The 56,240-nt window shown below is 46.1% G+C and carries 61 protein-coding genes and 1 pseudogene (2 of these 62 cut by a window edge); 28 read left to right on the forward strand and 34 right to left on the reverse strand.

Features of this window, described 5'->3' with window-relative positions:
* On the forward strand, positions 1–389 hold the end of the coding sequence (locus BTR1S_RS12045) for a S8 family peptidase (RefSeq protein ID WP_006636716.1). The gene continues 748 nt to the left of window position 1, outside the view; 389 of the gene's 1,137 nt are visible here — the last part of the coding sequence; its start codon lies beyond the left edge, outside the window; its stop codon occupies positions 387–389.
* Between the two features lie 58 nt (positions 390–447).
* On the opposite strand, the gene BTR1S_RS12050 is transcribed toward BTR1S_RS12045, so the two are convergent.
* From BTR1S_RS12050 to BTR1S_RS12065, 4 genes and pseudogenes are all read right to left on the reverse strand, one after another.
* Positions 448–1,704 (reverse strand): M48 family metallopeptidase, encoded by a 1,257-nt coding sequence (locus BTR1S_RS12050; RefSeq protein ID WP_006636715.1) that lies wholly within the window; start codon positions 1,702–1,704, stop codon positions 448–450.
* 72 nt (positions 1,705–1,776) lie between these two features.
* Entirely contained in the window at positions 1,777–2,088 is a 312-nt protein-coding gene (locus BTR1S_RS12055) for an AzlD domain-containing protein (protein WP_029419024.1), read from the reverse strand.
* Positions 2,081–2,796, reverse strand: a pseudogene (locus BTR1S_RS12060) (AzlC family ABC transporter permease). The gene BTR1S_RS12055 and the pseudogene BTR1S_RS12060 overlap by 8 nt, the downstream one beginning before the upstream one ends.
* An 11-nt stretch (positions 2,797–2,807) precedes the next feature.
* Positions 2,808–3,359 carry a helix-turn-helix domain-containing protein gene (locus BTR1S_RS12065; protein WP_006636712.1) on the reverse strand — a complete coding sequence of 184 codons (552 nt, stop codon included), beginning with the start codon at positions 3,357–3,359 and terminating at the stop codon, positions 2,808–2,810.
* 133 nt (positions 3,360–3,492) lie between these two features.
* On the opposite strand from BTR1S_RS12065, the gene BTR1S_RS12070 reads away from it, so the two are divergent.
* Entirely contained in the window at positions 3,493–3,879 is a 387-nt protein-coding gene (locus BTR1S_RS12070) for a YhfM domain-containing protein (protein ID WP_479370386.1), read from the forward strand.
* A 19-nt stretch (positions 3,880–3,898) separates the two neighbouring features.
* On the opposite strand, the gene lcfB is transcribed toward BTR1S_RS12070, so the two are convergent.
* The 4 genes from lcfB to BTR1S_RS12085 all read right to left on the reverse strand — a co-directional run bounded on the left by lcfB (position 3,899) and on the right by BTR1S_RS12085 (position 7,413).
* Positions 3,899–5,440 carry a long-chain-fatty-acid--CoA ligase LcfB gene (gene lcfB, locus BTR1S_RS12075; RefSeq protein WP_029419025.1) on the reverse strand — a complete coding sequence of 514 codons (1,542 nt, stop codon included), beginning with the start codon at positions 5,438–5,440 and terminating at the stop codon, positions 3,899–3,901.
* A gap of 12 nt (positions 5,441–5,452) precedes the next feature.
* Positions 5,453–5,599 (reverse strand): hypothetical protein, encoded by a 147-nt coding sequence (locus tag BTR1S_RS22525; protein ID WP_155910141.1) that lies wholly within the window; start codon positions 5,597–5,599, stop codon positions 5,453–5,455.
* A gap of 75 nt (positions 5,600–5,674) precedes the next feature.
* Entirely contained in the window at positions 5,675–6,664 is a 990-nt protein-coding gene (gene lplA, locus BTR1S_RS12080; protein ID WP_006636709.1) for a lipoate--protein ligase, read from the reverse strand.
* Between the two features lie 14 nt (positions 6,665–6,678).
* Positions 6,679–7,413, reverse strand: a complete 735-nt coding sequence (locus BTR1S_RS12085) for an MBL fold metallo-hydrolase (RefSeq protein WP_029419026.1) — start codon at positions 7,411–7,413, stop codon at positions 6,679–6,681.
* Between the two features lie 157 nt (positions 7,414–7,570).
* Between BTR1S_RS12085 and yhfH the strand changes: the two genes are divergently transcribed.
* From yhfH to BTR1S_RS22820, 3 genes are all read left to right on the forward strand, one after another.
* Complete coding sequence (gene yhfH / locus BTR1S_RS21980; protein ID WP_006636707.1) at positions 7,571–7,705, forward strand: protein YhfH; 135 nt, start codon at positions 7,571–7,573, stop codon at positions 7,703–7,705.
* Positions 7,706–8,018: 313 nt separating this feature from the next.
* On the forward strand, positions 8,019–9,308 hold the full coding sequence (gene gltT, locus BTR1S_RS12090) for a glutamate/proton symporter GltT (protein WP_029419027.1): 1,290 nt from the start codon (positions 8,019–8,021) through the stop codon (positions 9,306–9,308).
* Between the two features lie 167 nt (positions 9,309–9,475).
* Entirely contained in the window at positions 9,476–9,643 is a 168-nt protein-coding gene (locus BTR1S_RS22820; RefSeq protein WP_167373799.1) for a hypothetical protein, read from the forward strand.
* 94 nt (positions 9,644–9,737) lie between these two features.
* Here BTR1S_RS22820 and BTR1S_RS12095 read toward each other — a convergent pair whose 3' ends face one another.
* Positions 9,738–10,778, reverse strand: a complete 1,041-nt coding sequence (locus tag BTR1S_RS12095) for a M42 family metallopeptidase (RefSeq protein WP_029419028.1) — start codon at positions 10,776–10,778, stop codon at positions 9,738–9,740.
* Between the two features lie 117 nt (positions 10,779–10,895).
* On the opposite strand from BTR1S_RS12095, the gene BTR1S_RS12100 reads away from it, so the two are divergent.
* Positions 10,896–11,888, forward strand: coding sequence for a ketoacyl-ACP synthase III (locus BTR1S_RS12100; RefSeq protein ID WP_006636704.1), 993 nt, complete (start codon positions 10,896–10,898; stop codon positions 11,886–11,888).
* Positions 11,889–12,022: 134 nt separating this feature from the next.
* On the opposite strand, the gene BTR1S_RS12105 is transcribed toward BTR1S_RS12100, so the two are convergent.
* From BTR1S_RS12105 to BTR1S_RS12130, 6 genes are all read right to left on the reverse strand, one after another.
* Entirely contained in the window at positions 12,023–14,185 is a 2,163-nt protein-coding gene (locus BTR1S_RS12105; RefSeq protein WP_006636703.1) for a YhgE/Pip domain-containing protein, read from the reverse strand.
* A 61-nt stretch (positions 14,186–14,246) separates the two neighbouring features.
* Entirely contained in the window at positions 14,247–14,819 is a 573-nt protein-coding gene (locus BTR1S_RS12110; RefSeq protein ID WP_006636702.1) for a TetR/AcrR family transcriptional regulator, read from the reverse strand.
* Between the two features lie 201 nt (positions 14,820–15,020).
* Entirely contained in the window at positions 15,021–16,430 is a 1,410-nt protein-coding gene (gene hemY / locus BTR1S_RS12115; RefSeq protein WP_006636701.1) for a protoporphyrinogen oxidase, read from the reverse strand.
* Positions 16,431–16,445: 15 nt separating this feature from the next.
* Positions 16,446–17,384 (reverse strand): ferrochelatase, encoded by a 939-nt coding sequence (gene hemH, locus BTR1S_RS12120; RefSeq protein WP_006636700.1) that lies wholly within the window; start codon positions 17,382–17,384, stop codon positions 16,446–16,448.
* Between the two features lie 73 nt (positions 17,385–17,457).
* A complete protein-coding gene (gene hemE / locus BTR1S_RS12125) occupies positions 17,458–18,519 on the reverse strand; it encodes a uroporphyrinogen decarboxylase (RefSeq protein ID WP_006636699.1) in 1,062 nt (353 codons plus the stop codon).
* A 125-nt stretch (positions 18,520–18,644) separates the two neighbouring features.
* Positions 18,645–20,783, reverse strand: a complete 2,139-nt coding sequence (locus BTR1S_RS12130) for a transglycosylase domain-containing protein (RefSeq protein ID WP_029419029.1) — start codon at positions 20,781–20,783, stop codon at positions 18,645–18,647.
* 133 nt (positions 20,784–20,916) lie between these two features.
* Between BTR1S_RS12130 and BTR1S_RS12135 the strand changes: the two genes are divergently transcribed.
* From BTR1S_RS12135 to BTR1S_RS12145, 3 genes are all read left to right on the forward strand, one after another.
* Positions 20,917–21,420: an antibiotic biosynthesis monooxygenase family protein gene (locus BTR1S_RS12135; RefSeq protein WP_006636697.1), complete on the forward strand. Its 504-nt coding sequence runs from the start codon at positions 20,917–20,919 to the stop codon at positions 21,418–21,420.
* A 109-nt stretch (positions 21,421–21,529) separates the two neighbouring features.
* On the forward strand, positions 21,530–22,921 hold the full coding sequence (locus BTR1S_RS12140) for a hypothetical protein (protein ID WP_029419030.1): 1,392 nt from the start codon (positions 21,530–21,532) through the stop codon (positions 22,919–22,921).
* 142 nt (positions 22,922–23,063) lie between these two features.
* Positions 23,064–24,224 (forward strand): M20 family metallopeptidase, encoded by a 1,161-nt coding sequence (locus BTR1S_RS12145; RefSeq protein WP_373870163.1) that lies wholly within the window; start codon positions 23,064–23,066, stop codon positions 24,222–24,224.
* A gap of 28 nt (positions 24,225–24,252) precedes the next feature.
* Here BTR1S_RS12145 and BTR1S_RS12150 read toward each other — a convergent pair whose 3' ends face one another.
* The 3 genes from BTR1S_RS12150 to BTR1S_RS12160 are packed head-to-tail and all read right to left on the reverse strand — an operon-like array spanning position 24,253 to position 26,970.
* Entirely contained in the window at positions 24,253–24,963 is a 711-nt protein-coding gene (locus BTR1S_RS12150; RefSeq protein WP_029419031.1) for an EcsC family protein, read from the reverse strand.
* Between the two features lie 50 nt (positions 24,964–25,013).
* Complete coding sequence (locus BTR1S_RS12155; RefSeq protein WP_029419032.1) at positions 25,014–26,237, reverse strand: ABC transporter permease; 1,224 nt, start codon at positions 26,235–26,237, stop codon at positions 25,014–25,016.
* A complete protein-coding gene (locus BTR1S_RS12160; RefSeq protein ID WP_006636692.1) occupies positions 26,230–26,970 on the reverse strand; it encodes an ABC transporter ATP-binding protein in 741 nt (246 codons plus the stop codon). Before BTR1S_RS12160 ends, BTR1S_RS12155 begins: the two co-directional genes overlap by 8 nt.
* A gap of 521 nt (positions 26,971–27,491) precedes the next feature.
* Here BTR1S_RS12160 and BTR1S_RS12165 point away from each other — a divergent pair.
* The 3 genes from BTR1S_RS12165 to BTR1S_RS12175 all read left to right on the forward strand — a co-directional run bounded on the left by BTR1S_RS12165 (position 27,492) and on the right by BTR1S_RS12175 (position 29,878).
* A complete protein-coding gene (locus BTR1S_RS12165) occupies positions 27,492–27,914 on the forward strand; it encodes an HIT family protein (protein WP_006636691.1) in 423 nt (140 codons plus the stop codon).
* A 218-nt stretch (positions 27,915–28,132) separates the two neighbouring features.
* Positions 28,133–29,206 carry a 3-phosphoserine/phosphohydroxythreonine transaminase gene (gene serC / locus BTR1S_RS12170; protein WP_029419033.1) on the forward strand — a complete coding sequence of 358 codons (1,074 nt, stop codon included), beginning with the start codon at positions 28,133–28,135 and terminating at the stop codon, positions 29,204–29,206.
* Between the two features lie 144 nt (positions 29,207–29,350).
* Positions 29,351–29,878 (forward strand): tryptophan transporter, encoded by a 528-nt coding sequence (locus BTR1S_RS12175; RefSeq protein ID WP_006636689.1) that lies wholly within the window; start codon positions 29,351–29,353, stop codon positions 29,876–29,878.
* 90 nt (positions 29,879–29,968) lie between these two features.
* On the opposite strand, the gene yhzF is transcribed toward BTR1S_RS12175, so the two are convergent.
* Complete coding sequence (yhzF, locus tag BTR1S_RS12180) at positions 29,969–30,160, reverse strand: membrane protein YhzF (RefSeq protein ID WP_029419034.1); 192 nt, start codon at positions 30,158–30,160, stop codon at positions 29,969–29,971.
* 155 nt (positions 30,161–30,315) lie between these two features.
* Here yhzF and BTR1S_RS12185 point away from each other — a divergent pair, with 155 nt between their 5' ends.
* Together BTR1S_RS12185 and BTR1S_RS12190 are read left to right on the forward strand one after the other, a co-directional pair.
* Positions 30,316–30,672 (forward strand): YtxH domain-containing protein, encoded by a 357-nt coding sequence (locus tag BTR1S_RS12185; protein WP_006636687.1) that lies wholly within the window; start codon positions 30,316–30,318, stop codon positions 30,670–30,672.
* Positions 30,673–30,865: 193 nt separating this feature from the next.
* Entirely contained in the window at positions 30,866–31,480 is a 615-nt protein-coding gene (locus tag BTR1S_RS12190) for an HTH-type transcriptional regulator Hpr (protein WP_006636686.1), read from the forward strand.
* A 3-nt stretch (positions 31,481–31,483) separates the two neighbouring features.
* Here the strand turns inward: BTR1S_RS12190 and BTR1S_RS12195 are convergent, their stop codons facing one another.
* Positions 31,484–31,831 (reverse strand): YhaI family protein, encoded by a 348-nt coding sequence (locus BTR1S_RS12195; RefSeq protein ID WP_006636685.1) that lies wholly within the window; start codon positions 31,829–31,831, stop codon positions 31,484–31,486.
* A gap of 212 nt (positions 31,832–32,043) precedes the next feature.
* Between BTR1S_RS12195 and BTR1S_RS12200 the strand changes: the two genes are divergently transcribed.
* Both BTR1S_RS12200 and BTR1S_RS23285 read left to right on the forward strand, forming a co-directional pair.
* On the forward strand, positions 32,044–32,559 hold the full coding sequence (locus BTR1S_RS12200; protein WP_029419035.1) for a DUF3267 domain-containing protein: 516 nt from the start codon (positions 32,044–32,046) through the stop codon (positions 32,557–32,559).
* A 76-nt stretch (positions 32,560–32,635) separates the two neighbouring features.
* On the forward strand, positions 32,636–32,851 hold the full coding sequence (locus tag BTR1S_RS23285) for a hypothetical protein (protein ID WP_006636683.1): 216 nt from the start codon (positions 32,636–32,638) through the stop codon (positions 32,849–32,851).
* Positions 32,852–32,899: 48 nt separating this feature from the next.
* On the opposite strand, the gene BTR1S_RS21990 is transcribed toward BTR1S_RS23285, so the two are convergent.
* Positions 32,900–32,998, reverse strand: a complete 99-nt coding sequence (locus BTR1S_RS21990) for a YjcZ family sporulation protein (RefSeq protein ID WP_081605348.1) — start codon at positions 32,996–32,998, stop codon at positions 32,900–32,902.
* Positions 32,999–33,124: 126 nt separating this feature from the next.
* Positions 33,125–33,211 (reverse strand): YjcZ family sporulation protein, encoded by an 87-nt coding sequence (locus BTR1S_RS21995; RefSeq protein WP_003180245.1) that lies wholly within the window; start codon positions 33,209–33,211, stop codon positions 33,125–33,127.
* A gap of 163 nt (positions 33,212–33,374) precedes the next feature.
* Between BTR1S_RS21995 and BTR1S_RS12210 the strand changes: the two genes are divergently transcribed.
* Positions 33,375–34,238: a peptidylprolyl isomerase gene (locus BTR1S_RS12210; protein ID WP_006636682.1), complete on the forward strand. Its 864-nt coding sequence runs from the start codon at positions 33,375–33,377 to the stop codon at positions 34,236–34,238.
* Between the two features lie 49 nt (positions 34,239–34,287).
* On the opposite strand, the gene BTR1S_RS12215 is transcribed toward BTR1S_RS12210, so the two are convergent.
* The 6 genes from BTR1S_RS12215 to BTR1S_RS12240 form a co-directional block, all read right to left on the reverse strand.
* Positions 34,288–34,524, reverse strand: coding sequence for a sporulation YhaL family protein (locus BTR1S_RS12215; protein WP_006636681.1), 237 nt, complete (start codon positions 34,522–34,524; stop codon positions 34,288–34,290).
* A gap of 69 nt (positions 34,525–34,593) precedes the next feature.
* Positions 34,594–35,538, reverse strand: a complete 945-nt coding sequence (yhaM, locus tag BTR1S_RS12220; protein WP_006636680.1) for a 3'-5' exoribonuclease YhaM — start codon at positions 35,536–35,538, stop codon at positions 34,594–34,596.
* 49 nt (positions 35,539–35,587) lie between these two features.
* A complete protein-coding gene (locus BTR1S_RS12225) occupies positions 35,588–38,554 on the reverse strand; it encodes an ATP-binding protein (RefSeq protein WP_029419036.1) in 2,967 nt (988 codons plus the stop codon).
* Positions 38,555–38,566: 12 nt separating this feature from the next.
* Complete coding sequence (locus BTR1S_RS12230; protein WP_029419037.1) at positions 38,567–39,793, reverse strand: metallophosphoesterase family protein; 1,227 nt, start codon at positions 39,791–39,793, stop codon at positions 38,567–38,569.
* A gap of 115 nt (positions 39,794–39,908) precedes the next feature.
* Positions 39,909–41,180, reverse strand: a complete 1,272-nt coding sequence (locus BTR1S_RS12235; protein ID WP_006636677.1) for an ABC transporter permease — start codon at positions 41,178–41,180, stop codon at positions 39,909–39,911.
* A complete protein-coding gene (locus BTR1S_RS12240; protein ID WP_006636676.1) occupies positions 41,173–42,069 on the reverse strand; it encodes an ABC transporter ATP-binding protein in 897 nt (298 codons plus the stop codon). The genes BTR1S_RS12235 and BTR1S_RS12240 overlap by 8 nt, the downstream gene beginning before the upstream one ends.
* 119 nt (positions 42,070–42,188) lie before the next feature.
* On the opposite strand from BTR1S_RS12240, the gene BTR1S_RS12245 reads away from it, so the two are divergent.
* Positions 42,189–42,374, forward strand: a complete 186-nt coding sequence (locus BTR1S_RS12245) for a YhzD family protein (RefSeq protein WP_006636675.1) — start codon at positions 42,189–42,191, stop codon at positions 42,372–42,374.
* A 193-nt stretch (positions 42,375–42,567) separates the two neighbouring features.
* Here BTR1S_RS12245 and BTR1S_RS23290 read toward each other — a convergent pair whose 3' ends face one another.
* Both BTR1S_RS23290 and BTR1S_RS12255 read right to left on the reverse strand, forming a co-directional pair.
* A complete protein-coding gene (locus BTR1S_RS23290) occupies positions 42,568–42,717 on the reverse strand; it encodes a hypothetical protein (protein WP_006636674.1) in 150 nt (49 codons plus the stop codon).
* 381 nt (positions 42,718–43,098) lie between these two features.
* Positions 43,099–43,872, reverse strand: a complete 774-nt coding sequence (locus BTR1S_RS12255) for an enoyl-CoA hydratase (protein ID WP_006636673.1) — start codon at positions 43,870–43,872, stop codon at positions 43,099–43,101.
* A 207-nt stretch (positions 43,873–44,079) separates the two neighbouring features.
* Here BTR1S_RS12255 and BTR1S_RS12260 point away from each other — a divergent pair, with 207 nt between their 5' ends.
* From BTR1S_RS12260 to BTR1S_RS23590, 5 genes are all read left to right on the forward strand, one after another.
* A complete protein-coding gene (locus BTR1S_RS12260; RefSeq protein ID WP_029419039.1) occupies positions 44,080–44,394 on the forward strand; it encodes a hypothetical protein in 315 nt (104 codons plus the stop codon).
* 60 nt (positions 44,395–44,454) lie between these two features.
* Positions 44,455–44,952, forward strand: a complete 498-nt coding sequence (locus BTR1S_RS12265; RefSeq protein ID WP_006636671.1) for a cation:proton antiporter regulatory subunit — start codon at positions 44,455–44,457, stop codon at positions 44,950–44,952.
* 6 nt (positions 44,953–44,958) lie between these two features.
* Positions 44,959–46,170 (forward strand): cation:proton antiporter, encoded by a 1,212-nt coding sequence (locus BTR1S_RS12270; RefSeq protein ID WP_029419040.1) that lies wholly within the window; start codon positions 44,959–44,961, stop codon positions 46,168–46,170.
* A gap of 44 nt (positions 46,171–46,214) precedes the next feature.
* Positions 46,215–46,355, forward strand: coding sequence for a hypothetical protein (locus tag BTR1S_RS22530; RefSeq protein WP_155910144.1), 141 nt, complete (start codon positions 46,215–46,217; stop codon positions 46,353–46,355).
* A 70-nt stretch (positions 46,356–46,425) separates the two neighbouring features.
* Positions 46,426–46,704, forward strand: coding sequence for a hypothetical protein (locus BTR1S_RS23590; protein WP_029419041.1), 279 nt, complete (start codon positions 46,426–46,428; stop codon positions 46,702–46,704).
* A gap of 282 nt (positions 46,705–46,986) precedes the next feature.
* On the opposite strand, the gene BTR1S_RS12280 is transcribed toward BTR1S_RS23590, so the two are convergent.
* From BTR1S_RS12280 to BTR1S_RS12295, 4 genes are all read right to left on the reverse strand, one after another.
* On the reverse strand, positions 46,987–48,504 hold the full coding sequence (locus BTR1S_RS12280; protein WP_029419042.1) for a coproporphyrinogen III oxidase: 1,518 nt from the start codon (positions 48,502–48,504) through the stop codon (positions 46,987–46,989).
* A gap of 154 nt (positions 48,505–48,658) precedes the next feature.
* On the reverse strand, positions 48,659–49,522 hold the full coding sequence (locus BTR1S_RS12285) for a Cof-type HAD-IIB family hydrolase (protein WP_006636667.1): 864 nt from the start codon (positions 49,520–49,522) through the stop codon (positions 48,659–48,661).
* A gap of 426 nt (positions 49,523–49,948) precedes the next feature.
* Entirely contained in the window at positions 49,949–50,302 is a 354-nt protein-coding gene (locus BTR1S_RS12290; protein WP_006636666.1) for a YlbF/YmcA family competence regulator, read from the reverse strand.
* Between the two features lie 121 nt (positions 50,303–50,423).
* Positions 50,424–51,554: a DUF445 domain-containing protein gene (locus BTR1S_RS12295; RefSeq protein WP_029419043.1), complete on the reverse strand. Its 1,131-nt coding sequence runs from the start codon at positions 51,552–51,554 to the stop codon at positions 50,424–50,426.
* Positions 51,555–51,915: 361 nt separating this feature from the next.
* Here BTR1S_RS12295 and BTR1S_RS12305 point away from each other — a divergent pair, with 361 nt between their 5' ends.
* The 5 genes from BTR1S_RS12305 to BTR1S_RS12325 form a co-directional block, all read left to right on the forward strand.
* Positions 51,916–53,001: a YheC/YheD family endospore coat-associated protein gene (locus tag BTR1S_RS12305; protein ID WP_029419045.1), complete on the forward strand. Its 1,086-nt coding sequence runs from the start codon at positions 51,916–51,918 to the stop codon at positions 52,999–53,001.
* A complete protein-coding gene (locus tag BTR1S_RS12310; protein WP_006636662.1) occupies positions 52,998–54,350 on the forward strand; it encodes a YheC/YheD family endospore coat-associated protein in 1,353 nt (450 codons plus the stop codon). Before BTR1S_RS12305 ends, BTR1S_RS12310 begins: the two co-directional genes overlap by 4 nt.
* Before the next feature lie 167 nt (positions 54,351–54,517).
* Positions 54,518–54,727 carry a YheE family protein gene (locus BTR1S_RS12315; RefSeq protein WP_006636661.1) on the forward strand — a complete coding sequence of 70 codons (210 nt, stop codon included), beginning with the start codon at positions 54,518–54,520 and terminating at the stop codon, positions 54,725–54,727.
* 21 nt (positions 54,728–54,748) lie between these two features.
* Positions 54,749–55,633 (forward strand): PucR family transcriptional regulator, encoded by an 885-nt coding sequence (locus BTR1S_RS12320; RefSeq protein WP_029419046.1) that lies wholly within the window; start codon positions 54,749–54,751, stop codon positions 55,631–55,633.
* Positions 55,634–55,739: 106 nt separating this feature from the next.
* Positions 55,740–56,240: the 5' portion of an ABC transporter ATP-binding protein gene (locus BTR1S_RS12325; RefSeq protein ID WP_029419047.1), read on the forward strand. It continues 606 nt past the right edge of the window; the window shows 501 of its 1,107 coding nt (coding positions 1–501); it begins with the start codon at positions 55,740–55,742; the stop codon falls past the right edge of the window.

Raw genomic sequence — 56,240 nt, forward strand, 5'->3', positions numbered from 1 at the left:
TTGTCGTAGTGGCAGCAGCGGGGAACAGCGGATCTTCCGGCAGCCAAAACACAATCGGCTATCCGGCAAAATATGACTCCGTCATCGCCGTCGGTGCGGTTGACAGCAACAAAAACAGAGCTTCATTCTCCAGCGTCGGCTCAGAGCTTGAAGTCATGGCTCCTGGCGTCAGCGTATACAGCACATATCCTTCTAACACGTACACATCATTGAACGGAACTTCAATGGCTTCGCCTCATGTAGCGGGAGCAGCAGCCTTGATCTTGTCGAAATACCCTACGCTTTCAGCTTCCCAAGTTCGCAACCGCCTCTCAAGCACTGCGACTAATTTGGGAGATTCCTTCTACTACGGCAAAGGGCTGATCAATGTCGAAGCTGCCGCTCAATAACATATTTTAGCAAATCACGTATAGAAAAAGCTAGTGTTTTACGACATTAGCTTTTTCTTTATTGATCAAGGGCGTTTTCAACACTTTGAATCCGCTCCATGATGGTCGGATGGCCATATTTAAAAATCTTGACGAGAAGCGGCGGATTCGCCTCGCTTAAGCCTGCTTTTGACAGCTCCTGAAAAGTCGCCACAGCGGCTTTTTTGTTTTCCGTCAATTCGATCGCATACTGGTCAGCGGCTTTTTCCTGATGTCTTGACACCGCGTTTGAAAAAGGAGAAGCGGCAAAAGTAAGCACGCCTATGAGCAGCAGCAAAAGCGGCAGAGCGGCCAGGTCTGTCCCGCCTTTAATGTGCAGCTCTCTTCCATGCCGGCTGATGATCCATTTGTACAGCCTGTCAACGGCATACAATCCGGCCAGTGATAAAAGCAAATACCCGGCAAGTCCTATGTATACATGCTTCATCACATAGTGACCCATTTCGTGGGCCATGATAAATAAAATTTCGGGTTCATCCAGCTTGTTCAGCGTCGTATCCCAAAGAACGATCCGCTTGTTTGCCCCGATCCCCGTCACATAAGCGTTCAAAGCGTTTGTTTTTTCCGACATATTCACTTCGTATACATGATTGGCGGGGATATCCGCCTGATCGGCGAGTTTCAAAATATCATGTTCGAGTTTTTTATTTTTCAGCGGATAAAAATCGTTATATAGAGGATCGATGACGACAGGCTGCAGAAAAAATAAAAACAGCGTAACCGGTACGGTCAGACACCATGCATAAAGCCACCAGCGTTTCTCATGCCTTTTCATCAGCCAGTAAAATACGATGACGGCCCCTGCGGTTAATGGGAAGCTGATCCAAAAATCGATCACCTGATCTTTAATCCAGCTTGCCGTTGTCTGTGTCGAAATACCGTAGTCAAGCGAAAACCGATAGCTGATCCAGTCAAGCGGCAAGGATGCGGCCGTAACGATTAAAAACAGTCCGAAAACATAAGCCGCAATTTGAATCACTCTGCGCTTTGATGTGTGCTCAGCCCAATGCTTCATCTTTTGCGACAAGCCCGCAATTAAAAGAATAAAAAACAGAAACCACTCAAATGGAATACGGATGAAAAACAAAAAGTCTTTGATTTTTGAATAATCTTCTGTCAGCATAAGTTCTCTTTCATTCATAAATGTCGCCGGATCTGCGCTTGTCCCCTTCAGCGCTTCAGGAACGGAGGAGTCCCCGGCCATGAAAAGATACCAGTAGAAAAAAAGACCGTACAGCACATAAAGGAGGCATGCTCCCGCGACCCATTTCCTCATCGGTATATCACCCCTTGCGAAATAGCATTTACCTCTATTGTAAGCTTTTTGCCGCAAAGTTAGAACCAAGCCTTACAGCGGGAACAAAAGACCTGCGGCGGCAAGCGCCAAAATCGTTCCAGTCACGACAATGATGACGCTCGCTCCCAAGTACGACAGTAAAAAAGCGATGACAGCCCCTGCGAGTCCGTAGAGCGCGCCGCTTTGAACCAAAAGAATCCCCGGAAAAATCAAAGCGCCCAATACCGCATACGGCACGTTTTTCAATACGCGTTCCAAAAAGCCGGGAAGCTTGAGACTTTCAAAAGCAACTAAAGGAATCATCCGCGGAAGATATGTAACAGCGGCCATTCCGAGGATCATCCAAATGATGGGACTAGACATATTTTCTGTTCTCCTCCGTTCTCACCTGATGCAGCCATTCAATCAGGACCGCGGACAGTAATGTCGCGCAGACGATCGACCAGCCCGCCGACAGCATGCCGCTCAATTGGAATACCGTATTGAACAAAGCCCCTGCCGCCGCCAAAAAAAGAACTTCCTCTGTTTTTTCAACGCCGGGACAAGAATTCCGATAAACATCGCATAAAGGGCAACACTCATGCTCTCCTGCAAAACGGAGGGCATTCCGGCACCGGCAAAGTGTCCGGCCGCGCTCCAAAAAACCCAGCTTACATATCCGATTGAACCGAGACCTATCATATAGCCCGCCGTCAGTTTTTCGCTCCTTAAAGCCGCGACAGCAAACGATTCGTCTGTTACGGCAAAAAAAGCATAAAACGCTTTTTTCCAACGTGAATCCCGCTCAACCAGCTGATTTAATGAAGCGGCAAACAAAAAATGCCTAATATTAACGATAAACGTCGTCATAATAATTTCAATGATGCCGGTTTGGACGGCAAGCATGCTTAATGACATGTATTGGGACGCCCCTCCGAATACAAGGGCGCTCATCAGAAATGTTTCAATTAGCGACAGACCCGTTGTTTTCGCCAGCAGCCCGAACGTCAGGGCAACGGGAATATAACCGACGGCAAGCGTTATGCCCGAACGGAGCCCGTCTAAAAATGTGAGCTGATGCTGCTTTTCCATGTTGACACCTCTTAGGGATAATAAATTAATGTGTAGCATGCTGCGGTTTGGTCTGTTTTGTTTTCATATTTGTGCACCGTATTGGCAGTAAAGTGCATGGCATCTCCCTCGTGTAAATCACAGCTGTAATCACCGGCGGACACCGTCACCTTCCCTTTGCTGACAAGCACATATTCTTCTATGCCGCCATGATGGGGTTCTGATTCATGCAAGCAGCCCGGCAGCAGCTCAATATAAAAAATTTCAAACTTTTTTTTCTGGTCGAACGGAAAATGAGAAAAAGCGGCATAGCGGTCATCTCCCGCCATCACAGGCGTTTTCTCAATCTTTCTGACAACAGTCGGCTCTCCTGACGGCTTTTCGGCGAGGGATGTGAACGATACTTGCAGCCCGTTGGCGATTTTCCAGAGCGTTGTGATCGTCGGACTTGAGGAGCCTTTTTCAATTTGCGCAAGCATTCCTTTGCTCACCCCGGTCAGGGCTGAAAGCTGATCAAGGCTGTAATTGCGGATCTTTCTGAGCCTTTTGATGTTTTCGGCGACTTGCTGTTCGATAGAATTCATCGCGACACCTCCAATAAATTAAACATTTGTATAATTTATTGAACATTATAACATATATCTTCCGGATGAAAAGCCCTCCTTTTGGTTAGACTTCACACGAGAGGTGATCATTCTGAAAAAAATGATGGGCATCGTGCTTTTTTTCGGTATTTTGGCACTCGCTGTTTTTTATGTGTTCAGCCTGATGGCGGACCCATTTGATGCAAGGAATGCCGAAGAAATCACAATGACGCCGGCAGAAAAAAACAGCCGTCCGCTCAGAATCGAAAAAAAGCAATATATCAACGGCATACTCGATACGTTCAATAAAGGAAAAAGAATGAAGGAAAACAATGCTTATGATCTGGATTCTCCCGCTTATCACGGAAGCATTAAAATGAGCGACACAGATCATGTGCCTTTCACCGTCTGGCTGAAAAAGGATGGGGCAATCATTTTAAAGAACGAAGAAAAGACTTATTATCATCTCAATGAAAGAGAAAAAGCCAAATTTATAGAGAATGTGCAAAAAGGGACGTAGCAAACGTCCCTTTTCATGGTTAAGACTGGCTCGCCAAAATGTCTTTAAGTGCCCGGCGAAGAATTTTGCCTGTCGAGTTTTTCGGAATCTCATCAAGAAAAATGATGGATGAAGGCCGTTTGTATTTCGCAAGATGCTGCCTGCAGTGCATTGCTATTTCCTCTTCTGTCAGCGTCTTCGTCTTAGGGACGATATAGCATTGCACCGCTTCTCCCGTATTGGGATCGGGAACGCCGATTACAACCGCCTCGGCGACTTCCGGATGTCTGTAAAGAACCTCTTCGACTTCTCTCGGATAAACATTGTAGCCGCCGACGATAATCATATCTTTTTTTCTGTCGACGATGTAGAAATAACCGTCTTCATCCCGCTTTGCCAGGTCTCCCGTGTAGAGCCAGCCGTCTTTAATCGTGTGGGCGGTTTCTTCAGGCATTTTATAGTACCCTTTCATGACGTTCGGCCCTTTGACGATCAGTTCGCCCACTTGTCCTGCCGGCAGTTCTTCCCCCAGCTCATTAACGACTTTGTTCTTGACATTGAGAATATTGGTTCCGATTGAACCCGGTTTACGGCCGGTGCTGAACGGATTAAAACATGTAACAGGTGAAGCCTCGGATAATCCATAGCCCTCCAGCACAAGAACATTGAATTTCTCTTCAAAATTTTTCAAAAGAGCGACAGGCATGGCGGCGCCTCCTGAAATACAAAGCCTGACAGAGGCAAATCCGTTTTCATCAGCAGCCTCATGCTGATACAGATAATTGTACATTGTCGGAACACCGGCAAAGATGGTCGCCTTATGCTTTTTCACAAGCTTAAACACCGCGGACGGACTGAATTTTGGAATAATTAAAATCGCGGCCCCGTTCATCAGCGGAGCGTTCATACAGACGGTTAAACAGAATACATGAAACATCGGCAAGGCGGCGACAACCAGATCGGCTTCATTCATCGTCAAATAGCCCGCCGTATCATTCGCATTTGAAAAAAGGTTTTTATGTGTCAGCATCGCGCCCTTCGGCTTTCCCGTCGTTCCCGACGTATAAAGAATCGCCGCCGTGTCTTCTTCATTGAGCTCAGGAGAGACGCGAGAGACGGCCTTCATCAAGTTTGTAAACGATTTCAATTTCGCTTTGATTTGAAGATTTTCCGGTTCATGAAGCTGCCCTTCCGTTTCGCAGAACACGACATGCTCGACTTTGGGGAGCAATTCATGCATCTTTTCGTATAAAGGGAGAAGCCGTCCGTCCGCCACGATGACTTTTGCATCGCCGTTGGTCAGCATATAGCCGATTTCTGTCGGCGTATAGGATGGATTAATCGGAATCACGACAGCCCCAGCTTTCAAAGCTCCGAAAAATGAAATGACAAAATGCGGTGTATTGCCGAGAAGCAGTGCGACATGATCCCCTTTTTCAACCCCCAGTTCGTACAATCCCCCTGCAAAACAATCAATTTTTTGCTGAAGCTCACCGTAAGTTTCCTTCTTTTCCCCAAAAATATAAGCGGTTCTATCCGGTTTTGATTTGGCTGTTTCCCCCAACTTCGCAACTACATTCATTCTCCCACCCCTTCAAAAATGAATGAATAACCATTCATTTTTTGATAATAAAAAATCTATCCCCATTATAGTAAATGAAGCGAAAACACTCAAGAGATGATGGAAAATATCTTCCATTCCTCTTATGCCTATAGAGAGATCTGCATAACCGGCATCCATCCATTCTCACATCCTGCATGTCGCAAAAAAAAAGCCGCTCCGAGAACTGGAAAGCTCTTGAAGCGGCCCTCAATGTTAGTAAACGAGATCCAAAAATTCTTCTTTTTGAATGTTCCCGAAGTAATGCTGAATATCAACGCCGTCGAGTGCTTCTTCAATCGCGTTTCTTTCATACTGGACGCCTGACAGTTTGTCTTCGATCTCGCCGACATCGCCGACACCGAAAAAGTCGCCGAAAATTTTGCATTCCTGAATCATGCCTTTATGAACTTCCAGACGAATGTCAATCGAACCTGCCGTAAACCGTTTCGAATGCTGCAGATTGAATTTAGGAGATTTTCCGTAGTTCCAATCCCAGTTTTGGTAGCGTTCCTTTGAAATTTGATTGATGATTTTCCAGTCCTCATCAGTCAGTTTATATTCGGGGATGTCCCCTTCCGTATCGAAAATATACCTCAGAAGCAGTTCCCGGAATTCCTCAGTCGTCATTTTCTGATCAAGAAATTCGCTGATATTGGCCACCCGGCTTCTGATCGATTTAATTCCTTTTGATTCGATTTTATCTTTTTTTACTTTCAGTGCCGATACGACATGTTCGATCTCAGAATCAAATAAAAGCGTACCATGGCTGAACATTCTTCCTCTTGTTGAAAATTGGGCGTTCCCCGAAATTTTCCGGCCGTTTGCCATCAGATCGTTGCGCCCGCTCAGCTCAGCATCGACCCCAAGGCGTTTTAAAGCGGCGACAACGGGTTCGGTAAACTTTTTAAAGTTATGAAAGCTGTTGCCGTCATCCTTTGTGATAAAACTGAAGTTCAAGTTTCCGAGATCATGGTAAACCGCTCCGCCTCCGGAAAGCCTGCGGACGACGATGATTCCGTTTTCATCCACATATTTCGTATTGATTTCTTCAATCGTATTTTGGTTTTTGCCGATGATGATCGAAGGCTGATTGATATAGAACAGCAAATATGTCTGTTCGGGATCAAGGTATTTTAAGCAGTATTCCTCGATCGCCAGGTTGATTCTCGGATCTGTAATGTTTTGATTATCGATAAACAGCATGTTTTTTCCTCCTTCTAGTCTCCCCACACATAACCCGTCTTCGCCAGATCGACTGGGCCGTTAAAAACGGTTTCCGCCTCTTTTTTTAATTGCCGATGATCCCCAAAGTGCGGCAGGTGTGTAAGAAGAAGCCTCCCTGCTCCGGATTCTTCCGCGATTCTGCCAGCTTCAAGGCTGTTCATATGCCCGGCATTCGTACCGTCCTGATCCGCGTAAAAATTGCACTCGCTGATCAGCAAATCGGCGCCTTCAGAAAAAGTGATAAACGATGTCTGAAAGCTTGAATCCGCCGTGTATACGGCGCTGTGCACTCCGTCTGTGATCCGCATCGCAAAACAGTCGACCGGATGGGCCGTTTTTAGAAAAGTAAACGTAAACGGGCCAAGCGCCAACGGCTTCTCAGGATCATACGCAATCCCCGCGGTATGCGTTTTATATGTAAGCTGATGGAATTGATCTTGATCAAACGGATGTCCATATATCGGAAGCGCGTCCTTCCCTTTTCCGAGAAATGAGCCGACAAGTTTGGCAAACTGCAAAGGGCCGACGTCCGCAATATGGTCATGGTGATAATGGGATAATACAACAGCATTCAGCTTCTCAACAGGCAGAAACTGCTGGAGCTTTGATAAAACTGCACTGCCGCAATCAACCAGGACCGAATAATCCCTTGATTGGAACAGGTATCCCGAAGTCGCTTCATTTGCAGCCGGAAATCCGCCGTAACAGCCTATCACAGTGATCTTCATATCTTTCACACCTCATTTATGTGGCTATCGTCCCAATATTCAATATACCCATTTTTCTTTAAAATTGCATGTTTTATGTTTTGTCATAAAACAGACATTGACCTTTCTTCATCTGTTATAATACAATGATAACAATTAAAGGAATGGGGGATATAAGATGATTGGAAAAATCACAGAATTTTTCAGAAACCTGCCTGCCAAGAAATGTGCGGAATGCGGCCGCGAGATGGAAGAACAGCATGAATGCTACGGAAATACATGCTGCAAATGCCTAAAATTGAATGACCTTTGAACACAGCACGCTCCGGATGATGCCCTCGTTCCGGAGCGTTTTTTTGTCACAAAGTTAGTCAAAAAGAGAGACATTTTTGTCAAATAGCATTAATTTAATTATAATTAACTATATGAAATAGGTATAAACACCCCGTACCCAAAACTTCTGAACCTCTTCAGTTATGAACATTATACCGTTTACTGAAATTTCAGAAAATAATTCCTAAATTTTTTTATGGACGAGATCCTTTTTTTTCGGCTATACTAAATTTAATAGTCTCATTATTTAATATACTTATATAATGAAAAAAACTGACGTTGGGAGGGCATCTATGAAGAAGAAAATAAAATTCGGATTAGCTACTCAAATTTTCCTTGGACTGATTTTAGGTGTCGTAGTAGGCGCCATCTGGTTTAACAACCCGAATATAGAAACCTATCTGAAGCCGGTGGGGGATTTATTTTTAAGATTAATTAAAATGATTGTAGTTCCAATCGTCGTGTCCAGCTTAATTGTCGGGGTCGCGGGAGCGGGCAGCGGCAAAAAAGTTGGCCGGATCGGATTTCGGACTATTCTATACTTTGAGATTATTACAACTTTCGCGATTATACTCGGCCTTGTGCTGGCAAACGTTTTCCAGCCTGGTCATGGCGTTAATTATACAACTGGCGAAAAAACTGATATCAGCCAGTATGTTCAAACTGAAAAAGAAGCGAGCACGAAATCGGTTGCAGACACGTTTTTGCATATTGTGCCGACGAACTTTTTCCAGTCTTTAGCTGAAGGCGATTTGCTTGCGATTATCTGCTTTACCGTGTTTTTCGCCCTTGGAATTTCAGCGATTGGGGAAAAAGGAAAACCTGTGCTTGCGTTTTTTGAGGCCACATCCCAGGCCATGTTCCACGTCGTAAACCTTGTGATGAAATTCGCGCCGCTCGGTGTTTTTGCTCTGATTGGTGTAACAGTTTCCAAATTTGGATTTTCATCACTGTTATCGTTGGGAAAACTAGTTATATTGGTGTATGCCGCCCTTGCGGTTTTCCTTATCATTGTGTTCGGCATTGTCGGAAAAATGGTTGGCGTCAATATATTTAAATTTTTAGCCTATTTAAAAGATGAATTGCTGCTTGCTTATACTACATCAAGCTCAGAAACGGTTCTTCCCCGTGTAATGGAGAAAATGGAAAAGATCGGGTGTCCAAAAGGCATTGTGTCATTTGTCATTCCGATCGGCTATACCTTTAACCTGGACGGGTCTGTGCTGTATCAGGCGATCGCCGCATTGTTTTTGGCGCAGGCCTCAGGAATCGATCTGTCGATTGGCCAGCAGATCACGTTAATTCTCGTGCTGATGGTCACTTCAAAAGGGATGGCTGCGGTGCCGGGCACATCGTTCGTCGTGCTGCTTGCAACATTGGGCACGATCGGCGTGCCTGCTGAAGGACTGGCCTTCATAGCGGGCGTCGACCGGATTATGGACATGGCCCGCACAGTCGTCAACCTGACAGGAAATGCCTTGGCGGCTGTCGTCATGTCCAAATGGGAAGGCGAATATGACACTTCAAAAGGTGAAGCCGTACTGAATAAAAGCGAACCGATTGATATGAAAATGTCCGGCTGACCCCGGAACTGAATACTGAAAGAAAAAACGCATGTTTTCCTCCATGGAAACATGCGTTTTCTCGTTGAAAATATACGATTTCACCAATAAACCTGTCCAAGCAATCCCCTCCCCGCGGCATACGATGTACTGTAGATAAATTAAGATAATAACAGGAGGGAAGTTTTATGTGTTATTACCATGACTATCATAAAAAAGATCATGACTGCAAAAAATACTACTACTACTATTACTACTATTATCCATGCTACAAAAAAGATTATCATTACTATGATTATAAAAAAGATTATTATTACTATGATCATTGCAAGAAAAAACATTATGATTACTGGTAAATAAAACATTCATCCAAGAGATGAAGACTTCCGTATTTCTTTCCCCGAAAGGATCAAAACGTCCTTTCGGGATTTTTTATTAAAGGACCGGGTTTTATACCATGTCAGACTGGATATAGCGGTACAAAAGCTGTGCCGTATGCTCCAAGGATGTTTGATGTGTTCTTTCAAATGCGTGTGAAGCATCTATTCCCGGACCGATTAATCCATGGATGATGTCATGTCCCGCTTTGATTGCCGCTGAAGCATCAGATCCGTAGTATGGATAAATATCAAGCTTATATTCGATCCCATGCTTTTCACAAAGCTCGACCAGCCGCTTTCTGAAGCCGTAATGATACGGTCCGCTTGAATCTTTCGCACAAATCGATACCGAATATTCGTCAGTCGATTGACCATCGCCGATCGCGCCCATGTCAACAGCCAGATATTCAACTGTCTCAGGCGGAATATTGGAGTTGCCGCCATATCCGATTTCTTCGTTATTGGAAATTAAAAAATGGGTGGTATACGGCAGGCTTATTCCTTCTCTTTTAATCTGTCTGATCAGCTGCAGCAATAGGGCGACGCTTGCCTTATCATCGAGATGGCGCGATTTGATAAAGCCGCTCGGGGTTATTTCAACCCGGGGATCAAAAGATATAAAATCGCCGACATCAATGCCGAGCGCCCGGGTGTCTTTTTCACTACGAACCGGTTCATCAATGCGCACCTCCATATTGTTCTGGCTCCGTTCTGCTTTTCCCGCGTCTTTATAAACATGAACTGAGGTTTGATGCATTAAAATCGTCCCGGTATAGCTTTTTCCCGATGATGTTTCAATCCGGCAATATTCACCTTCGATCGAGTTATAGCGGAAGCCGCCGATTACATCGATTTTCAGCCTTCCGTCCGCTTTGATTTCTTTCACCATCGCACCCAGAGTGTCCACATGAGCAGTCAACAGCCTGTGCCTCGACTCGTCGCGCCCCGGTATTGTAGCAATCAGTCCTCCTTTGTGATTGATCTTTGTTTCAATTCCCTGTTCTTTCAGAAGCTGATGAATATAGTCTATGATCTGGTATGTATTTCCGGTCGGGCTCGGAATTGAGACAAGCTCTTTAATCAGCTGCATCGTTTCATGAATAGATGACATGTGCATCCCCTCCTATTTCTTTATTATATAGTATACCTCACTCAGGATCCTTGAGAAAAAAATTAGCACCAGATACTAATACTTGGTGTTATAATATAAAAAAGGAGAGTGAGCATCATGGAAACTTTATCAAAAGCACGCATTTCAGCTATCGGAGCTTATGTTCCCGAAAAACGGCTGACAAACGAAGACTTGGAAAAAATCGTTGATACCTCTGATGAATGGATCGTTCAGCGGACGGGCATGAAAGAAAGGCGGCTGGCATCTGAATGGGAATTCACATCTGATCTTTGTATCAGGGCTGTAGAAGATTTAAAAAACAGATATCACGGCACACTTGATGATGTCGATATGATCATCGTCTCTACGACGACAGCCGACTATGCGTTTCCTAGCACGGCATGCCAAATCCAGGAACACTTCGGATGGTCCGATACCGGGGCGGTCGATGTCAATGCGACATGTGCCGGATTAACTTACGGCCTCCATATCGCAAACGGACTGATCACCTCGGGATTGCACCGCAAAATTCTTGTAGTTGCCGGAGAGACATTGTCCAAAGTAACCGATTATACAGACCGCTCATCTTGCGTATTGTTTGGAGACGGGGCAGGCGCACTGCTTATCGAACGTGAGGAAAAAGCACCCGGGTTTATTACGTTCGTACAGGGTACAAAAGGAGATGGAGCCCGTCATTTGTACAGAACCGGCTTAAGGAGCGATTTGAAGGGAGAAAAGCTGCTGGGCGCGGGAAAAATGGTTCAAAACGGGCGAGAGGTATACAAATGGGCGGCCAGATCGATCCCGGAAGGCATCAAAAAGCTGCTGGAACAAGCGAAAATGGATCTCGGAGACATTGATTGGTTCGTCCCTCACAGCGCCAACCTGAGAATGATCGAATCGATTTGCGAAAAAGCTGGAATTCCGCTTGAAAAAGCTCTGACAAGCGTTGAATGGTTCGGCAATACATCATCAGCTTCGATCGTTCTCGCGCTTGATCTGGCCGTTAAAAACAAAAAGCTCAAAGAAGGAGATACCGTGCTCCTTTACGGCTTTGGCGGAGGTTTTACATATACGGGGATGCTTGTAAAATGGGGCGCATCCGTTTGACTGCAACTCCTATCCGCTTCTGCCCGGTTGGCCGTCCGGCAAGAATATGCAGCTGTTATTTCGGCAATGCACCCGGCAGGAATCGGCTATTTACGAAAAAAAACACCTTTTCTTATCGAAAAGGTGTTTTTGAATTATGCGGGCTGTTCCTCCATTTTTTCTTTTCTGAGCAGCCACCAAAAATAAATGATTGTCAAAGCCATCATGACGATAGCCATTCCGCCGAGCACCGCCGCTTGTTTCCACATATAATCATAATCTCCGCTTGAAATAATCGCTCTGTAGCCTGCGATGCTGTAAGTCATCGGCAGAGCGGCATGGATAAGCTGGAAGAATTTAGGTACAAGCGCCAATGGGAACGTTCCTCCGCTTCCCCCAAGCTGAAGGACAAGCAGGATGACGGCGATGAAACGCCCTGGATTTCCCATCGATGCCGCCAGGAACTGAATGATCGCAAGGCATGTAATGCTCATAATGATGCTGAACAGATAGAATCTCCAGATGCTTTGCACCTCAAGGCCGATGCCCAAGAGAATGACCGTGCATGCGATCACAGCCTGTAAAATTCCGACCGGAAGCAGCACGCTGAATTTGCTGAGGAACCATCCAAACGCAGATTCAGGACGGCCTGACGGCTCTTTGACATCAAACACAACAGTGATCATTAAGGCGCCGACGAATAATCCGAGCGATAAAATGTACGGAGTTAGCCCCGTTCCGTAGTTTGAGACCTGATTGATTTTATCGCCTTTCACATCGACAGGATCGGAGAACATATTGTAGTTCTGTTCGCCTGCTTGAATATCGCCCGTCTGATCAGCTGCGTCAGAAAGCTTGTTTGACAGCTCGCCGCTGCCTTTAGAGATCTTGCCGAGGCCTTCATCAAGCGTTGTTGCCCCTTCCGCCAGCTTGGAAGCAGCATCTTGAAGCTTTCCTGACGCATCCTGGAGCTGTCCGAACTTCTCTGTCAATGTCTGACTGCCCTCAGAAATTTTTGAAGAGCCGTTTCTCGCTTCAGCGAATTTTTCGTTATACGCTCCGAGTCCGTTTGTCAGACTGTTGAGTCCCTCTTGAATTTTTTGCGATCCTGTGTAAAGCTTATTCACCGCGCCGGGAAGCTGTTTTAGTTCGTTAAGCTTCTGTTTGATGTCTGACAGGTCGGGAAGCTCGCTTCCGTCTGGAATTTGGGCTTTCAGACGGTCCAGTTCAGGGAGCTTGATGCTTCCCGTCTTTTGTTCGACCTGTTTTAACAGCGCCGCTTTTTGTTCTTCTGTGAGAAAATCGCTTGATTCAATGATCTGCTTCACTTGGCCGTTTTGATTTTTCAAGGCGTTTTCAAGCTTGGATATGTCATCCGAAATCCGGCCGATTTCTTTTTTTGCCTTCTCCGCATGTGAAAGGGCGCTTTCAAGCTGGGCGATTTTTTCTGGTGAAATCGCGTTTTCAAACTGCTTCACGGTTTGAGCCTTTTCATTCAATTGCTCCAAACCTGACACGATCTTCGGCATGCCTTCTTGCAGCTGTTTGGCTCCGTTGTACATCTGGCCGCTTTTTTCCTGGAATTGTCCGAGTGCTGAATCAAGCTCATGAATTTTTTGATTTAACGTATTGAATGCTGTGCCGAACGGATCCATTCCCGTTTTATTGAATTCAATTTGGCTTTTTGCCAATTTTTCAAGGTTTTCTTTCAGGGTTTTGCTTCCCTTTTTCGCATCCTTTAAGCTGTTATTCAGCTTTTCTGCTCCTGCGCTGGCTTCGCCAAGCCCTTTTGCGATTTTCCCGAAGTTATCAAAAATCACTTCCGCGTATTGTTCGCTGATTTCCGAACCGACAGAATGCTGAAGCTGCTCAATCGCCTTATCGCTGATTTGTGCGCCGACATAATTACGTCCGGCATTGGTATGATAGATCAGATTCAGCTTTTTCGGTTTTTTATCCATGACCGTGCTGGCGTCTTTGGAAAAGTTCTCAGGAATTTCTACAACCATATAGTATTCTTCATTTTTCAAGCCTCTTAACGCGTTTTCCTTCGTTGTAAAATGCCAGTCAAACTTTTTATTCTTCTTCAGCTCTTTGACAAGATCATCCCCGATATGAAGGTCTTTGCCTTCATATGTCGTCCCTTTATCAGTATTGACGACAGCTACGGGGAGCTGATCGACATGTCCGTAGGGGTCCCAGTATGCCGCCAAAAATACGCTGCTGTAAATCAGCGGAATAAAGAGAACCCCGATTACGGATATCAGCAGCTTTTTGTTTGTTATCAGTTCTCTCCACTGGTTTCGTAGTATACTCATTGTTGATAACGCCTCCTAATTAATGACCGCTTTCTCTGTTCGGCCGCACCCCCACGATGATCTAATGGGACAATCCTTTCACAATATACATTTTCAGCATTTCCGCTATTTCTTCTTTCTCTAGTGGTTCATGGTGTTTCTCCCAATCAAAGATGAGCGCAATATACAGCTTGAAAATGACAAATGCGTTCAGTTCTGGATCACACGGTTTTATATCGCCATTTTTAATCGCTTCTTTAATTTTTTTCTTAATGTAATTGATGACCATGCGCTCGAGATTTTCAGTCATATCCCGTGCGACAGGCGTGCCAAGCTCCGCTCCCTCCTGAAAAATTTTGATGGTCAGCTGGTGTTTTTTTCTGTACTCCAAGATGGCAATCAACGCGCGATGCGCATTTTCGTGAAACGGCAGATCAGGATCGATCGCATTGTCAGCCGTTTGCTTCATTTCAATCAGCAGCGACGAAATGATTTCGCTAAATAATTCTTCCTTGTTTTTGAAAAAGGTGTAAATCGTCCCTTTTCCGACATTTGCCAACTTTGCCACAAGATCCATTGTCGTTGCTTTGTATCCGAATTGAGTAAATGATTTTGTGGCAGCTTCTATGATGAGCGCTTTCCGGTCAATGGTCATAGTTCCTCACTCCAAAAATGACTATTTGAACATTTTGGTCAATAAGTACAAAAAGTAATGTAACACATCCATTTTTAAAATGCAATTAATTAAAATGTATTTTTTCCAAAAAACGGCCTCTCATGATGCAGCGGTTTAAAAGTAAGCAAAATAAAAAAGCCGCCGGATATTATCCGGACAGCTTTTGCTCTTTCTAGTCTGTTATTCAAATAAATGGGCGATTACATCTGCCACGGCTTGTTTGCCCTGGTCAATGCAATCCGGGATGCCGACGCCTTCAAAAGAAGCGCCTGTGACAAAAATGCCGGGATATGACGTCCCGATGCCCTCTCGTATTTGTTTGATTCTGTTTTTATGGCCGACGTGATATTGCGGCATGGCTTCATTCCATCTCGTAATGCAGGTCATTTCCGGTTCGCCTTCGATTTTCATAATCCGCTTTAAATCCTCAAGCACAATCCTGACCATTTCATTGTCGGACTGGTCGACCACAGATTCATCACCGGCTTTTCCGACATACGCCCTTAACAGAACCTTGCCTTTCGGCGTTGTATTTGGCCATTTTTTGTTTGTCCATGTGCAGGCGGTAATGGAGAAATCGCTGTTTCTCGAGATCACGAAGCCTGTGCCTTGGTGTTCCATTTGCACAGCTTCCTCTGGAAAACCGAGCGCCACATTTGCGACAGAGGTTGATACCATCTCCCGCAAACCTTTAAGCCAATCCTCATTTGGAAACATCGCGGCAATCGCTTTATGCGGAGCCGTGACGACGGCGGAATCCGCTTGAAGAATGACGCCGTTGTCAAGCTTCAGGCTGTAACCCTGGCCGCCGCGTTCAATGTTGACGACCTTTGTTCCCTTATAGATTTTCGTCAGTTCTAGCTGTTTTTCCAATTCTTCCACTATCGTCTGCAAACCGGTTTTCAGCGTCTGAAACTGGCCTTTCTTTTTTGCGGCCGGCTTTTGCCGGTTTTTGCCGCCAGATTTCTTCATGCCGATAATCAGGCTTCTGTGCTTCTGTTCGGTTTGGTAAAACTGCGGGAATGTCGACATCAGGCTGAGGCGGTCGATGTCCCCGGCATAAATCCCTGAAAGGAGAGGTTCAATCAGGTTCTCAACCACTTCGCCGCCGACGCGCCTTCTGAAAAACTCTCCAAGCGACTGGTCCTCCTGAGGCTTGCTGGCCGGCAGCACCAAATCCATCCCTGCCCTCAGTTTCCCCTGCAGGGAAAACAGCCCTGTCGTCAAAAAAGGTCCGATTTTAGTTGGAACACCCATGACGGCCCCTTCAGGAATCGGATAGAGCGTTTCATTAACGAGAACATAAGACTGGCCTGTCGCATTATTTACAAGCAAATGCTCTAAACCAAGATCCTTGACGAGCTGAGGAGCGCTCTGTTTTCGTTCCAGAAATGAGTCTGGGCCTCTTTCAACGATATAGCCGTCTTTATGAACGGTCTGGATCTTTCCGCCTAATCTCGGACTGGCTTCGACAAGCGTCACTTCAGCGGGGAGATCGTTCTTTTTGATTTCTTTCTCCAGGTAGAAGGCGGCGGCCAATCCGGTAATACCGCCGCCGATAATGACAATCTGCTTACGTTCTCCACTCATATAAAATCGCCTTCTTTACTGTTCTTTCTCCAATCCTTTTAAGACAACGGACGCCAAAGCATCGATAAACTGCGGTTTCGCATTCGGCATTTCCGGCCTGTAATAGCTTGCTCCGATATCATCTGTTACGACTTTGCATTCATAATCATTATCGTACAGGACTTCCAGATGATCGGCTACAAATCCGACAGGAGCGTAGACAAAGGCTTTGTAGCCTTTTTGCTCTGATAAGTCCCTCGTCAAATCCTGGACGTCAGGTCCAAGCCAGGGATCCGGAGTGTTTCCTTCGCTTTGCCAGCCGACCGCATACTCTTTTACGCCCGCTTTTTCGGCGATCAATTTTGCGGATTCTTTAAGCTGCTCCGGATACGGATCCCCCATGTCGACAATCTTTTCCGGAAGGCTGTGCGCCGAAACGATCAGCACGGCATTTTCCCGTTCTTCCGACGGCATGCCTGCGTAGGTTTTTTTGATCTGATCCGCCCAATATTCAATGAACCCGGGCTCATCATACCAGCTGTTGATAGATGTAATCGTCAAGCCGCCCAGTTTTTCGGCCTCGGTTTTCGCCCGTTTGTTATACGACTGGACGCTGAACGTTGAGAAGTGCGGCGCCAGTACGAGACTGACGGCCTCTGTTATACCGTCTTTGTGCATCTCTTGAACGGCGTCCTCAATAAAAGGTTCAATATGCTTCAATCCGATATAAGCTTTAAAGATGACGTCATCCTGTATTTCATTTAAGCGCTTTTCCAGCTGCTTCGTCTGCTCCTCGGTAATTCTCGCGAGCGGGGATATTCCGCCGATCGCTTGATAGCGGTCTTTTAAATCCTGGAGCATGTCCGGATCAGGCTTTCTGCCTCTTCTGATGTGCGTGTAATACCGTTCAATATCCTCTTCCTTGTACGGCGTTCCGTACGCCATCACAAGAAGCCCCATTTTCTTTTTACCCAACATGAACACCTCTTTAAAGATCTTGATCTATACGTATTTTGACAGTTTATATTGAAAAGACCAACTGAAATGCTCATGGAATCATGCTCGATTGTTTTGAGGCGGAATACTCATGAACAAATGCCGTCAATTTTTTCAGTGCATCAGGGCTGACCTCTGGAAAGATGCCGTGTCCGAGATTAAAAATAAACCGGTCCGTCTGCATTCCCTGGTCAAGGATTTCTTTTGCCCTTTCCTCGATAACCTCCCAAGGGGCAAGCAATATCGATGGATCGAGATTCCCCTGAAGCGTTTTGGACAAGCCGTTTTCCCGCGCTTCCTTTATGCTCATCCGCCAGTCCAGTCCAACGACATCAAGCTGAAGATCATGCCAGTCGCGGGCGAGATGGCCCGCGCCCACCCCAAACATGATCAGCGGAACGCCTTCTTTTTTCAGCTCTTTAAACAGGGCGTCCATTGTCGGCTTGATATAGCGGCGGTAATCATCGGCGCTGAGGGCACCGACCCATGAATCAAACACCTGGATGGCTTTTGCACCGGCTCTGATTTGCGCCTTCACATAAACGGCCGCCATGTCGCCAAGCTTTTTCATCAGCCGGCTCCACGCTTCAGGCTGGCTGTACATAAACGCTTTCGTTTTATGGTAGTTTTTTGACGGTCCGCCTTCTATCATATAGCTCGCCAATGTGAACGGAGCTCCGGTAAAGCCGATCAGCGGAACATTCAGCTGCTCCTCTGTCAAGAGCTTAATCGTTTTAAGCACATATGGAATATGCTCTTCAGGCTCAAGTTCACCCAGCTTGTCAACGTCGGCGGCAGAGGTGATCGGGTTGTCGATGACAGGCCCGATTCCGTTTTGAATTTCAACATTTACGCCAATTCCCGGAAGCGGTGTCATAATATCCTTATAAAGAATCGCCGCATCCACCCCGTACTGTTCCACAGGCAGCCTGGTCACATAAGCGCACAGTTCAGGCTGATGCGTAATTTCAAACAATCCGTATTTCTCTTTCAGCGCCCTGTATTCCGCCTGCGACCTTCCAGCCTGCCTCATGTACCAGACCGGTACATGAGGGCTTTTTTCTCCGCGGCACGCTTTTAAAAATGTGTCATTAAAAGCCTTGTCGTTTTTCACAATGATTTCCACCTTTCAAACTGCAACCATACGTTCGCAAAATTACTCCTTCAAATATACCGTTTTTTTAAGAATCGGTATACTCATGAGACTTATTGTTCAAAAAATTGATGAATTTCGAGTTGCTAATGATCTGAAGGGAATACTTTCGGCTCAATAAAATCCGTTCCTTTTCCTTCCGCCTTTGTCTGCGGGTTATACGGAACAATCCTGTAGGCTGCGTCCGAAAATATATTGGAATACGGGATTTCGTAGCTTCCTTTCCCTTTGACGGTATCGATTAGCTTCTCTTTTCCGTTTTTCCTTTCATATATTCGGTATTCAGCTCTTTTATCCTCTTGCTCTTGCCATTTTAATGTCACCGTGATCAGTCCCATTGGCGTGAAGGAATAGCCGGCCTCTGCGCTTTCCAGGTCTTCCAGATGGATCGGACTGTCCAGATCTTTGACCCCCTCGGGCTTCTCAAATGTATTCGGCTTTTGATTGGAACGCCGTAAAATATCTTTATAGAGTCTTGTCGGGTACGAACTTCCTCCTTTTAAATAGTGCTTTGCATCTGTTTTATCGTAGCCCATCCAGACCGCTCCGGTCACATCGGGGGTATAGCCGGCAAACCACGCGTCTTTTGTACCGCCCTCTATTCCGGTAAACGTTGTGGAACCGGTTTTTCCGGCAATTTCTCCGGAAAATTCGCCGGATTTTGCCGTTCCGCTTCTTACAACCTCTTGAAGCATCCTCGTCATATACCAGGACGTCTGCTTGCTGAACACCTTTTCAGGAATTTCCTTATGCCTGTATAAAACATTCCCGTTTTCATCGGCAATTTTATTGATAAAGTACGGCTCGTCATATTCCCCCGAGTTGGGGAATGTCCGATAGGCCCCCGCCAATTGAAGGGGGGACACTCCTTTTTTCAGTCCGCCCAGCGCCAGAGCGAGTCCTTCGTCTGGTATGTTCATCCCTAATCGGCTTACATACGGCTTGACTGTCTCAACGCCGACCTCATTCAATGTCCATACGGCGGGCGCATTTTTGCTGTACGTCAACGCATCGACCATCGATACTTTTCCTTGATACTGTCCATCATAATTCTTTGGCGAATAGCCGCCATAGGAAAGCTGTTTATCCTCTAGGAGGGAATAAGGTTTGAACAGCTTTTCTTCAAGGGCCGGGCCGTAAACGGCAAGGGGTTTAAACGTCGACCCCGGCTGGCGGGCAGCCGTCGCCCTGTTGTACCCTTTTGAAACGTAATTCCTTCCGCCGACCGCGGCGATCACACCGCCTGTCTTGTTATCGATAAACACGGCGCTTCCTTCGGCATGATGGTCCGTCCCCGGAAAATAGCCATCCTCTTTCATCAGGATGTAGGCCGCTTTTTGCATGGATACATCAAGCGGAACGCTGATCGTGTAACCGCCTCGCAGAAGCTGGTCGCTTGAAATCGAATATCGATCATCCGCCTCTTTTATGACAAGGTCGATATAGCTGTCAAGCCAAGGGTTTTTCGATTTTTCTTTGACATGCAGCCCCAGTGTGCTTCCTTGCGCCCTGACCGTTTCTTTTGAGCTGATATACCCCTGTTCATTCATCATGCCGAGTATGACGTTGCGCCGCTCTCTGCTTTTGTCCGGATGAAGGATGGGGGAATAGGTTGTCGGCGCTTTTGGAAGCGACGCGAGAACAGCTCCTTCGCTGACTGTTAAATCCTTTACATCTTTATTAAAAAAATAATTGGCGGCTGCCTGAATCCCATAGACGCCGTGTCCGAAGTACAGCTGGTTCAGGTACATTTCCAGCAGCTTGTCTTTACTGTAGTCCCGCTCCAAATTAATCGCGATGATGACTTCTTTTGTTTTTCTTAAAAATGTTTTGTCATGAGTCAAAAAAATGTTTTTAGCAAGCTGCTGGGTAATCGTGCTCCCCCCTTCGACTTTGCCTCCGGCTAAAATATCTCGATATACAGCCCGGCTTACCGATTTTAAATCGATGCCGTGATGTTCATAGAAACGCCTGTCTTCAACGGCAATGAACGCATTTTTGACATCATCCGGCACTTCATCGATTGAGACGGGCCTCCGGTTTTCAGAATACAGGCTTGCGATTTCTTCCCCGTTTTGATCAACGATCTTTGAAGAAGCATTGAAAATCAATTTTTTCTCATCAATCACATAGTCACCGAGAAATAAAATCGTAATATATGCTAGTAAAGATAAAAGGACAATCGTCGCTGCAATGATGATCGGAATGAAAAATCTCTTTTTCATCTATTCACCTCATTCCTTTCTATAGCTAGTATGGGAATTTTTTCTTCAAATTATGTTTTGACTTTTCGTGCGTATCACCGATAGAATTTTAAACTGCCCTTTTGTTATACTAACAAAAAAGGGGTGAGAAAAAATGAATTTTTATATTACATACGGAACGGTCGATTTTTTAAAAAAGATCGCCCAACAGCATGAACTTGAAAAAATGCTCTTTATGAAAGGGCAGGACTCCGCGATCCTTTTCCACGAGACAGACGGAAAAAGCGTCTTTCAGGCACCTCACAGCTACGACATCATCGATCAATCCGGCTCATTGGAGCAGCCGGGCTTTGCCGTCCTCAACAATATTCCTGTCACAGAAGAAGGAAGATCCCTGTTTGAAACCCGTTTTAAAAACAGGGCAGGCAAAATAGAAAAACAGCCTGGATTCAAGGCGCTCAGGGTGCTGCGGCCGAAAGAAAGCGATACGTATATCGTATTAACCCTTTGGGAGTCAGAGCAGGCATTTCAGGATTGGAAAAACTCAAAATCCTTCAGCGAAGCCCACAACAAACAGCATTCTTCCACGGGAATCAACAAAGGCGGCACGATTTTTTCCCGTCCGTCCTATATTTCTTCCTATCATTCAGTCGAATAACTGCCTCAATGCGAAGGCAGTTTTTTTATTTCCGAGGAAATGACGCCCCTCACACTCTGCCGGCCCATGAATAAGCTGTAAGAGGTCATCATCACGGGGGGATGAAAAATTGGGGTTTGAATTAACGTCCATTCATTTCGTGTATGTGGGCTTTATCGCAGCCATCCTCGTCTTCATGCTTTTCCGCCTTGACACAACCTTTATTTCGCTTGCCGGAATTTTTTTCGTTTCTTTATGTGCCACCCACTCATTAAGCGCTTCTGTCATCGGTGTTTTTAACAGTTTGATCTACGCTTGCACGGAACTTCTTCCGACTATTTTTATCATTTGCTTCATCGTGTCCATGAGCGAACTCTTAACGAAAACAGGCGTCAACGAAACGATGATGACCCCCGTTTCCAAAATGATCAAAGGGCCTGTTCTGGCCTACTGGATCACTGGAATTTTGATGTTTATCATCTCATCTTTTTTTTGGCCTTCTCCCGCTGTCGCGCTTATTGGCGCTGTTCTGCTGCCGGCGTCTCTTAAAGCCGGATTATCGCCGATGGTCACAGCTGCGGCGATGAATCTCTTTGGCCACGGGTTTGCCCTGTCCGGAGATTTCGTGATTCAGGCAGCGCCAAAATTGACGGGCGACGCGGCCGGAGTGCCTGTCACAGAAGTGATGAAAGCCAGCATCCCGCTTGTCGCTATAATGGGAATTGTGACAACAATGACAGCCTTTCTCATGTTTGAAAAGGCAAGAAAGCGTCAAAATATAAGTGCGTTTGCCAACAAAAGCTCAGAATCCATGAAAAAAGAAGCGGAATGGCGGCTTTTACAACCTTTAAAGAAACTGCTCGCCATCCTCATCCCGATGTTTTTTCTTAGTGATATCGCCTTGATGCTGATGCTGGATCTTCAAGGTGATGAAGCGACCGCATTAGTCGGAGGAACGGCAGTTTTCGTCCTCATCCTCATCCACTTTATCGTCCACAAGCACCAATGCCTTGAGAAAATCACCGAATATTTCACTCACGGTTTCCAATTTGGGTTTAAAGTTTTTTCCCCCGTCATTCCGATTGCCGCATTTTTTTATCTTGGAGACGCGGGTTTTGAAAAAGTGTTGACGGCCGATATCCCCGGCTTCTCGAACAGGATCGTTCATGATCTCGGTTTGTCTTTCGCCCATTCCGTACCATTGTCTAAAGAAATCGCAGCGATCGCTCTAACGTTTGCCGGGGCAGTAACAGGGCTGGACGGCTCTGGTTTTTCCGGGATCTCGCTCGCCGGCTCTGCAGCGAGAATGTTTGCTGAGGCTGTTGACGGAAATCCTGCCGTTCTTACCGCGCTTGGCCAAATCTCAGCCATCTGGGTCGGAGGCGGTACACTTGTTCCATGGGCGCTCATTCCAGTGGCAGCCATCTGCAAAGTCGATCCTTTTGAACTGGCGAGAATCAATTTCATTCCCGTCGCGATAGGGCTGACCGTCACGGCGATCACTGCGATATTTCTTCTATAAAAAAGCTGACAGACCAGTTGAAACAGGGTATGAACTGTCATAAAATTATAAAAACTCTTTATTCCTTAAGGGAGGAATTGATTTGAACGCAGCCGCATTAAAGCAAACAATCTGTGAGCAGCTTGAGACGCGCTACGATGAGATGGTCTCACTGAGGCGCCACTTCCACCAGCACCCTGAACTTTCTTTTCAAGAAAAGGAAACAGCAGCGTTTATCGCTTCTTATTATGAAGCCCTCGGCATCCCGATTCGCACAAATGTCGGCGGAGGCGGCGTCCTCGCTTATATCGAGGGAGGGCAGCCCGGCCCTGTCATCGCTTTACGAGCCGACTTTGACGCCCTTCCCATCCAGGATGAAAAAGATGTTCCTTACCGGTCAGCGGTCCCGGGTGTTATGCATGCCTGCGGCCATGACGGCCATACCGCCACACTGCTTGTCCTCGCAAGAGTTCTGCACGAAAACGCGAGCCGTTTAAAAGGAAAGCTTGTGATGATTCATCAGCACGCGGAGGAATATTCACCAGGCGGGGCGAAACCGATGATTGAAGACGGCTGCCTTGACGGAGTCGACGCAATTTTCGGCACGCATTTATGGGCAACAGAGCCGCTCGGAACGGTGCAATACAGAACAGGACCGATCATGGCAGCTGCAGACCGCTTTACCATTACAATCAACGGGAAAGGCGGGCACGGCGCCCAGCCTCATAAAACAAAGGATGCGGTATTGATCGGTTCACAGATTGTATCGGCCCTTCAGCACATTGTCAGTCGCAGGCTTGATCCGACACAGCCGGCCGTCATTTCGACAGGATCATTTCTCGCAGAAAATTCTTTTAATGTCATTGCCGATAAAGCGGTTTTAATCGGTACAGCCCGTTCCTTCAGTGAAGACGTCCGAACGCTCATTGAAAAGGAGATCGAACACGTTGTCAAAGGGATCTGCCTGATGCACGGCGCTTTTTATGACTATTCCTATGAAAGGGGCTATCCGCCCGTCTGCAATCATCCGGAAGAAACGGCGTTTCTCGCGGAGATTGCCCGGCGTACGGACGGTGTCGAAAGAGTGGCGGAAAGCGAATTGCAGATGGGCGGAGAAGATTTTTCCTACTATCTCCAGCATGTGAAAGGGACTTTTTTCTTTACAGGGGCCCGCCCAGAAAATCCGCAACACGCCTATCCCCATCATCATCCGAAATTTGATATTCATGAAAAAGCGATGCTGATCGCCGCCAAAGTGATGGCAAATGCGGCGCTTTCTTATCAGGAGCAGGGAGAAGCTTCTGCGGCAGCAGCTGAGGTTTGATTCCGCACGCAAAAAGAAAAAGCCGGGTTCATTCCCCGGCTTCTTCTTTGATCAACCTCAAATGAAACACATGCCTCGCCGTTTCTCCGAGGTGCCCGAGCAGTTTATAATTGGCGGTCCCGCCGACGATCGCGCCAAAGCCCGGAACGAGCTGAAACAATTTAACCAGGTCAAGATAATCCCGGTACTCCTGCTGAAATGCGCGCCAATCGATTTCCCGATTTTCCGTTTCCCAATTTTCAATGATGCGAAAAATCTCTTTTCGATGAGCTTCACTTGAAAAAGCGAGCTGAAAAATATAAAGAAGAAATATCCGTTCTTCTTTTCGCTTCGTATTGCATCCGTAAATTGAGGCCAATTCAAACAGGCATTTCATTTTAATGCCCAGCAGAATCGGAAAATCTGCCATTCCGAGAAAGATCCCGCCCGCTCCGGTGCCAATGCCGGATGCGGCGGCCGCCTTTTGATATTGAGCGATCACTTTTTTAGCCAACTTGTCTTTTTCTCCTAAGGAAAGCGAGCCTGTTTCCTTTTGGTGCGTCGTCAAATTTGAACCGAGCAGCGTGGCTTCAACCATTTTTTTAACGCTTTCGGTAACAGCTTTATGAACCTTGCCGGGAATACGGGCGTTAATCTTTTCCTGCACACCTTTTGACATCCGCTCGGCCATTGATGCTTTTCGCAAAAACCTCATTTTCCAGCGGAAGGCTTCATCTAATAAAAACTGATTTTCATTCATGCCTTTCACCCCTTCTTTATTCATACTGACGGATAAAGAAAAGGATTCATTTACCTGCGTGCATGTTTTTTAAGCCTGCTGCTGAAGTACGGCTTCAAAATGACAAAGATGAGCAGCGCTGAACCCGCAAGTCCCGCAAGCGTCCCTGTCCACTGCATCTTGATGGCGCAAGCGGCCGCCAATACCAACGCCTGAATACTGAGTACAATGTGGAGCAAGGAAAAGAAGCTTTTTCGCCTCTCCTCTTGTCTCACGGGATAAAGCTCTTGCAGAGACAAATGTGAAAAATGGTCAAATAAAGGCGTCAGCTGAATGCCTGTAATAAAAACGGTAAAAACGGCCAAAAGCGCGGACACCCATTCATGAGTTGAAAAATAAACAATAATAACGGCAAAAATGACTGTCAGTCTGAGGACGATCCCGAAATAGTCGTTCGATCTGATAAAAGCTCTCGCGTACATATACGTAAACGTCTTCCGCTGATCATACGGGATGAATCCGAGCAGCCAATCCAGATAAGCCCTCCTTTTTGCCTGCTTTCTGAGATGCGGCACATCTGTAAACAAATTGGCCAACCTGTAAAACCGCTGTTTCCTTCTTATTTCGTCCTCGATATGCTGCTCCCATTTCAATGATTTTTTCTTTACAGCCGCTGTAAAATACACGATCAGCACAGCCATGATGGCATAGACGTCGAGCGCAAAGCCGTAGGAACCCTGCAATGCAAAATAAATGACAAGCGTATTTAGGAAGAAACGGACGACTTGGTCGATGATCCGGATGTTTTTTTCACGTAAGTACGTCATCCGCCATTGCATCGCCATATTCCAGGCCTTCACCACAAGCAATTGAATGAAAAGAACCGCATACGCCGGCAATGTTTTTCCGCTTGTTTGAAAATAAAGCGGAGCCGAGACGAGCATTAACGCAATCAGCGGAAACAGCTGCGTCGCAAAGCTGAAGCGGAAGGCTTGTTTCAAGTACGGCTCCATTTTTGCTTCAAGCGGCAGCAAAAACACAAGATCCGCTTCTTTCAACAGCGTTCTGACGTAAGAGCTTGTCAAAACGAGCGAAAACAAGGCCGCCATCACCCAATAGGCAGGAAATCCTTGCGGAATATCTTTCAGCCATTTGCTGTACCAGCTGGCCGCACCTGCGATAAAAAAAATCATGACGATGACGAGATGGTCATTGAGCATATATTTCAAATAGGATCTTGTTTCTTTTATATACTCCTCAATTCTGGCCTTCCAAATGTCTTGAATGCTATTCATAGCTCTCTTCCTTCGTCAGCTCAAGATACAGATCGTCAAGGCTTGCTTCCTTCATCGAAAATTGTTCTCTGAGCTCTTCAAGCGTTCCCTTAGCCCGCACTTCGCCGTTATGTAAAATAATGAAAGAATCGCAATAACGCTCAGCTGTCGCCAGTATGTGCGTCGACATCAAGACGGCGGAACCGTTTTTCTTCGCTTCATTCATCCGCTCGAGCAGAGCGTTGATGGCAAGCGGGTCGAGACCAAGAAAAGGTTCGTCAATGATATAAAGATCAGGCTCCACTAAAAATGCGCACATAATCATCACCTTCTGCTTCATTCCCTTAGAAAAATGGGCTGGAAACCATTTTAGACGCTTTTCCATTCTGAACTCCTTTAAGAGCGGGGGAAGCCTTTTTTCAAACGTTTCTTTTGACAATCCATAAGCCATCGCGGTCAGTTCCAAATGCTCTTTAAGCGTCAGCTCTTCATACAAAATCGGCGTCTCGGGAATAAATGTAAACTGTGAACGATAGCTTTCCGGATCTTCGACAAACGTTTTGCCGTTCAGTTCAACTGATCCTTTGTGCGGCTCCATCAAACCGATAATATGGCGAATCGTCGTGCTTTTGCCGGCCCCGTTCAAGCCGATCAAGCCGACGATCTGCTTTCGGTCAATCTCAAATGAAACATCCCGGAGCACCGGATTGCGTGTATACCCGCCGGTCAGATCTTTTACAGAGAGTAGTGACATACGTTCGTTCCTTTCTTGCATTTTTCTTAATAGTACCAAAAATAAGGAGGTATTTGAAACGTTTTCCCCTATGCTTTTCACGCATAAACGAAAACGCATCGGGACAATCTAATGATTGAAGAGGGGGAAGCTGATCTTTCTGGCGAATGAGGTGTTTGTCAAAGACAAAATCCTGGAAAGTCCAGTTTGAAAAGAATATAAAGCATGTCAAAGGCTTAGAAATTTCTTTCATCCACTGAATTGAGAAAGCATCTGCTTTATATGGTACACATCCTATAAAAAAGATGTGATGATCAAATGAGGTGTTTGTCGCAGGAAATGGACAGGCGGTTCAAGTCTTCATTTTGACGAAAAATGGGGTGCTTGCAAAAGGCAGTGTATAAATTTCTTTAGCAAAAGCCGACCCTTCTTCATGCAGGGTGAACGCGGGAGCCGTTCATCCTGTTTTCGTGTTTCCGGAATAATTGTGGTAATATTATGCTTATACATAACCTTTCCGTTGTGGAAAAAGGAGGAAAAATATGAGCGATTGTATTTTTTGTAAAATTATAAACGGAGAAATCCCTTGTGCAAAAGTCTTTGAAAATGAACACGTAATGGCTTTTCTGGATATCAGTCAAGTCACAAAAGGACATACCCTTGTGATTCCAAAGGTTCACAAAACCAATATATATGAAATGACACCTGAGATATCAAGAGATTTTTTTGAAGCGGTTCCGAAAATCGCCCAAGCCATTAAAGATGAATACGAGCCAATCGGTTTAAATCTTCTGAACAACAATGGCGAAAAAGCGGGCCAGTCCGTCTTCCATTACCACATGCACATTATTCCCCGCTACGGGAAAGGAGACGGCTTCGGAGCTGTCTGGAAAACGCATGCGGACGACTATACACCGGAAGATCTGCAATCGATCGCTTCTTCCATCAACAAGCATTTAACATGAGAGGTTGAAGGGCACCGGCTAAGCGCCGGCGCCCTCTTTGATTTGCCGAGCTTTGTATTGAAGTCTGTCAAAAAAAATACACAATATGTACGATCCCTTTTCCCTTCAAGAATCCCGGCGCTCCTTTTTCACACAATTCAAATTTTTTATGTATAACGGGAACCATTTATGATAGGATGGTTTTATATTTTTTATACACACGACAGGGAGCGATTGTGATGGTACGTACTACAAACTTTAATGCAGGACCTGCAGCACTGCCTTTAGAGGTGTTACAAAAGGCGCAAAACGAATTTGTTGATTTCAACGGAGCGGGGATGTCCGTCATGGAGCTGTCCCACCGCAGCAAAGAATACGACGCCGTTCATCAAAAAGCGAAAGCTCTTTTAAAGGAACTGATGGAGATTCCTGATGATTATGAGATTTTGTTTCTTCAAGGCGGCGCAAGCCTCCAGTTTTCAATGATTCCGATGAACTTTCTTTCAAAGGAAAAAACGGCGCACTTCATCATGACCGGAGCATGGTCTGAAAAAGCCCTGGCTGAAGCCAAGCTTTTCGGAAGCACATCGGTTATTGCGACCAGCGAAGACGACACTTACAAATATATTCCCGATGTCCCGGAGATTCCGGCTGACGGAGCGTATCTTCATCTGACATCTAACAATACGATTTTCGGCACGCAGTGGCAGCAGTTCCCTGACTCACCGATTCCGCTTGTAGCTGACATGTCGAGCGACATTTTAAGCAGAAAAATCGACGTATCAAAGTTCGGCATCATCTATGCCGGCGCACAAAAAAACCTGGGCCCTTCAGGGGTAACCGTCGTCATCATCAAAAAAGACCTGCTCTCAAAAGAAAACGAACAGGTAGCGAAAATCTTAAAATACTCAACACATGCTAAAGCGAATTCGCTTTACAACACCCCTCCGACTTTTGCCATTTATATGCTGTCTCTCGTGCTTGAGTGGCTGAAAGAAAAAGGCGGAGTGGCTGAAATTGAAAAACGCAACCGCAAAAAAGCCGGGATTTTATACAGAGCGATTGATGAAAGCGGCGGATTTTACAAGGGGCATGCGAGAGAGGACAGCCGTTCAAACATGAACGTTACCTTCACGCTGAAAAATGATGAACTGACAAAAGCATTTATCGCGAAGGCCAAAGAAGAAAGAATGTCAGGCCTTGGCGGCCACCGTTCTGTCGGCGGATGCCGCGCATCGATTTACAATGCGGTTTCTGTTGAAGATTGCGAAAAACTTGCCGCCTTCATGAAAACATTCCGGGAAGAACATTAGGCTTCCGCCTCATATTTCCAGAGGCTAAAAAAGGCTTCCCCAACCATTCCAAAGTTTGATATACTACTATAAAGCTTTCGCAATAAATGACGAGCATATTATTGGAAAGCAGCAAAATGAGCCTGAGACGAGGAGAGAATAGTTATGAAAACAAAAGAATTAGTTGCAATGGCCCTATTTGTCGCCATTGGTGCAGCGCTGCACGCAGTGATTCCGCCCTTTTTTTACGGGATGAAGCCAGATATGATGCTGATTATGATGTTTATGGGTATCCTTTTGTTCCCAAAACTCCAAAATGTACTTGTCATCGGAGTTGTCACCGGCATTATTTCCGCTTTAACGACTTCGTTTCCGGGAGGACAGCTGCCAAACATCATTGATAAACCGATGACGGCTTTGATCTTTTTCGGCGCTTTTCTCGCTGTGAAAAAACTTGGCAGCAGAACGCTGACAGCTGCCGGATTAACCGCTGTGGGAACGCTCATTTCAGGAACGATTTTCCTGACGTCTGCCCTATTGATCGTCGGCCTGCCGGGAAATCAGGGATTTATGACGCTGTTCTTTGTCATTGTGCTGCCGACCGCTTTGATCAGCACGATCGCCATGTTTGTCATCTATCCCATTGTGCAGACGATCCTGAAACGATCAAGGCTGACTGAAGAAGTAAAATAATGCAAAAACCTCTTTAAGAAAGGCGTGCTCCTTTTTTGAAGAGGTTTTTTTTCGGATATATGGTCAAAAAAAGGGGAATCCGCCCGATATTTATATAAGAAGCCTGATACAAAAGAGGAGCAGGAGCAACACGCCCGCACCACCTGCGCAAAAAAGCGCTTTTTGTTTAAGAACGCGTTTCGGCGGATAAGATGCTGAAAATCCGAGCAGCCTTAAATAATAAAAAGAGCCGGCGGTAAAAACGGCAATTAAAATCGTTAAAAAAGCATTGATGGCAGACAACCCTCTCCCTCCTTTTTTAAAAAGTATGCTAAAATAAAGCAAGCTATGCAGAAGTTTTCCCGGGATTGATGCCCGCGAAAGCCCCTTGCAACCATTCAAATATGATGAGGCTGCCATAAGCCTGATCTTTCAAAAATATAATCGGGGTGATGTATATGTCAAAAGGCCGATCTTTAGCAGCTGGTCTGCTTGTAGGCGGAGTTATCGGAGGAGTCGCGGCGCTGCTTGCCGCACCCACTTCAGGAAAAGACTTGAGAAGGCAGCTCAAAGCGAACTGCGGAAAGTTTGAGGACACGGTAAAAAGACTGAAAAGCGACGGACTCGCTCTAAAAGAGCAAGTCGTGAAAACAGCGAGAGAAAGCGCGGAAATCATCAAGGACGTCGGCAGTGAACTGCAATCTTCAATCCAGGAATGGAAAGAGGAAATCAAGCCCCATCAGCAGGATCTTAAAAAGGAACTCGCTGACATTGAAGAAAAGATCAAACAACTGGAGAAAACCTTACAAAACTAATATACTCAGCGAAAAAAATAAACCTATAAAAAAGGGGTGTGAATGGTCATTTTCACGCTCCTTTTTTAATCAAAATGCTGATTTCTCATAGAAAAAGCCGATTTTTTAAAAATTTCGTAAATTTACATCTTTATTAATCTTTATTTTATTGGCATAATAGAATTATTAAGATAAAGAGAAGCAGGTGAAGTGAATGAATCGATCGGAAGAGCCCTATACGGTGAAAGAAGCCCTTTTATTCAGCCAAAGAATGGCACAGCTAAGCAAGGCGCTTTGGAAATCGATAGAAAAGGATTGGCAGCAGTGGATTAAACCTTATGATTTAAACATCAACGAGCATCATATTTTGTGGATTGCCTACCAGCTGAACGGCGCTTCAATTTCTGAAATCGCCAAGTTTGGTGTGATGCACGTATCCACGGCGTTTAACTTTTCAAAAAAACTTGAGGAAAGAGGCTATCTCGAGTTCTCGAAAAAATTAAACGATAAACGCAACACGTACATTCAGCTGACTCCAAAAGGCGAGGAAGTTTTTCTTAAAATCCTCGAGTCTTATGATCCGTCCCGGAACGCTGTTTTAAAAGGCGCCCAGCCTCTTCATCAGCTGTATGGGAAATTCCCTGAAATCGTCGAAATGATGTCGATCATCCGTCATATTTACGGCGATGATTTCATGGAGATTTTCGAAAAATCATTTTCCAATATCGAAAATGAATTTATCAGCGACGACGGCAAAATGAAGAAAAAAGAAGAAGCGAAAGAAACCGGGGAATTAATAGAGATGGATAAACCGCTTTTAGCCCCCTAAACACTAATCCAAGCCGTACTGTTTGATGATGCTGATGAACTCGCTCATCAGCGGTTTGTAAAGACCTTGTCTGTGAAGGGCGAAAATCGTTTCGTGCACTTCGAGTTTTTCATTTAACTGTCCTGCAAAAAGCGCAAGGAGATGGTCAAACATCACAAATCCTTGCGCTTTTTGCGCCTCAAGCTCTTCTGCCAGTTCTTCGCACAGCTTTTCCGTTTCTTTTGCTTCTTCCGCCGATAATCCCCGTTCAATCAATATTTTGTAGTATGGATATTGATCCATATCCGCTATGTTCAGCAAAAGCTTGATATAATATTCCAACCGTTCAAGACGATGTTCTATTGAATCCATATTTGTCACATCTCTCCTTTATTTTATTTTAGCCGATAATCCCTTCCGATGAAAGTTCCACATCGAGATTTCCCTTCCCTCTGAGGCTCCTCTCATTTCTTCTGAAAAATGGTCGATTTTTTTTTGGAAAAAGGATTGATTTTTCTCAGGCAGAGGAGTAAATTATTCTGAGGATTTCATATAACAGTTTGAGAAACGGAAGGATGTCATTTATGAGTTGCTGGAAAACCATCAATCTGATCAAAGATTATGGAGGTATGCGCCTTGTACTCGCCGCGGTCAGTTTAATGATCTTGTTTTTTATTCCCGAATATTTGGCTATGCAGCTGATTCATCCGCAAACCGTTCAGAGGGGCGACCACGCTCTTTTATTTGCAGGTCTTTTAGTTGCAGCGATTATCGCTCATAAAATCCTTCACATTTTACCGATTATCAGCAAGAGAAAAATAGAAAAGAAGATCTTTTGGCTGAAAATGAGAACATGGAGAGAAATTCCAAAGAATACGATGCTTGTCTCCCTTCTCTGCCCTTTTGTGGTCATCACGCCGGCTTTTTTCTATGCAGGGGCCGTCATGCCGGACTTCGCCCACTATTTCTGCATCATTTCCAGCATTCATTTCGGCTATTGTCTTCCTGACTTTTTGTTTGCCTGGAAATTGGTCAAAGCGCCGAAAAATTGCTTTGTCGATCAGGAAGCCGATGATTTTGATATTTTGATACAAAAATAAGCGGCGGCAGGCACTTGGAAAATCCTTTTTTTCAGTCTATTTTCTATCTTTTTTAATAAATATTTGGTAATGTAGTATGGAGCAGAAACAGAGAGGGGGATCTCCTATTATCCTTTTATATTTCATCTTGTTCGCGGTCTTTACTGTGTTTAACATAAACAAGCTTACAAACTCTTTATGCCTTGTCAGAGAGATTCCTGAAGAACGGCAGGATAAGGTATTTAGGATGATTAACGTGCTTATTTTGATTTTATTGATCTCATCATTCATTGAGATTTCCTTTACAGCGTAAAAGGATAGCTGCCTGATCACATCGATCAGGCAGCTATCCTTTTGTTCGTTAGCATATCCAAGAAGCACCAATAATAATGAGTAAGATGAACAGTACCACAAGCAGCGCAAAGCCGCCGGCGAAACCTCCTACATAGCCGTCGCCCATATTGACACCTCCTCTGCCCCAGTCGTTACGATAGTGTATGCACGATTGTCATGAAACGATTAGGCTCTCCTCACAAAAGAAAAGAACCGCCCGAAAAAAGCGATTCTTTTCCTACGTTTCACGGTTTTAGTACAAGTAAGCTGCACCGACAATGATTAATAAAATGAATAACACGACTAATAAAGCAAAACCGCTTGAGTATCCTCCGCTCATGTTATTGACCTCCTTTTCTTGATCACTATATTTGTATGATGATCAAGAAAAATTGACTAGACGGATGCCCCTCTCTTGAAAATCTTTTTACAGCATGTCAGAATATGATATGATACTATTCAAAGGAAAGTTTAAACTGTTATGATTAGGAGTGTTTTCATTTATGAAGAAGATTGCAATTGCGGCGATTACGGCGACAAGCCTTCTGGCTCTCAGCGCGTGCAGCGGGGGAGATTCTGAAGTTGTCGCAGAAACAAAAGCAGGAAATGTAACAAAAGAAGAGCTTTATCAAACATTAAAAGAAAACGCCGGAGCGGACGCGCTTAACATGCTTGTTCAGCAAAAAGTACTCGATGACAAATACAAGGCCTCAGACAAAGAAATTGACAAAAAACTGAATGAATACAAGAAAACCGCAGGCGACCAGATCAACGCGCTGATTGATCAAAAAGGCGAAAAATACGTCAAAAAACAGATCAAATATGAACTTCTTATGCAGAAAGCCGCAAAGGATAACATAAAAGTAACAGACAAAGACGTGAAAGAATATTATGACGGCCTCAAAGGCAAAATCCGCGCGAGCCACATTCTCGTCAAAGATAAGAAAACCGCTGAAGAAGTTGAGAAAAAGCTGAAAAAAGGCGAAAAATTTGAAGACCTTGCAAAAGAGTATTCAACTGACGGAACTGCTGAAAAAGGCGGCGACCTCGGCTGGTTTGGCAAAACTGAAATGGATAAATCATTCACCAAAGCGGCCTTCGCTCTGAAAACAGGCGAAATCAGCGGCCCTGTCAAATCACAATGGGGCTACCACATCATTAAGAAAACAGAAGAACGCGGCAAATACGATGACATGAAAAACGATCTGAAAAAACTGCTAATAGAACAAAAACAAAGCGATACAACTGAACTTCAGTCCGTCATGAACAAACTCGTCAAAGACGCTGACATGAAGGTAAAAGATAAAGAACTGAAAAAACAAGTCGAACAAAGCCAGTCATCTGCACAAACAAACAGCAACAGCTGATTCGGCATAAAAAAAGCTGTCCTCCCCTTTCGGGGCCGGACAGCTTTTTTTATGCGATTGAATGGTTGTTTTCAGCTGATGTCTCACGCTGTTCTTCATGATTGCCAGGAGATTGTTTCATCCGTCTTTCTTTTTCTTTTTCCATCCGTTCAATGTAAACCCGGCCTTCCTTTTCGATGAAAGCCTGATCGATCTTTTCTTCCTCTTTTGCCGTCGTCATCAGCTTATAGGCGCTGAAAATAATACCGACAATGCAAAGATAGACCCACCACGGAAAAAACAGCACAGCTTTTCCCCCTTTTTCAGATACATGATATACCTGAAATGTATGCAAAAGAAAGACAAGTTATGACGGTTACTTATGAAAGACAGGCTTATAAAAGGAACGATTATCCAAAGCGAAGACGCGCTCGGTGTACTCCCCTGGCTTGACCCGTTCGAGCGCTCTGTCCATCATATTGATTTTCGCGTCGAGGTTGTCGATATAGTGAAGAATTTCCGCTTCTTTGACCATCGGCGGTTTCGGGCTTCCCCACTCCGGTTTGCCGTGGTGGCTTAAAATCAAATGCTGAAGAATAAGGATCTCTTCAGAATCGATTTGAAGCTCTTCAGCGGCTTTTGAGATTTCTGTCACCATGATCGAAATATGGCCGAGCAGATTCCCTTCAACAGTATATGTAGTTGACACAGGGCCGGAGAGCTCTTTTACTTTCCCGAGATCGTGGAGAATGACGCCGGCATACAGCAGGTCGCGGTCAAGGGTCGGATATAAATCGGCGACCGATTTAGCGAGATTAAGCATTGAGACCACATGATACGCCAATCCAGACACAAACTCGTGATGGTTTTTCGTCGCAGCCGGAAAATCGATGAATTCCTTTCCGTATTTTTTGACAAGATGCCTTGTGATCCGTTGGATATTCGGGTTTTTCATTTCAAAAATATATTGAGTGATCGTCTCCATCATTTCGTTTTTTGGAATCGGCGCGGTTTCCAGGAAATCATCGATTTTAACATTTTCGTGTTCAGCCGCAGGTCTGATATTTCTCAGCTTCAGCTGGTTGCGCCCCCGGTAATGATGAATGTCGCCGACCACTTTGACGATTGTTTGCGGTCCATAAATCGTTTCATCTTGCTGCTTCGCGTCCCAAAGCTTTGCTTCGATGTCGCCTGACTGATCCTGCAGCATCAATGTTAAAAACGGTTTTCCGTTGCTTGCGATTCCTTTTGTTGACGACTTGATGAGCAAGTACAAATCCACCTGTTCGCCAACCTCGTGCAGCATGATACCTTTTGCCATTGTAAAGCTCCCTCCGTTTTCTTACATAACATCATTATATCACATGCCCTTAATTGCTAGTTAAAACCTTTTTTACCATTCGATTCATATCAGGAGGCAGCTGGATGACTTCCTCGTCACGAAAAGCCTCCTTCACATGCTCATGACATGTAAAATATAAAATTTGCTGTTCTTGTCCTGACAGTTCTTTTAAAATGTTCAGCACCCGTTTGAACCTTTCGTGATCAAAATGAACAAAGCTGTCATCAAGCTGAAAAGGCAGATTGATGTCCTTTTGATGGGACAATGCAAGCGCGAAGCGTATCGCCAAATAAAGCTGCTCACAGGTTGCCTGGGACAGCTCGTGGGCTTGAAAAACGGTTCCGTCTTTGCTCACCACCATCATTGAATCATCTGTTTCAGAAAAATAAATTTTTTCATACCGATCGCCTGTTAACGGCTTAAGCAAAGACTCGGCCGTTTCCAAAAGTTTCGGAAGACGAATCTTTTTATGATCGTCCATCCTGTTTTTCACAGCCTGTCTGATCAGCTTGACTGAAGCCCACTTTTTCGCGAGTTCAGCAACCCGCTCTTTTTGTATTTCGACCTGATGTGTAAGCTCGGAAACCGTCCCTGATTCTTCAAGCCTTCGCTGTTCTGCAAGGAGGAATGCCGCATTTTCCCGCTCTTCTTTGAGCTGTTTTTCAGTATGGGCTTTTTGATCTTTCGCTTTTGCCAGTTTGTCCTCCAGATCTGCAAGCGGATGATTTGATGCAAGCCGGATAACCTTTGCGTCTTTTCTGCCGAGCTCTGCTTGGATATGCCCAAGCCTCGCTTTTAATTCTTTTCTTTCCTGATCGCGTTTTGCCAGCTTGAGAAACATGTCCCTGCCGGTTGCCCCGGCCCTTTTATACAAGTCGGCAAGCCGTGATGTGAAGTATTCGGCTTCTCCTGACAATTCTTTGATCTGCTCAAGCGTATGCTTGAGGGACAAATCAACTTCCTGCTTCTGCCGCAGTAGTTCTTTTTGTACATCAAGCTCTTCTTTCAGCCGGAAGACCAAATCCTGCACGCTTCCTTCGGGATGGCTAAGCAATGAGGCAAGCCGCAGCACCCGCTTGTCAAACGATTCTCTCTTTTCCTGAAGACGGGCCAGTTCTTCTTCCAGCTCCCGCTTTTTTGTGATGTCCGCTTTGAGCTCTTTCATCAAAGCGAACGCATCAGGCAAAAATGACGGGTCGATCGACAGCTTCAGCTCTTTCATATAACGATCGGCTTGTTCCTGATATGGAAACATGTCCTTTTCCCATTCTTCGAATTGTTGAATCGCCCGTTCGTAGTCTGCTTCCTTCTGTCTGAGCTCTCCTTGTTTTGCGATGAGAAACTGTCGGTTTTGGTCATCCCGCCACAGCTCTTCCCTCAGGTTTTTGAGGTCGGGCGCATGTTCGGAAGCGGTGCCGCCGATGTCTTCAAGCTGTTTTTGAATGAATGTCGCCACAGGGGAAGACTCGGTCTTTTTTAATGAAGAAAAGAGATACAAAAGCGAAGCCAAAGCGATAAAACCGGACAGGAGCCACTGTTTGAAAAACAGCGCCGCAAGGCAGACGGCAAGGGCGGTCAAAACGGTCATGACCGCCGCCCGTTTGCTTCTCTTTTCCCGCTGTTTGTTTTCCTTTTTCAGCAGTGACAGCTGCCTGATGAGCTCTTCCCGCTTCTCCGCCTTTGCGCCCGCAGATTCCAAACGGGCGGCGGCTTCTTCCTTTTGTTTGCGGATGTCTTCCGGCAACACTTCCTTTGAAAGATCCGAATACGCTTGTTCCGCTTCCTCAAGATCAGCCCTTGCCTGCTCAAAGCGTTCGTCAAGAGCCCGTTTTTGTTCGCGCAGCTGAAGATAAGCGCGGACCGTCTCCTGCAGCTTCCACTCATATTCGTATGTCGTGTCGGCGCTAAGGATCTCATCCTCGCTCTCTATTTGCAGCCGCGTCATCCCCGCCTGGACCCGTTTATTCGTTTGTTTCAGCTGTTCGGTCAGCGCCGTGACTTTTTCTTTGTGCGACTGGTAAAACGGATATTCCGCCAGCATTTCTTCTATTTGCGCCTCATGCTGCAAATGCTCTTTTGAGGGTGAAAAGGCTGCAGACTGTTTTTCCAAATCGCGCTTCTTTTCTTCAAGCGCCTTCAGCTGGGCCTCCTTTGGATGCAGATGGGATTCATATTTCTCCAGCTCGAACAGCCCCGCTTCAGGAAAACGGTCTCCCGCTTCGCCGTCGGCTTCCAGCCGGGCCGCCAGCTGCCGCTCCTCTTTAACGAGCGGATGAATCTCGATCGCCTGTTCAATTTCAGCTATGGACCGTGCCAGATCTTTGATCAGCTGTTCATGTTCGTCGACTTTGGCTTCGGCAGCCCTTTTGCCGTTTAATATTTGGTGATAATCGTCTTCACGCGCCTTTGCCTTTTTCAGCTCTTCTGAAAGCCGTTTTACATTCTCCAGCTCACGGTTGAGCTCAGGCTTCCGCCCATTCGGCTTAAACAGCTCTTCCTGGGTTTTCGCGAGGCTCGCGTCCATTTTCGAAATCGCGTCAGAGCCGAATAAACTGGAAAAAAGCAAAAACCGGCCGATTTTGTCGCGGTTGAATTTGTGGATTTCCTGAAGGCCGAATACATCAAATGAGTAAATCGCCTTATATAGACGCCTGTCCATATTGGATAACATCTGCTTGAGAAAATCCTCTGACCGGGTGCTGCCGTCTTCCAAAAAAACGTTTACCTTCTCAGGTCTGCCCGCCGTCCGTTCGATGCGGATATGGCCGATTGCGGGATGCACGGCTTCGAGCATGCCCCCGTATATTCCGCCGGCTTTCGGTTCATAGCGCTTTGTTTTCGGAAAGCCGAACAGCATGCTTTCAATAAAAGACATGAGCGTCGTTTTGCCGGACTCATTCAAGCCGTAGATTAAGTGAAGGTTGGAAGATGACAGGCGAAATGTCTGATTGGTAAATTTTCCATATCCGTATATGTGCAAAGTATGAATATTCACCCTGTCCCCTCCTTATCTTTTCATCGTCCTCAGCTCATGGAGCAGAACTTTTTTCGCCTGATCGCGAATTTCGCGGAAATCTTCTTCATTAAACTTCTTGCCGTACCTTCTGAAGACCGCATGCCGCTCCAAATCGGCAAGAATCTGCTCAACGTTTTGAACATCATCGATTTCACGGGTAAGCTCCTGAAAAAAAGCATCGCTTTCGATGGCACTCAGGGTGCTTTCTGTACGATCTTCGACAGCGGCCAGCCAAATGAACGACTCCCCGTCTTTTTCCTCCTCGCGAAAGATGTCCAGCAGCTCGTCAATGATGCCGCCCGGCCTTTCCGCCAAATAAGGAGGCGCTTCTCCCGCCAGTATGGCTTTGACGCAGACGGCCGTTCCTCCGCTTCTGTAAGTCTGGAGGACAGTTTCAATACGGCTGATCAGATCGGTTACATGCTGTGTCTCTGACACATCGATCTGAACGGCCTCCCAGAGGACATCTGACGTCGGTCTAAACTCAAAAGACAGTCCACCGCCGCCCGCTTTAACGAGAAAGCAGCCTTTCTCACCTGTTTCCTTCATATGCCGGGACTGCGTGTTTCCCGGATAAATGGCTACCGGATGCTCGGCTGAAATCACCTGTCTTTTATGTATATGGCCGAGCGCCCAATAATCCATTTGACCGTTTTTTAAGTCCTGAAGCGAAAAAGGGCAGTACGGGTCATGGACGCCCTCTCCGGAAAGCGCCCCGTGAATCATGCCGATATGAAAAGGGGCGTCAGTCGTTCTTTTCATGTCGGCAGCCTTGTTTTCGTATACTGAGCGCTGCGGATAGCTGTACCCGTATATGCTCGCGGCGAGCCGGCCGTTCTTATAAAACGATTTTTCCTCAATGCCCGCCGAAGAGAAAATATGAACATTGTCCGGCCATTCAATCGGCGTCCACTCACCGCCCATATGATCGTGGTTTCCAAAGATCACATAGACTTGTATGCCGTTTTCCCGAAGCTTTAAAAACTGCTTCCGCAAAAACAGCTGGGCTTTTAAGCTGCGGTTCGCTTCATCAAACAGATCTCCGGCAAGCAAAATAAAATCGGCCTGTTCGCCGATGGCAAGCCTGAACAAATTTGCGGCGCTTTCAAATGTACTGTTTTTAATCCGCCCGTATACCTGCTCAGGGAGCCCGCTTATGCCGTGAAACGGACTGTCCAGATGCAGGTCGGCCGCATGAATAAAGGTTATGTTCGTCACGCTTTTGCTCCTTTATAAAACATTTCTGTCCTCATTCTAGCACGGCTTTCAGGCGAATGCACGTTCTATTGTTCAGCTGAAAAAGCAGCTTTTTTTCAAAGCTGCTTTTTTCAATTTATTGATCTTTTGAAAGCTTAAGCGCCTGTCTGATGTTTTTCAGACCGCCGCCATTGCCGTACATGAGCACGCCGCCTTTGTAGACCTTCGCCCCGATGATGGCGAGAATGACAATCGTTGCGGCGGTGATCCCGATGCCGAGAGCCGCTTCCCAAAACGGAATATCGAGCATTCCGACCCTTAGGAACATGATCATCGGCGCAAAAAACGGAATGAACGACATCACCGTAATAAACGGCGAATCAGGTGCACTCAATCCAAACATCGCGATCATAAATCCGGCGACAACGAGCAGGATCATCGGTGATATCATCTGCTGGACATCCTCGATCCGGCTGACGACGCTGCCGAGAAACGCAGCAAGCGTCGCATAAAGGAAATAACCGAGCGCTAAGAAAATCACGCCATAGACAAGCGTTGCCACGGGAACGCCGGAAATGTCCAAAAATCCTTTAATCTGTTCCGCCGCGCCTCCTGCTGTCTCACCGTTTGACTTCAGGGAAAGATAACCTGCAAGACATATAACGGCAAGCTGTGTCAGCCCCAGCAAAGCGATGCCGAACAGCTTGGCAAACATCTGCTGGACAGGCGGTACGCTTGAAATCAGGATCTCCATGACACGGGACGATTTTTCCGTCGCCACTTCAGTTGCAATCATTGAAGCATACATCACGACAGATATGTAAATGACAAACAGGACAATGTATACGAGACCTGACGCCTTTTGAAGCTCTTCTTCTGTTTTGGCCCCTTCTTTTAAGGCGACGCTTTTTACTTTAACAGGTGAAAACAGCTTGTTCAGCTTTTCGGGCGGGACATTCAATTCCGCTGTTCCGACGGCGATTTTCGTTTGGGAGAGCGCCTGCTCTATTGTCGAAACAGCCGTTGAATCAGCGATATCCAGCGCTTTATATGTCCCGGTCGGTTCGCCTTGTTGATCTCTTGCCAAAATTAACATGCCGGCAAGCTTATCGTCTCTGACGTCTTTTTCCAGATCTTTTTCAGACTTCTTCGCTTTTACCAGCTCAAGCTCATGATCTTTATCGGCAATCTTAACCTGCTGGGCAAACGTTTCATACAGCTGGTTCGATTGATCGATGACGGCGATTTTATCCGGTTCGCCGCCGTCTTTGTCAAACAGGGAAATAATTGAACCCAAATTTGTAACGACCATGACAAGCGCCAGCGTAATCGCAGTTGAAATGAGGAACGATTTCGTTTTCAGCTTGCTTGTATATGTATGAAACAGAACGATCCAAAATTTATTCATAACGGGCACCTACCTTTTCTATGAAAATATCATGTAAAGAAGGCTCTTCAAGTTCAAACTTTCTGATAAACCCGCGCCCCTGAAGCATGGAAAACAGCTGCTGGGAAACTTCCTCATTGTCGACTTGCAGTCTGACGCCTTCTGAAGTCTCCCTCCATTTCGCAATCCCGCTTGCTTCCTTCAAAAAGCTTAAGTCGTCGTCTGAGTGAATCGTCACGTTCTTTTTGCCGAAGGAACGCTTGATTTCTTTTAATTTCCCTTGAACGACCGGCTTTCCGCGCTGCAAAATGCAGACATGCTCACACAGCTCCTCAACATGCTCCATCCTGTGGCTGGAGAACACAATCGATGTACCGCCGTTTTTCAAAGCAATGACGGCGTCTTTTAAGAGCTCCACATTGACAGGGTCCAGTCCGCTGAACGGCTCATCAAGAATCAAAAGTTCAGGCTTGTGCAAGACGGCGGTGATGAACTGGATTTTTTGCTGGTTTCCTTTTGAAAGTTCTTCAACCCTTTTATCCGCATACTCTGTGATATGGAACCGCTCGAGCCATTTTTCCATTTCCTTGAGGGCCCCCTGCTTTGTCATGCCTTTCAGCCTGCCGAGATATACGAGCTGGTCCTTTACTTTCAGCTTCGGGTAAAGTCCGCGTTCCTCCGGCAGATAGCCGATCCCGTTGCTGACACTATAATGAATCGGTTTTCCTTTCCAGGTCACAGCGCCCTCTGTCGCATTCAAGAGACCTAATATCATCCGGAACGTCGTCGTTTTTCCTGCGCCATTTGCACCGAGCAGTCCGAACATTTGCTTCTCGGGAATATCGAGGGTCAGGTTGTCAACTGCTGTAAAAGAACCGAACTTCTTTGTTACATGATCGATTTTTAGCATAAAAAAAAATCCTCCTTCCAATTTACAATCATACGTTAGTCATATCATTTTAAAAAGGATTTTTTTGATTTTTATATAAATTTAAACAAACCAACAAAATTTTGAAAGGAGAATCAGAGATGGAGACGTATTATGTCACAGTATTTGCCCCGTCCGGAGAAACGCTGCTCAATGAACGGTTTGAAGCGCTGAATGTGGAGGAAGCAAAACAGAAAGGAAGAGATCTGCTCGAGGAAAAACAATTTACGGAACATACGCACCGGGTAGTTCATTCGTCCGGTAAAATGATTGTCTTCCACAGCTGATCAAAGGAAAGGCGGCGCTCAAGGAAATCAGTCTTGTTGCTTGCCGCCGGGAATGTGCCAAATCACTTGCACATCAGCAAGATGAATATTCCAAGATTGACGGCCCCGAGTATAAAGGACAAATAAGCGGTTCCTTTGCTTTTGCGAAAGAAATATAGGCCGTTTTGCGGTCAGTACACAGATGATGAGAGCATCAAACATCCCGAAGAAGCATGTCAGCCAACCGGTAGGCCGGGTTGAAAAAGCACATCCATGTCACGCACGCCATAAAAAAGATGGAAACCGCAAGATAGATGCTCCATTCTTTAACCGCTTGTCCTTCTTCATCCTGTATGCCCCTCACGGGGTCAAACCTCTTGGATCGCATATGCTGCGGACAGATGATCCCCAGCCATAAATCATTTTGCCGGCATACAGCGGAGGCGGTTTTCCCGATTGAGCGGGAAAACTTGCAGAAGCGACCACAGCAGACCGTGACGAACAGCGGTTGATTTGATTGTCATACTGTGCAGCATCCAAAACCGGTTCTGTCCGGTCTCCCAGTCATCTCCATTTCACGGTGCGTCGAAAATCCACCGTCTAATACTATCCGGGAAAAATGTCTTTTTGCATCTCAGAATGCTTCATCTAGCAATCTTTTGATCAGCTCGTTCAGCTCACTCCCAAGACTAAAAAGTGCCTTTTCCCGTAAGTAACAACAGTAAAAACGGCCTGCCTTGCTTATCTATACTTGCTGATTAAACCGCGGCTTCCGCTTCTCCAAAAATGCGCGGATTCCCTCCTGATGGTCTTTTGTCAGCCTCATCCTGAGCTGCGCTGTTTTTTCAAGCTTAAGCGTTTTTTGCAGACGTCCGGCATTTAAAGTTTGATATATTTTTTTCGTTTCAATCATCGCGGACAGCGGGGATTGCAGCAGTTTTTCAAGATGGGCGCCGGCATGGCGGTCAAGCTCTCCGTGAAATACGGCATCAACCAGGCGCAGCTTGAGGGCTTCATCCGCCGTCAATTTTTTGCCGCTCCAAATCAAGTCCTTTGCAGCCGTTTCACCGACTCTTCTCTCTAAAAAGAAGTGGCCCCCGCCGTCCGGAATAAGACCGATCCCGATAAAATTCATCGCCAGCTTGGCCTCTTTTTCCGCGAGCACATGATCACAGCTGAGCGCAAGACTCAATCCGAGCCCTGCCGCCGCTCCGTGGACGGCCGCAACCGTGATCTTCTGCATGCTGAAGATCATCATCGCAATATCGGAAATCGTATCAATGACCTGCTCTGACAAATTCTCATCTGTTGAAGACAGCATCATGTTAATGTCGCCGCCTGCGGAAAATCCTTTTCCCCTTCCTTTGACCAGCATGATCTTTGCTTCGCTTTCCCCCGCCAGTATAAGAGCCTCTTTCAGCTCTTCAAGCATGTGTTCATTCAGGGAATTATACGCCTCCGGCCGATTGAGCACAATTTCAAAAACTTCACCATTGTCTTTCCATGTTATGAATTCCATAAACAGCACCTCCATTGAATGCGTTTTCAAAATCGTTAGCTTAATTTATTCCACTTTTTACTTTCCAAAACCTTTTTTTAAGCGGAATTCAAATCATCTCTTTACATTTCAAGATCAATTGATACTGAAACAAGTCTTTTTAGTTGAATGATCACTGTCATTTTTATATCATAAAGTGAGAGAGCATGTGAAAAAAGGAGGGGAAATGTGATCAAAACAATCATAACGTTTCTGTTAAGTTTATCCATCTTGTCAACACCTTTCTTGCATCAGGATCAGAGCGCCGGCTTTACTCCGGAAGAGGCGGCCCATATGTCTCAAACCCTCTCGAAGCCTGAAGCGCACGCTTTGAAAATCCCCCCTTTTTCAAAAAGCTTTCTTCATCAGCCGGGAAAAGCCGCAAATGTTTACACGCAGAGCATCACTCATTTCATTCCTCAGCCCGAGGTCCGACACGGTGATTTGCTCCTTGAAAAAACCTGCGCGATTCCTGTGAAATATCAATCTAATTATCTCTCCTAAACCTTCCGATCTGCGCGTTATCGATCAGTCAAGGAAAACGATAGATTCGGAGGGATCAAATTGAATATTAAAGAAAATGACCTGCCTGGCATTGGCAAAAAATTCGAAATTGAAACAAGAAACCATGAAAAAATGACGATTGTCGTTCATGATGACGGCAGAAGAGAGATCTACCGCTTTGATGATGACGATCCGGATGAGATCCTGTCAAACATTTCCCTTGATGACAGCGAAGCAAGGCAGATCGCCGCGATCCTCGGCGGCATGGTCTACAAGCCGCAGACGCTTGAATCGATTGAAATGGCGTTTAATGATCTGATCATTGAATGGTTCAAAGTCGAAAAAGGGGCAAAAGCCGTCGGCAAAACGCTCGGTGAAATGGATGTCAGACAAAACTACAGCGTGACGGTCATCGCGATCATCAAAAAGAATCAGGAAAAATTTTTGAACCCCGGCGCCGACTCTGTTCTTGAAGAAAACGATACACTCGTTCTTTCCGGAGAAAGAAAACACCTCAAGAAATTGACGCGGGATTTTCTTTCCCAAAAGGGAGAGTGATTCTCCTTGGATCATCTCGTATTTGAAGTCGGCACCGCCCTCTTGCTTGTCGCGATCGCTGCCGTGATCGCCAACCGGATTCGATTTTCGATCATCCCCTTTTTGATTATATTGGGGATGATCGTTGGCCCGCACGCCCCGACGTTCGGCATTATCGATCTGAAGTTTATTGAAAGCTCGGAGATCATCGCCTTTTTCGGCAGAATGGGCGTCCTGTTTCTTCTCTTTTATCTCGGACTTGAATTTTCCATCGGAAAGCTGATCAAATCCGGCCGGTCCATCGCTGTCGGGGGAACGATTTATATACTGATCAATTTCAGCCTGGGGATCTTGTTCGGGTTCATTGCGGGCTTCGAGTTCCTTGAAGTTTTGATCGTCGCCGGAATCATCACGATTTCTTCAAGCGCGATTGTCGCCAAAGTGCTCGTCGATTTAAAAAGAACCGCGAACCCGGAAACCGAGCTGATTCTCGGAATCATTATGTTCGAAGACATTTTCCTGGCCGTTTATTTATCCGTCGTCTCAGGACTTGTCCTTGGCGACTCGACTTCGGCAGGAAAAGCGCTGCTTTCCATTTTGATCGCTTTTGGCTACATGATGTTGTTCTTTATCATTGCACGGAAGCTGCCGAAATGGCTAAACCGGATATTCGATATCCGCTCAAATGAAATCTTTATCATTGTCATTTTTGCGCTGCTCTTCTTTGTGGCCGGATTTTCGGAGACCATTCATGTGGCTGAAGCGATCGGCGCGCTGCTGCTCGGCCTTGTTTTTTCTGAGACGGAGCATTCCAGCCGGATCGAGCATTTGGTCGTCCCGTTTCGCGATTTCTTTGGCGCGATGTTTTTCTTCAGCTTCGGCTTGAGCATCGACCCCTTCACATTGGGAGATGCGGTGTGGCTGTCTCTCGGCGCCGTCATCCTGACCTTGCTCGGAAACTATATCGCCGGCATGATTGCAGGCAGAAAGGCCGGACTTTCACATAAAGCTTCTTCCAATATCGGCTTAACGATCGTCTCCCGCGGCGAGTTTTCGATCATTGTCGCCAACCTGGGAATCGCAGGCGGTCTATCGGCCACGCTTAAACCGTTTGCCGCATTGTATGTGCTGATTCTTGCTATTTTGGGACCGCTTTTGACAAAGGAATCAAAACGGATTTTTAATATGCTGAATCAAGTGTTTAAGTGGAAAAAAACCGAAGTAAAGAAAAGAGGTTGACAGAAAGGAAGACTCCGCCATGATATCGGCGGGGTCTCTTTTTGATGGCCGATTTTTTCAGGGAGCAAGCCGGTGGACATTCCACCTGGAAAAAATATGATCAATTTGTCCAAGATGAGACAGTCGCGGCGCTGACGTTACCCCTCATTCAAAACAATACGCCGGACGTCTGGCATGAAGAATAAAGACGCGGATGAGCCCGAAGTTTGCGGGGAACACCGCGAAATTTGAAGCAGAAAGGCGGATGAGTGATCTATGAGTAAGTTTCATTCAGACGATTTGATCATAAAAGAAGGACACGAGATTCTTAGAAAAGCGACCGCCGACGTCAGCCTGCCTCCGACTGTTGAAGCGAAAGAAGAGCTGTCGGCCATGCTCAGTTTTTACAGAACAGCCAGGACCCGCAAACAGCGAAAACATATCGCCACAGGCCGGGAGTCGGGCTGTCTGCAAACCAAATCTGCCTTGAAAAGCGACTGTTTGCCTCCTATTTTACAGATGAAGAAAACCGGCAGCGCGGACTACATGCTCTGAAACCAAACATCATCGCCATTCCGTCAGCATGATTTATTTACCCGAAGGAGAAGGATGCCTCCCTGTTGACAGATATGTGAAAGGCTATGCGCCAAGATATGAAAGAATCAAAGTGAAGTCGTGATCAAACCTTAATACTGCGCCTCGATCGTCGCCCAGCCATTTAAACGGGATCATGTTTTATGATCGGATCAACCGCCAAAACCCAGTCCGGCTTCCGGAGCATACCGAGATTAGCAGCTTACAGTAAGAAAAAGGCTTCCGGAATTCCGGAAGCCTTTTCTACGCCTTATGAGAACTGCTTGCAGCGTCTTGTCCAAAAAGCTCTAACAGATAGCGGAGCTTTTCTTCAGTGTAGTGTTCAAATCTGTCATTATACGATTTCGGATCTTTTGGATTGGCGAAATGCGTGATTTTCCCCGTGTTCGGATCGACAAATTTACTCGCCGCTCCACAGCCGATGCCGATGATCGTCTGTTTTTCTTCCATGATCATGATGTTGTAGATGCTTTCCTGTCCAGGAAGAGAATAGCCGATGTTTTCAAGGTTGCCGAGAATGTTTTTTTGCCTGTACAAATAGTAGGGATGATAGCCGTGCTGTTTTGTCCAGGACACCGCGTCATCCATCATCGCGACGATTTCTTCGCGGTCGGCCACTTTATACTTATGCTTGTTTCTCGTCATTTCTGAAGCGCGTTTAAACGACAGTGTATGGACGGTCAGTGACTCGGGCATCAGCTTCTCCGTTTCCTGAAGAGAGTGGCGGAATTCTTTGACGCCTTCCCCTGGGAGGCCGATGATCAAGTCCATATTGATGTTTGACATCCCGTGCTTCCGTGACAGGCGGTATTTTTCAATCGTCTCTTCAACCGTATGATGGCGGCCGATCGCCTTCAATGTTTCGTTTGTGTAAGACTGCGGATTAATGCTGATCCGGTCGATGTTCCACTTTTTCAACACGGCCAGCTTTTCTTCTGTGATCGTATCAGGACGCCCGGCTTCAACCGTGACTTCGCGGATGTTTTTCACATCCGGAAATGAACGGTACATTTCTTCATACAGCAGATCCATTTCCTCGGCCGTGATGCTCGTCGGCGTGCCGCCGCCGAAATAAACGGTTGTGATCTTGACGCCATGTTCTTTCAGCCATTCACCGATTTTCTGCATTTCATAGTGCAGCCCCCACAAAAAGGAGCCGACCCGCCCTGCCTGTCCTTTAATGGCATATGCGGGAAACGTGCAGTAGGCGCATTTTGTCGGGCAGAAAGGGATGCCGATATAAATGCTGACTTCCCTGCCAAGATCATATAAATCGGGCACAGCCTTGAGCTGGCGGTCAATGATGTTTTGCATCAGTTCGATTTTTTCGTCATGGATCAAATAATCCCTTTTCAATTCGGCATGCGCCGCTTCTTTTGACATCCCGCTTTGCAGTTTTTTATGCAGCAGCTTTGTCGGACGGACTCCTGTAAGAATCCCCCACTTCTGAATGATGCCGGTGTGCTTTTGCAAGACGCTCAAAAACACGTAGGAAACGGTGTTTTTCACCTGCTTGAATGCTTCTTTCTCAGTAGATTGAGGCTCCAGTGATTTCGTGTACTCAGCTGTTATGTCCGCTCCTGTGATCGCCCCTGAGGCCCGGACTGCTGCATCATCCCGTTCATAAGCGAGAGTGATGGCAAGATCTGATTCACCTTCTTCAGCAAACGTGAGCTCGCACTCTTCAAAAAACAGATTGGCTATATTCTCGAGCGGCCTCAGGAATCTTTCATCCTGAATCCCTTCTATATGAATGCGCAATATCATCACCTTTTTCGTTTCAAAACTTTCTTTAGTGTACAAAAATAAACCGCCAAAATCAATCCGGCAATATCTGATGAATCCCGACTCCATAAAAACAGGGGCAAAAAAAGATCATCCCCGTTTTCCGGGGAAAACAGGGATATCCGTATGCTTATACTTTTCTGATATGAAATTTTTTGAGAAAATCTTTGCTTTGCTGCATTCTGAAATATTCTTTGATCATGTAGGCGACACCCTGTTCATCATTTGAACGCGTCACCCAATCGGCTTTCTGCTTGACATCCTGCGGCGCATTGCCCATTGCGACGCCCAGCCCGGCCAGTTCAATCATCGGGAGGTCATCGGTATCATGGCCGATCGCGACGACATCCTCCATTTTAAAGCCAAGCTCGGCGGCGAGCAGCGTCAAACCCGCCTCCTTTGAAACACCTTTATGAACAATCAGCAGTTTTTCCCCGGCCTGAATAACATCCACCGCTGGAAACGCGTTCCCGATCGTATGCCTGATCTCTTTCTCCTCTTCCTTTGTACAATAGACTTCAATGACCGGCGCACTGACCGGTTCATCCATCAGCATGTCGCTTAAAGAATCGACGAACTGAACAGGATAAAAAATCGGGTCTGACGGATGGATCATCGTTTTTCCGAGCAGATTTGAGTTTGTTTTTTTCCGGTTGCCGATTGAATATTTTTCGTGCAGAATTCGTATATTGCAGTCATAGCTCTCCAATATTTGGACAAGGTTAAACGTCTTTTCTTCAGAAATCCTTTTTTCAAAAAAAGGCTTATCAATTTTGTCCGCAATAATGGCGCCGCTATGAGTGATCAGCTTAGCATCAAGCTTTAAAGACTTGGCGATTTTCTGCGCGGAACGAAAATGTCTGTTCGTCACAAGCGTCACATACACATCTTTTTTCTTTGCGTATTCAATCGCTTCCTTCGTTGCGGGATGAAGCCGTCCGTTTGTCCGCAGCAGCGTTCCGTCTATGTTCAGCGCAAGCATTTGTTTTGACACCAGGAGGTCCCCCTTCTTTGATGACTGTACCTGTTATAGAGAATATGTCCCGAACGCCTTCTTTAGAACAGACCTCAAACTAAAAAAAGCCTGTCTGCACAGACTTTTCGCTCCGCCATCTTTCGGATACGATCATGATTTCTCCCTTAATATTGAAAACAGCGAATTCAATGCCCCTTTCATTCAATTCGCTGTATATGATAACCCCTTTTATCTGACCAGCAAATGCGCTTTTTCTCTGTACCCCTTAGCTTTTTGCCGCTTAGTCGTTTTTTCATGATCGTATCCCGGCAAAATGAAAGCACTTACATATAGTATTATCGCAACAATTTCATCAATTGACAAGTCTTTTTTTAAAGTTTAGGAACGTGATTAGTTCACTTTGTTAAAAAAACCCCGCTTTTCCTTAAAAAGCGGGGTTTTCGATCAGTTTTCAGGATTTCCGTAAAGCTCTTCAAGCGGCTTCATGATGATTTTGTTTAATTCGGCAATCAGCATGCTCATCCGCTGCTCCGCTTCCATCAGCTGTGAAATTTTCTCATGCTGCTGGACAAGCGCCACAGATTTTTGAGCCTGCTCGACTTCTTCCTGGGAAATGTCTTCCCCATTCATCTGTTTTTGCTGAAGCCTTATTTGGATATCACGAAAATTGTCAAACATCCTTTTAGCTGATTCATCGGCATTTACGTCATCATAAAGGCCCTTCAATCGAGAGTATTCTTCACTTTGGCGCAATGCTTGTTCCAAATCATAAGCCGTGTCGTATAAATTGACAGCCATGTTTGATACGCTCCTTTCCTGCCGTATTCTTCATGAAAATGGCACCACTCCACTATAACAGACTATGGAGCGTTTTTCACAGTTATACTATTATTCCATTTTGCAAGATGCCTTTCCTTTTTTAGATCAAAACAACAAAGACAGCTTGAAGGGCGCCGATGATCCCGCCGAGAAGCCCGCCCAGGTACGTAATCATCTTAAATTCCCGTTTGGAGATGGACAACACCATTTCTTCGAGCCGCTCAACCGGAAAGTTGTCGACCTGCTCCTTCACGATATCTTCAAGATGCAGCTGTTTCAGTACATCATCAAGATGGCGGCCTGCCCCATCCAGCAGACGGCCGGCCAACTCCGGCAAACGGTCTATTACATCTTGTTCAATCATGGATACATATGAACCCGCCGTTTTTTCGAAAAAGGGGGCGAGGGAAAATGACGTCATCAGCCTTTCCTTCAAATTGATGATGAGGCTCGTCAGATTCCATTTGTCATCAGCTTCTTTAAATGAATACTCTTTCAGCTTGTCCCATTCGTTTTCAAGCAGATCTGTCAAAAGACGGGCGGTCTCTCCGTTTTTCAAAAATTTCAGGAGCTCAGGCTGCACGCGGTCAACCAGACTGCTGTTTCCTAAAAACATCTGCACCATGCTGCCGAGCATGCCGCGTTCTTTCAGGAAATCGTTGATCATATTTCCAAGGCGGTCTTTTCCTTCATCACTTTCAAAGTAATGGACGGCCCGATGTAAAATATACTCCGACACCATCGGGATTTTGTCGTTCAGCTTTTCCTGCGCGTCTGCCGGAACAAGGTCTTTCAGCGGGGCATTCTCATACTTTGACAAATACGCTGACAGCTTTTCATTCGTCCACTCGTTCACAAACTGATCCGCTTTTTGTGCGGCATTGTCCACCCCGATTTTTGTCAGCGCTTCTTCGACGGTAACCCGGGATTGGCTTGCATGTGAAAGCAGCCGCTCCCCCAATTGTACCGCCTGGTTTTTGACTGCGTCTGAAGCCAGTCTTTTTCTGATCCCTTCGGTTGTCAGCAGATGGTTGACAACCATCTGTCCCATCTGCCTCGCCAATTCTTCGCGCCTTTTCGGAATTAATCCAGGGGTAAAAGGAACCCGTTTTCCGAATATGTAGTGTGCCCGATAAGGGCGAAAAAGCATTTTAATCGCAAAATGATTCGTCACAGCCCCGATCAGGGCGCCGATGACAATCATAAAAAGAAAAACACCAATCACATTCATTTTATTCAACTGCCTTCCGTTTCACCTGACTTCATTGACGGCCATCCGCCTGACTGAACCAAACGGAGACCAACGGCACACTCTATGCCTATCGTTATTATAGTAGGTCAACAATCGCCGAGCAAATTCGGGAATGGTACGGGGGTAACAAAAATAGAATGGGGCAGGTGGAATTTTTTTCTTACCGGCGGACATTTTACGGTGATCGAGGGTGAACATGACCTATTTTCAAAACATAATGCGTATCATGTAACAGAAGTTCATCTACAGAAGGCTTGTCCCTTTATACGGCTGGAGGGCCCGGCAGATTCGCCCGCCGTCCTCTAACCGGTTAAGCGTTTTTTAACAAGGAGGAATCAGCATGATGACGCTCGGATTTATGTCGCTGTCCCATCAGCATGAAAAAGAATATGCCGAGGAATTGGCAAAAAAGGCTTCAGATTACGGAATCGGTTTTATCCGGTTCACCCCTTTAGATATTTCTCCCGGATCTATGCTTGTGAAAGCGCTGGCCTTTCACCCCAAATCAGGACAGTGGAATGAAGTAGAACGCGAAATCCCTGAGCTGATCTATGACCGTTGTTTTTACGGCAAAGATCAGCAGTCAAAAAAAGCGAAGCCGATCGTTGAATGGCTGAAAAAATACCCCAAAACTTCATTTCTTGGATTGGGGCTTCCCGACAAATGGACGGTCTACAAAGCTTTAAAAGCAGATCCTGTCCTCCAGGCCTATCTGCCTGACACATCGCTCGCCGAAAGCGCCCATGCTGTGCTGCGGCTGCTGGCAAAAGAAAAATCGTGCATACTGAAGCCTGCATACGGCTCAGGAGGCCGGGGAATCATTCACCTGGAGCTTTCTGGGAAAACGGTGAAAGCCTCCTACCAAGCCGGGAAGCATAAGCAAATCAAATCTTTTTCCAAGCAGGCTTCTTTTGAAACATGGTGCAAAAAAGTCCTTCAGCACCGCTATCTTTTGCAAACCTTCCTTGATATTCAAGATAAAGACGGGTATCCGTGCGACATCAGGCTGTTATTGCAGAAAAACGGGGCAGGCGAATGGGAGCCTGCCGGAAAAACGGTAAGACGAAGCTATCAGCACGGTCTGCTTGCCAACCTGGCGGGAGGCTCTGAATCCGTGAGCTTTGACAGCTGGCTGTCATCTGTTCCGAAAAAACGGCAGGCAGTCCTTCTGGATGATTTAGAAACGATCGCAAAGGCCGCACCCCCCGCGCTTGAATCGGAGCATGGACCGTTGTTTGAACTCGGCCTTGATATTTGCCTGACAAAAGACGGGAAAGTCTGGCTTCTCGATGTCAATTCTAAGCCTGGAAAAAAAGCGTTTATACTGCATTCTCCTGAAAACAGAGAGCTTTTATATAAAGGGCCTTTGGAATATTGCTCCTTCTTGGCGGCATCGGCAGACAAGAAAGGAGCTGGAAGGAAATGAACGGCAAAACGCTGACGGTGGGAATCCACCCAAACAGTGAAAACACGGTGCTGCTGCCGGCTTCCTACAAGCAGGAAGGTCTTTTATACGCGGCTTTCGGAACCAGTGTGGAACGTTGTCATATCTCCTTCGACAGCAGCTTGAAGAAAACGGTCTTGCTTTCTGAAAATTTGTACAAAAACTTGAGGATTCCATACCGCGGGAAAGCGGCATTGCTGTTTCACGACAATACCGTCTATATCGGCCCTTTAATCGGCATTTTCACTGCCGGCTTCACAAAGTCGGCACTTGAGCCGGTCAGGGGGCGCTCTTTGTTTTTTTCCAAGCTGCTGACGATGGATCTCCCTGCCGGAGGGTACTGCTACTTGTTTGGCGCCCACCAGATCCAGTGGGAGGACGGAACGGTAAACGGCTTCATTTTCCGGGAAAACGGCTGGGAAGAAGCAACGGTTCCGCTTCCCAATGTGGTATATGACAGACTGCCGAACCGAAAAGCGGAGGATGAGGCCATCCTGCAGGAAACAAAAGCGCGCCTGATGAATGAGTACCGCATCCCATGGTTCAATCCCGGCTTCTTTAACAAATGGGACATATACGAGTCCTTGCGGCAGGATGAAAGAACGAAACTGCTGCTGCCCAACTCCGTATTGCAGCCGTCTGCAAAGATCATCGAAGACATGGTCGGCCACTATGGCACCGTCTATATAAAACCCGCTAACGGCAGCTTGGGGAATGGAATTTATCAGCTTTCCAGGCGGGAAGAAAACGGGCTGACCGCCAGGAATGCAAAAGGCGAGGCATCCTTCCCATCTTCAGACGCTTTTTTGGATGAATTGCAGAATCTGCAAAAGGAAACGCCATATATCGCGCAGCAGGGAATCGAGCTGATCAGGGTGAACGATCATCCGGCTGATTTCAGGGTGCATACAAATAAAAACAGGCTTGGAAAATGGACGGTTACGGCGATCGCCGTCAAAATAGCGGAGAAAAACGGTATCACAACCCACATTTCAAGCGGCGGCATCGTCAAAACGCTGGCAGAAGTCTATGATGACCCCAGGCAGAGGCTCCATATTGTGCAAAAGCTGGCGAAAACAGCTCTTCTGATCAGCAGCGTCCTTGATGAAAAACTGGAGGGCTTTATCGGGGAAATCGGCTTGGATCTTGGAATGGACCGGTCGGAAAGGATCTGGATGTTCGAAGCCAATTCCCGGCCGGGAAGAGGGATCTTCGCACATCCCGGCTTAACATCCGTCAGCCGCTTGACGAAAAGAAGAAATTTTGAATACGCTTCTTACTTAACCGAGCAATCGATTCTTTTCCCTGAGACACTGTGGAAAAGTCCTTAGGAAGCCGCGGAGAACATGATTCTTCGCGGCATTTTTTTCAAAATACGGGCGCCGAAAAGAGCCTATGATCTTTTCGGTGAATGAGATACAATGATAACAAATCAATCGTTGCAAAAGTTTTTTGTTTGGCGGATCATTTTGAAATCGATGAAGGAGCGTGGCACTTTATGATTTCTCACTTTCAATGGAAACCGTTGTTTAAAAAAGAAAAACTGCCCGGCTGGACATTTTCTTTTTACCATAAAGGAACGCATTATGAAGGAATTTATCACAAGTCCGGGGAAATTGAATGGGGCAGCGTTTATCCGCCGCATGATGACGAACCTTCGCTTAAAAGCGAAATTCATGAACTCATGCTCTTCCACATTTACGAGTAAATAGAAAAGGAAGTTTTTCGTATGCTGGAAAAATTAAAGACTTTATACGGAGATCGGATGGTGGTTTCCGGCTCGGCTCCCAAACAACAGGCGCTCTGGTTTCAAACGGACGACGGCGAGACGTTCGGCGTTTTGAAAGAGGCTGTCACCGATCAGGAAAAACAGCTGTTGTTTGCTTTATTTCAGCCTTTTTCAGAACCGAATCCGTCTTACATGACGCCGCGCGAGAAAGAATGGCATCAGTATTTTTTCGCAAATGCCCCGCTGAAAGATCGGCACGCTCAGTCCATCCAAGGGCATTTTTTTAAAATGAAGCATTCCCCTGAAGAAAGACAGGCGATAAAAGAAGCGGTCAGCGGCTTTTTTGAACGTCCTATCGTGGTTTGGTACGACCGTCACGAAGCTGTCATCATCCATGAAAATCCTTCTCCGCTTCTTTCCAAACATCAGCTGGCCGAGCTTTCAGACGCGCTGACGAGCGATTTTTTGGCAAATCCAGTGTTTTTTAGCGGACAGCTGCATCAAGTCAATGCTTCGCTTCAAGAAAAGATCGGCTTTGAAAAGCAAATGTTTCAGCATCTTCTGGTCAATAATGACCGCGGAAGCGTTATTTCTTTTTACCAGTGCCTTCCTTCGTTTGTAGCGGCAAAACCGGGGATAATCAAAACTGGCGCGTTGTCTGATCCTGTCAGGGACGCACTGTCGGATCCGGAGACCCTATTGACCATCAGGACTTACATGCAGTGCAACCTGAATGCCTCCCTGACAGCTAAACGGCTGTTTATCCATCGAAACAGCCTGCAATACAGAATCGACCGGTTTATTGAAAAAACCGGAATTGATATCAGACAGTTTGAAGAGGCTGCCGCCGTCTACTTCATCATTGATGTCCTGGCGCAATCATAGCAATGTGCACGAATGCAAATTGTGCATCATGTCCATTTACAGGCCTGAATCCTTTTTATAAACTTAAAATTAAATAAAGCGCTTACATAAAGAGGGGGAGAAGAACATGGCAGAGCTGGTACTCGACCGGATTTACAAAGTGTATGATAACAAAGTGACGGCCGTGGATAATTTTAATCTTCACATTGAGGACAAAGAATTTATCGTGTTTGTCGGACCTTCGGGCTGCGGAAAATCGACAACGCTGAGAATGATTGCAGGCCTCGAAGAAATTACGGAAGGCGAATTCACCATTGATGGAAAACGGATGAACGATGTCGCTCCGAAAGACCGCGACATTGCGATGGTGTTTCAAAACTATGCGCTCTATCCGCATATGAACGTCTATGACAATATGGCTTTCGGCTTAAAACTGAGAAAGTTTCCGAAGGACGAGATCAAGCGCCGCGTGAATGAGGCCGCCAGAATTCTGGGCCTTGAACAATATTTGGACAGAAAGCCAAAGGCGCTTTCCGGCGGCCAGCGGCAGCGGGTCGCATTGGGGCGCGCCATCGTCCGGGACGCCAAAGTATTTTTGATGGATGAGCCTTTATCAAACCTTGACGCC

It is taken from the genome of Bacillus sonorensis NBRC 101234 = KCTC 13918 (assembly GCF_001592005.1).
GTDB classification, from domain to species: domain Bacteria; phylum Bacillota; class Bacilli; order Bacillales; family Bacillaceae; genus Bacillus; species Bacillus sonorensis.

Coding starts and splice junctions, on each gene's coding strand:
- BTR1S_RS12050 (WP_006636715.1), bottom strand. CDS start 1,704: ATGAGGAAATGGGTCGCGGGAGCATGCCTCCTTTATGTGCTGTACGGT.
- BTR1S_RS12055 (WP_029419024.1), bottom strand. CDS start 2,088: ATGTCTAGTCCCATCATTTGGATGATCCTCGGAATGGCCGCTGTTACA.
- BTR1S_RS12065 (WP_006636712.1), bottom strand. CDS start 3,359: ATGAATTCTATCGAACAGCAAGTCGCCGAAAACATCAAAAGGCTCAGA.
- lcfB (WP_029419025.1), bottom strand. CDS start 5,440: ATGAATGTAGTTGCGAAGTTGGGGGAAACAGCCAAATCAAAACCGGAT.
- BTR1S_RS22525 (WP_155910141.1), bottom strand. CDS start 5,599: ATGGATGCCGGTTATGCAGATCTCTCTATAGGCATAAGAGGAATGGAA.
- lplA (WP_006636709.1), bottom strand. CDS start 6,664: ATGCTGTTTATCGATAATCAAAACATTACAGATCCGAGAATCAACCTG.
- BTR1S_RS12085 (WP_029419026.1), bottom strand. CDS start 7,413: ATGAAGATCACTGTGATAGGCTGTTACGGCGGATTTCCGGCTGCAAAT.
- yhfH (WP_006636707.1), top strand. CDS start 7,571: ATGATTGGAAAAATCACAGAATTTTTCAGAAACCTGCCTGCCAAGAAA.
- gltT (WP_029419027.1), top strand. CDS start 8,019: ATGAAGAAGAAAATAAAATTCGGATTAGCTACTCAAATTTTCCTTGGA.
- BTR1S_RS22820 (WP_167373799.1), top strand. CDS start 9,476: ATGTGTTATTACCATGACTATCATAAAAAAGATCATGACTGCAAAAAA.
- BTR1S_RS12095 (WP_029419028.1), bottom strand. CDS start 10,778: ATGTCATCTATTCATGAAACGATGCAGCTGATTAAAGAGCTTGTCTCA.
- BTR1S_RS12100 (WP_006636704.1), top strand. CDS start 10,896: ATGGAAACTTTATCAAAAGCACGCATTTCAGCTATCGGAGCTTATGTT.
- BTR1S_RS12105 (WP_006636703.1), bottom strand. CDS start 14,185: ATGAGTATACTACGAAACCAGTGGAGAGAACTGATAACAAACAAAAAG.
- BTR1S_RS12110 (WP_006636702.1), bottom strand. CDS start 14,819: ATGACCATTGACCGGAAAGCGCTCATCATAGAAGCTGCCACAAAATCA.
- hemY (WP_006636701.1), bottom strand. CDS start 16,430: ATGAGTGGAGAACGTAAGCAGATTGTCATTATCGGCGGCGGTATTACC.
- BTR1S_RS12130 (WP_029419029.1), bottom strand. CDS start 20,783: ATGAAAAAGAGATTTTTCATTCCGATCATCATTGCAGCGACGATTGTC.
- BTR1S_RS12135 (WP_006636697.1), top strand. CDS start 20,917: ATGAATTTTTATATTACATACGGAACGGTCGATTTTTTAAAAAAGATC.
- BTR1S_RS12145 (WP_373870163.1), top strand. CDS start 23,064: ATGGTCTCACTGAGGCGCCACTTCCACCAGCACCCTGAACTTTCTTTT.
- BTR1S_RS12150 (WP_029419031.1), bottom strand. CDS start 24,963: ATGAATGAAAATCAGTTTTTATTAGATGAAGCCTTCCGCTGGAAAATG.
- BTR1S_RS12155 (WP_029419032.1), bottom strand. CDS start 26,237: ATGAATAGCATTCAAGACATTTGGAAGGCCAGAATTGAGGAGTATATA.
- BTR1S_RS12160 (WP_006636692.1), bottom strand. CDS start 26,970: ATGTCACTACTCTCTGTAAAAGATCTGACCGGCGGGTATACACGCAAT.
- BTR1S_RS12165 (WP_006636691.1), top strand. CDS start 27,492: ATGAGCGATTGTATTTTTTGTAAAATTATAAACGGAGAAATCCCTTGT.
- serC (WP_029419033.1), top strand. CDS start 28,133: ATGGTACGTACTACAAACTTTAATGCAGGACCTGCAGCACTGCCTTTA.
- BTR1S_RS12175 (WP_006636689.1), top strand. CDS start 29,351: ATGAAAACAAAAGAATTAGTTGCAATGGCCCTATTTGTCGCCATTGGT.
- BTR1S_RS12185 (WP_006636687.1), top strand. CDS start 30,316: ATGTCAAAAGGCCGATCTTTAGCAGCTGGTCTGCTTGTAGGCGGAGTT.
- BTR1S_RS12190 (WP_006636686.1), top strand. CDS start 30,866: ATGAATCGATCGGAAGAGCCCTATACGGTGAAAGAAGCCCTTTTATTC.
- BTR1S_RS12195 (WP_006636685.1), bottom strand. CDS start 31,831: ATGGATTCAATAGAACATCGTCTTGAACGGTTGGAATATTATATCAAG.
- BTR1S_RS12200 (WP_029419035.1), top strand. CDS start 32,044: ATGAGTTGCTGGAAAACCATCAATCTGATCAAAGATTATGGAGGTATG.
- BTR1S_RS23285 (WP_006636683.1), top strand. CDS start 32,636: ATGGAGCAGAAACAGAGAGGGGGATCTCCTATTATCCTTTTATATTTC.
- BTR1S_RS21990 (WP_081605348.1), bottom strand. CDS start 32,998: ATGGGCGACGGCTATGTAGGAGGTTTCGCCGGCGGCTTTGCGCTGCTT.
- BTR1S_RS21995 (WP_003180245.1), bottom strand. CDS start 33,211: ATGAGCGGAGGATACTCAAGCGGTTTTGCTTTATTAGTCGTGTTATTC.
- BTR1S_RS12210 (WP_006636682.1), top strand. CDS start 33,375: ATGAAGAAGATTGCAATTGCGGCGATTACGGCGACAAGCCTTCTGGCT.
- yhaM (WP_006636680.1), bottom strand. CDS start 35,538: ATGGCAAAAGGTATCATGCTGCACGAGGTTGGCGAACAGGTGGATTTG.
- BTR1S_RS12235 (WP_006636677.1), bottom strand. CDS start 41,180: ATGAATAAATTTTGGATCGTTCTGTTTCATACATATACAAGCAAGCTG.
- BTR1S_RS12240 (WP_006636676.1), bottom strand. CDS start 42,069: ATGCTAAAAATCGATCATGTAACAAAGAAGTTCGGTTCTTTTACAGCA.
- BTR1S_RS12245 (WP_006636675.1), top strand. CDS start 42,189: ATGGAGACGTATTATGTCACAGTATTTGCCCCGTCCGGAGAAACGCTG.
- BTR1S_RS12255 (WP_006636673.1), bottom strand. CDS start 43,872: ATGGAATTCATAACATGGAAAGACAATGGTGAAGTTTTTGAAATTGTG.
- BTR1S_RS22530 (WP_155910144.1), top strand. CDS start 46,215: ATGGCCGATTTTTTCAGGGAGCAAGCCGGTGGACATTCCACCTGGAAA.
- BTR1S_RS23590 (WP_029419041.1), top strand. CDS start 46,426: ATGAGTAAGTTTCATTCAGACGATTTGATCATAAAAGAAGGACACGAG.
- BTR1S_RS12290 (WP_006636666.1), bottom strand. CDS start 50,302: ATGGCTGTCAATTTATACGACACGGCTTATGATTTGGAACAAGCATTG.
- BTR1S_RS12295 (WP_029419043.1), bottom strand. CDS start 51,554: ATGAATGTGATTGGTGTTTTTCTTTTTATGATTGTCATCGGCGCCCTG.
- BTR1S_RS12305 (WP_029419045.1), top strand. CDS start 51,916: ATGATGACGCTCGGATTTATGTCGCTGTCCCATCAGCATGAAAAAGAA.
- BTR1S_RS12310 (WP_006636662.1), top strand. CDS start 52,998: ATGAACGGCAAAACGCTGACGGTGGGAATCCACCCAAACAGTGAAAAC.
- BTR1S_RS12315 (WP_006636661.1), top strand. CDS start 54,518: ATGATTTCTCACTTTCAATGGAAACCGTTGTTTAAAAAAGAAAAACTG.
- BTR1S_RS12320 (WP_029419046.1), top strand. CDS start 54,749: ATGCTGGAAAAATTAAAGACTTTATACGGAGATCGGATGGTGGTTTCC.